This window comes from Paraburkholderia sp. HC6.4b (assembly GCF_014200875.1).
GTDB lineage: Bacteria > Pseudomonadota > Gammaproteobacteria > Burkholderiales > Burkholderiaceae > Paraburkholderia > Paraburkholderia tuberum.
The window spans coordinates 1-57,671 of the sequence record NZ_JACHDC010000032.1 but is presented as its reverse complement, the minus strand read 5'-3'; the positions used below and the strand labels follow the sequence as shown (position 1 = coordinate 57,671).

The 57,671-nt window shown below is 59.9% G+C and carries 43 protein-coding genes and 1 pseudogene (1 of these 44 running past the window's edge); 14 read left to right on the top strand and 30 right to left on the bottom strand.

The window, feature by feature from the left end; genetic code table 11:
- A protein-coding gene (locus HDG34_RS36030) for a hypothetical protein (RefSeq protein ID WP_184068076.1) crosses the window boundary here: on the bottom strand, positions 1-213 show its 5' portion. It extends 171 nt beyond the left edge of the window; only the first 213 of its 384 coding nucleotides appear in the window; it begins with the start codon at positions 211-213; its stop codon lies off the left edge, out of view.
- A gap of 150 nt (positions 214-363) precedes the next feature.
- Between HDG34_RS36030 and HDG34_RS36025 the strand changes: the two genes are divergently transcribed.
- The 4 genes from HDG34_RS36025 (at position 364) to HDG34_RS36010 (ending at position 8,524) form a co-directional block, all read left to right on the top strand.
- On the top strand, positions 364-2,367 hold the full coding sequence (locus HDG34_RS36025) for a bifunctional DedA family/phosphatase PAP2 family protein (protein ID WP_184068072.1): 2,004 nt from the start codon (positions 364-366) through the stop codon (positions 2,365-2,367).
- A 771-nt stretch (positions 2,368-3,138) separates the two neighbouring features.
- Positions 3,139-4,380 (top strand): phospholipase A, encoded by a 1,242-nt coding sequence (locus tag HDG34_RS36020; protein WP_184068068.1) that lies wholly within the window; start codon positions 3,139-3,141, stop codon positions 4,378-4,380.
- A gap of 297 nt (positions 4,381-4,677) precedes the next feature.
- Complete coding sequence (locus HDG34_RS36015) at positions 4,678-5,910, top strand: hypothetical protein (RefSeq protein ID WP_184068065.1); 1,233 nt, start codon at positions 4,678-4,680, stop codon at positions 5,908-5,910.
- 16 nt (positions 5,911-5,926) lie between these two features.
- A complete protein-coding gene (locus HDG34_RS36010) occupies positions 5,927-8,524 on the top strand; it encodes a hybrid sensor histidine kinase/response regulator (protein WP_184068062.1) in 2,598 nt (865 codons plus the stop codon).
- Positions 8,525-8,560: 36 nt separating this feature from the next.
- Here the strand turns inward: HDG34_RS36010 and HDG34_RS36005 are convergent, their stop codons facing one another.
- From HDG34_RS36005 to HDG34_RS35985, 5 genes are all read right to left on the bottom strand, one after another.
- Positions 8,561-9,667 (bottom strand): porin, encoded by a 1,107-nt coding sequence (locus HDG34_RS36005; RefSeq protein WP_184068060.1) that lies wholly within the window; start codon positions 9,665-9,667, stop codon positions 8,561-8,563.
- Positions 9,668-9,774: 107 nt separating this feature from the next.
- Positions 9,775-11,034: a nitrate/nitrite transporter gene (locus tag HDG34_RS36000; RefSeq protein WP_184068057.1), complete on the bottom strand. Its 1,260-nt coding sequence runs from the start codon at positions 11,032-11,034 to the stop codon at positions 9,775-9,777.
- Between the two features lie 92 nt (positions 11,035-11,126).
- Positions 11,127-12,089 (bottom strand): PDR/VanB family oxidoreductase, encoded by a 963-nt coding sequence (locus HDG34_RS35995; protein ID WP_184068054.1) that lies wholly within the window; start codon positions 12,087-12,089, stop codon positions 11,127-11,129.
- Between the two features lie 14 nt (positions 12,090-12,103).
- Complete coding sequence (locus tag HDG34_RS35990; RefSeq protein ID WP_090806258.1) at positions 12,104-12,886, bottom strand: SDR family NAD(P)-dependent oxidoreductase; 783 nt, start codon at positions 12,884-12,886, stop codon at positions 12,104-12,106.
- A gap of 105 nt (positions 12,887-12,991) precedes the next feature.
- Positions 12,992-14,266 (bottom strand): aromatic ring-hydroxylating dioxygenase subunit alpha, encoded by a 1,275-nt coding sequence (locus tag HDG34_RS35985; protein ID WP_090810100.1) that lies wholly within the window; start codon positions 14,264-14,266, stop codon positions 12,992-12,994.
- A 141-nt stretch (positions 14,267-14,407) separates the two neighbouring features.
- On the opposite strand from HDG34_RS35985, the gene HDG34_RS35980 reads away from it, so the two are divergent.
- Complete coding sequence (locus HDG34_RS35980; protein ID WP_184068051.1) at positions 14,408-15,196, top strand: IclR family transcriptional regulator; 789 nt, start codon at positions 14,408-14,410, stop codon at positions 15,194-15,196.
- A 305-nt stretch (positions 15,197-15,501) separates the two neighbouring features.
- On the opposite strand, the gene HDG34_RS35975 is transcribed toward HDG34_RS35980, so the two are convergent.
- Positions 15,502-16,986 carry a mannose-1-phosphate guanylyltransferase/mannose-6-phosphate isomerase gene (locus tag HDG34_RS35975; protein WP_184068139.1) on the bottom strand — a complete coding sequence of 495 codons (1,485 nt, stop codon included), beginning with the start codon at positions 16,984-16,986 and terminating at the stop codon, positions 15,502-15,504.
- Positions 16,987-17,249: 263 nt separating this feature from the next.
- On the opposite strand from HDG34_RS35975, the gene HDG34_RS39990 reads away from it, so the two are divergent.
- Complete coding sequence (locus tag HDG34_RS39990) at positions 17,250-17,474, top strand: NAD-dependent epimerase/dehydratase family protein (protein ID WP_409259722.1); 225 nt, start codon at positions 17,250-17,252, stop codon at positions 17,472-17,474.
- Between the two features lie 136 nt (positions 17,475-17,610).
- Here HDG34_RS39990 and HDG34_RS35965 read toward each other — a convergent pair whose 3' ends face one another.
- Together HDG34_RS35965 and HDG34_RS35960 are read right to left on the bottom strand one after the other, a co-directional pair.
- Positions 17,611-18,879: a glycosyltransferase family 1 protein gene (locus HDG34_RS35965; RefSeq protein ID WP_311734917.1), complete on the bottom strand. Its 1,269-nt coding sequence runs from the start codon at positions 18,877-18,879 to the stop codon at positions 17,611-17,613.
- A gap of 323 nt (positions 18,880-19,202) precedes the next feature.
- Positions 19,203-20,213 carry a GlxA family transcriptional regulator gene (locus HDG34_RS35960; RefSeq protein ID WP_184068048.1) on the bottom strand — a complete coding sequence of 337 codons (1,011 nt, stop codon included), beginning with the start codon at positions 20,211-20,213 and terminating at the stop codon, positions 19,203-19,205.
- A gap of 471 nt (positions 20,214-20,684) precedes the next feature.
- Here HDG34_RS35960 and HDG34_RS35955 point away from each other — a divergent pair, with 471 nt between their 5' ends.
- On the top strand, positions 20,685-21,452 hold the full coding sequence (locus HDG34_RS35955) for a class I SAM-dependent methyltransferase (RefSeq protein WP_184068045.1): 768 nt from the start codon (positions 20,685-20,687) through the stop codon (positions 21,450-21,452).
- Between the two features lie 223 nt (positions 21,453-21,675).
- Here the strand turns inward: HDG34_RS35955 and HDG34_RS35950 are convergent, their stop codons facing one another.
- Both HDG34_RS35950 and HDG34_RS35945 read right to left on the bottom strand, forming a co-directional pair.
- The gene (locus HDG34_RS35950) at positions 21,676-22,836 is read right to left on the bottom strand and encodes a DegT/DnrJ/EryC1/StrS aminotransferase family protein (RefSeq protein ID WP_184068042.1); all 1,161 of its coding nucleotides are present in this window, start codon (positions 22,834-22,836) and stop codon (positions 21,676-21,678) included.
- The gene (locus HDG34_RS35945; protein WP_184068038.1) at positions 22,833-23,354 is read right to left on the bottom strand and encodes a hypothetical protein; all 522 of its coding nucleotides are present in this window, start codon (positions 23,352-23,354) and stop codon (positions 22,833-22,835) included. Before HDG34_RS35945 ends, HDG34_RS35950 begins: the two co-directional genes overlap by 4 nt.
- A gap of 394 nt (positions 23,355-23,748) precedes the next feature.
- Here HDG34_RS35945 and HDG34_RS35940 point away from each other — a divergent pair, with 394 nt between their 5' ends.
- Complete coding sequence (locus HDG34_RS35940; RefSeq protein ID WP_184068035.1) at positions 23,749-24,699, top strand: GDP-L-fucose synthase; 951 nt, start codon at positions 23,749-23,751, stop codon at positions 24,697-24,699.
- A 170-nt stretch (positions 24,700-24,869) separates the two neighbouring features.
- Here the strand turns inward: HDG34_RS35940 and HDG34_RS35935 are convergent, their stop codons facing one another.
- The 12 genes from HDG34_RS35935 to HDG34_RS35880 all read right to left on the bottom strand — a co-directional run bounded on the left by HDG34_RS35935 (position 24,870) and on the right by HDG34_RS35880 (position 41,104).
- Positions 24,870-25,928: an IS630 family transposase gene (locus tag HDG34_RS35935; RefSeq protein WP_184068032.1), complete on the bottom strand. Its 1,059-nt coding sequence runs from the start codon at positions 25,926-25,928 to the stop codon at positions 24,870-24,872.
- 38 nt (positions 25,929-25,966) lie between these two features.
- On the bottom strand, positions 25,967-27,133 hold the full coding sequence (locus tag HDG34_RS35930) for a glycosyltransferase (protein ID WP_184068029.1): 1,167 nt from the start codon (positions 27,131-27,133) through the stop codon (positions 25,967-25,969).
- The gene (locus tag HDG34_RS35925; protein ID WP_184068027.1) at positions 27,118-28,500 is read right to left on the bottom strand and encodes a hypothetical protein; all 1,383 of its coding nucleotides are present in this window, start codon (positions 28,498-28,500) and stop codon (positions 27,118-27,120) included. Before HDG34_RS35925 ends, HDG34_RS35930 begins: the two co-directional genes overlap by 16 nt.
- A 45-nt stretch (positions 28,501-28,545) precedes the next feature.
- Positions 28,546-29,664: a GDP-mannose 4,6-dehydratase gene (gene gmd, locus HDG34_RS35920; RefSeq protein ID WP_184068023.1), complete on the bottom strand. Its 1,119-nt coding sequence runs from the start codon at positions 29,662-29,664 to the stop codon at positions 28,546-28,548.
- 55 nt (positions 29,665-29,719) lie between these two features.
- Positions 29,720-31,966: a polysaccharide biosynthesis tyrosine autokinase gene (locus HDG34_RS35915; protein ID WP_184068022.1), complete on the bottom strand. Its 2,247-nt coding sequence runs from the start codon at positions 31,964-31,966 to the stop codon at positions 29,720-29,722.
- A 377-nt stretch (positions 31,967-32,343) separates the two neighbouring features.
- Positions 32,344-34,416 (bottom strand): hypothetical protein, encoded by a 2,073-nt coding sequence (locus HDG34_RS35910; RefSeq protein ID WP_184068018.1) that lies wholly within the window; start codon positions 34,414-34,416, stop codon positions 32,344-32,346.
- Between the two features lie 24 nt (positions 34,417-34,440).
- Entirely contained in the window at positions 34,441-35,868 is a 1,428-nt protein-coding gene (locus HDG34_RS35905; protein ID WP_184068015.1) for a lipopolysaccharide biosynthesis protein, read from the bottom strand.
- 141 nt (positions 35,869-36,009) lie between these two features.
- Positions 36,010-37,161 carry a glycosyltransferase gene (locus tag HDG34_RS35900; RefSeq protein WP_221309368.1) on the bottom strand — a complete coding sequence of 384 codons (1,152 nt, stop codon included), beginning with the start codon at positions 37,159-37,161 and terminating at the stop codon, positions 36,010-36,012.
- Between the two features lie 50 nt (positions 37,162-37,211).
- A complete protein-coding gene (locus tag HDG34_RS35895) occupies positions 37,212-38,081 on the bottom strand; it encodes a glycosyltransferase family 2 protein (protein ID WP_184068009.1) in 870 nt (289 codons plus the stop codon).
- Positions 38,044-38,682 (bottom strand): putative colanic acid biosynthesis acetyltransferase, encoded by a 639-nt coding sequence (locus HDG34_RS35890; RefSeq protein ID WP_221309367.1) that lies wholly within the window; start codon positions 38,680-38,682, stop codon positions 38,044-38,046. The genes HDG34_RS35895 and HDG34_RS35890 overlap by 38 nt, the downstream gene beginning before the upstream one ends.
- A 66-nt stretch (positions 38,683-38,748) precedes the next feature.
- A complete protein-coding gene (locus tag HDG34_RS35885; protein ID WP_184068006.1) occupies positions 38,749-40,299 on the bottom strand; it encodes a GMC oxidoreductase in 1,551 nt (516 codons plus the stop codon).
- On the bottom strand, positions 40,289-41,104 hold the full coding sequence (locus HDG34_RS35880) for an aldo/keto reductase (RefSeq protein WP_184068003.1): 816 nt from the start codon (positions 41,102-41,104) through the stop codon (positions 40,289-40,291). The genes HDG34_RS35885 and HDG34_RS35880 overlap by 11 nt, the downstream gene beginning before the upstream one ends.
- A gap of 595 nt (positions 41,105-41,699) precedes the next feature.
- Between HDG34_RS35880 and HDG34_RS35875 the strand changes: the two genes are divergently transcribed.
- The 4 genes from HDG34_RS35875 to HDG34_RS35860 all read left to right on the top strand — a co-directional run bounded on the left by HDG34_RS35875 (position 41,700) and on the right by HDG34_RS35860 (position 44,952).
- Positions 41,700-42,953 (top strand): glycosyltransferase WbuB, encoded by a 1,254-nt coding sequence (locus HDG34_RS35875; protein WP_184068000.1) that lies wholly within the window; start codon positions 41,700-41,702, stop codon positions 42,951-42,953.
- A gap of 93 nt (positions 42,954-43,046) precedes the next feature.
- Positions 43,047-43,262 carry a hypothetical protein gene (locus tag HDG34_RS35870; RefSeq protein WP_184067996.1) on the top strand — a complete coding sequence of 72 codons (216 nt, stop codon included), beginning with the start codon at positions 43,047-43,049 and terminating at the stop codon, positions 43,260-43,262.
- Between the two features lie 450 nt (positions 43,263-43,712).
- A complete protein-coding gene (locus tag HDG34_RS35865; RefSeq protein WP_184067993.1) occupies positions 43,713-43,976 on the top strand; it encodes a hypothetical protein in 264 nt (87 codons plus the stop codon).
- A 70-nt stretch (positions 43,977-44,046) separates the two neighbouring features.
- Complete coding sequence (locus tag HDG34_RS35860) at positions 44,047-44,952, top strand: helix-turn-helix domain-containing protein (protein WP_311734916.1); 906 nt, start codon at positions 44,047-44,049, stop codon at positions 44,950-44,952.
- Between the two features lie 399 nt (positions 44,953-45,351).
- Here HDG34_RS35860 and HDG34_RS35855 read toward each other — a convergent pair.
- From HDG34_RS35855 to HDG34_RS35825, 7 genes and pseudogenes are all read right to left on the bottom strand, one after another.
- Positions 45,352-45,892: pseudogene (locus HDG34_RS35855) on the bottom strand (transposase); the annotation flags it as partial.
- A gap of 367 nt (positions 45,893-46,259) precedes the next feature.
- Positions 46,260-46,406, bottom strand: a complete 147-nt coding sequence (locus tag HDG34_RS35850; protein ID WP_184067987.1) for a hypothetical protein — start codon at positions 46,404-46,406, stop codon at positions 46,260-46,262.
- Between the two features lie 128 nt (positions 46,407-46,534).
- The gene (locus tag HDG34_RS35845) at positions 46,535-47,428 is read right to left on the bottom strand and encodes a LysR substrate-binding domain-containing protein (RefSeq protein WP_184067984.1); all 894 of its coding nucleotides are present in this window, start codon (positions 47,426-47,428) and stop codon (positions 46,535-46,537) included.
- Positions 47,429-47,439: 11 nt separating this feature from the next.
- On the bottom strand, positions 47,440-48,840 hold the full coding sequence (locus HDG34_RS35840) for a TnsD family Tn7-like transposition protein (RefSeq protein WP_184067981.1): 1,401 nt from the start codon (positions 48,838-48,840) through the stop codon (positions 47,440-47,442).
- A 2-nt stretch (positions 48,841-48,842) separates the two neighbouring features.
- Positions 48,843-50,453, bottom strand: coding sequence for an ATP-binding protein (locus HDG34_RS35835; RefSeq protein ID WP_184067978.1), 1,611 nt, complete (start codon positions 50,451-50,453; stop codon positions 48,843-48,845).
- A gap of 37 nt (positions 50,454-50,490) precedes the next feature.
- Positions 50,491-52,962: a hypothetical protein gene (locus tag HDG34_RS35830; protein WP_184067975.1), complete on the bottom strand. Its 2,472-nt coding sequence runs from the start codon at positions 52,960-52,962 to the stop codon at positions 50,491-50,493.
- Positions 52,963-53,524: 562 nt separating this feature from the next.
- Positions 53,525-54,334 (bottom strand): hypothetical protein, encoded by an 810-nt coding sequence (locus HDG34_RS35825; protein ID WP_184067971.1) that lies wholly within the window; start codon positions 54,332-54,334, stop codon positions 53,525-53,527.
- Between the two features lie 597 nt (positions 54,335-54,931).
- Here HDG34_RS35825 and HDG34_RS35820 point away from each other — a divergent pair.
- Together HDG34_RS35820 and HDG34_RS35815 are read left to right on the top strand one after the other, a co-directional pair.
- Entirely contained in the window at positions 54,932-55,828 is an 897-nt protein-coding gene (locus HDG34_RS35820; protein ID WP_184067968.1) for a DNA-binding protein, read from the top strand.
- A 32-nt stretch (positions 55,829-55,860) separates the two neighbouring features.
- Positions 55,861-57,312 carry a tyrosine-type recombinase/integrase gene (locus tag HDG34_RS35815; RefSeq protein ID WP_184067965.1) on the top strand — a complete coding sequence of 484 codons (1,452 nt, stop codon included), beginning with the start codon at positions 55,861-55,863 and terminating at the stop codon, positions 57,310-57,312.
- The last annotated feature ends 359 nt before the right edge of the window (positions 57,313-57,671 follow it).

The window sequence follows — 57,671 nt, the reverse complement described above, 5'->3', positions numbered from 1 at the left end:
ACTCGGACTGACGCCGGTACCGATGCCCATCGCGCCGCCGACAGCCGCATTGCCGCTGCCCCCGCTGGTGCCCGCGTTCGTGCCCGCACGAGTGCCGTTTTGGCTACCGCCAGGATTGCCCGGTTGCTGGGCCTCTACCGTTGCAGCGGCCCCCACCGTCAACAGCGCCGCAAGCAACACCGACCACACGATCCCACCTGTTGCTGTCTTCATAGCCACCCCCAATCGCATCGATCCGCCGAGCACGATATCTATTCTGAGCCGATCGCGCGACCGATGCAGCAGCGCCGCTCCCGCCCGCGCCCACGGCGTGTCCGTGCGCGTTATGATCGATCGTTACGCCCGAACGGCCGATTGCGCACGATGGAGCACGCCTACATCCACCTTTTGCATCTGCTCGCCGGCCACTCGACGTGGATGCTCGCGGTCGTTTTCCTCGCCGCTTTTTTCGAAGCGATCGCGGTCATCGGCACCTTCGTCCCCGGCAGCACCGCGATGTTCCTCGCCGGCGCGCTGACGGGCACCGGCTCGCTGAGCCTTGCCTGGGTCTTCGTGTGGGCGATCGTCGGCGCGGTCGCCGGCGACGGCGCCAGCTTCTGGCTCGGCGATCGCTACAGGGAGCGCATCGTCACGCTGTGGCCATTCCGCGCACACCCCGGCGTACTCGACGCGGGCCAGCGCTTCTTTCTGAAGCATGGCGCGAAGAGCGTCGTGCTCGCCCGCTTCATCGGCCCGCTGCGGGCGATCGTGCCGGTCGTCGCGGGCATGATGGGCATGCGGCCGCTGCGCTTCCTCTCGATCAACGTGCTCTCCGCGCTGCTGTGGGCGCCCGCGCACATCCTGCCCGGCGTCGTGTTCGGCGCGTCGGTGCTGCTCGCGGGGGCGGTGTCGTTCCGGCTCGTCGTGATCATCGCGATGCTGGCGTGCATCGTGTGGCTCAGCTTTCGCGGCGCTGGGTTTCTGGTGTCGCACGCGAATGCCTGGTCGAGCGCGGCAGGCCGTCATCTCGGCAGTTGGGCATGCCGCCATCCGGGTCCGCTCGGCCGCATCGCGCGCCGCATGCTCGACCCCGACACGCCCGATGCGACCCACCTGCTCGCGACGTCGCTGATCGTGCTGGTGGCCGGCGCGCTTTTCTTCGGGATCCTTGACGACGTCGTCAGCGGCGATCCGCTGACGACCATCGACCTGTCCGTTTATCACTTTCTGCAATCGATACGCACGCCGTGGGGCGACACGTTGCTCGCGGCGCTCGCGACGCTCGGCAGCGGCATCACACTGTTCGCGCTGGTCGTCACGGTTGCCCTGTGGATGGTGTGGGAGCGGCGCTGGCGCACGATCGTCTACTGGCTCGCGGCGGTCGTGTTTTCGCAGCTGCTGATTCTCGGCCTGCAACTCGCGATGCGCCGCGCCCCGCCCAACGAACTCATGAGTGGTCACTTCGTGTTTCCGAGCAATCACGTCGCCGCGACGGTGATCATCTACGGCTTTCTCGCGTTTCTGCTCGCGCGCCGGATCGGTAAGCTCGGAGGCGTGCTGGTTGCCGGCGCCAGCATCATCGTCGTGATCGTGGTCGCGCTCGCGGGCGTCTACTTCGGCCGCTACTGGGTGTCCGACGCGATCGGCGGCGCGGCGCTCGCGTATGTGTGGGTCGCGCTGATTGCGCTGACGGCGATCTGGCGGCATCCGCGGCCGCCGCCGCCGCGCCGTTTCATGCCGCTCGTGGTGCTCGCGGTCGTAGCGCTCAGTGTCGGCCTGCAGCTCGGCCTCGCAATGCCGACGCCGCCGGACGGCGCGCCGCAACCACCCCCCGTGCAGTTCACGCAGACGCAGTGGAAGCTCTCCGGGTGGAAGCGGCTGCCGTGCTTTCGCTCCGACATGGGCGGCGATCGCAAGGAGCCGCTGACGCTGCAATGGGTCTCCGAGCCCGCTTCGATACGCGAGCAGTTGCGCGCGCAGGGCTGGGTCGAGGGCACCGACGTGTCCGCGCACAGCCTGCTGTCGCTCGCTTCGCCCGACGTCGCGGCGGTGTCGCTGCCGGTGCTGCCGAAGCTGAACAATGGCGTGCCGTCGTCGCTGGTCTTCATGCGACCGGGCAATTCGCGCGAGGAACGCTACGTGCTTCGCTTCTGGCCGAGCGGCTACGCGGTCGACAACGGCACCTCCGCGGCGCCGCTTTGGGTCGGCGCGTTCGCGCACGAGCGGCTGACGCGGCCGTCCTGGCCGCTGAACATTCTGCGCATCGATCACGACGCGAGCCCGTTCGACGCGCCCACCAGGTCGGGCGCCGAGCTCGGCGCGACGGTTCTCGCGGAGGTCGATTGTCACGGCGTGCCGGTGTCGCTGCTGGTCTCGCCGAGGCAATGAGCTGCACATCCAGGCACATCCAGGCAACTTCAGGCATCTCAGGCATCCCCAGAGACAACCGTGGGCCGCTTCGGAAGTCCACATCGACGTACCCGGCGCCGTCTATCAGCAATTGGCGCCACGGGCGAAACGCCTGCTGCGCCATATGCCGCGCGTGAGCGAACTCGACAATGCAAGCGCGCCGGAGCAATACCGGAAATTCGCCTATTGAAGAAAGCATTCAGTCGCCGCATTGGCCGCGCAACGAATTGTCACGAAAGCGAATCGCCAATTGACGCGCAATTGCCATAACGGAAATGACTGAGGCGAACGTGGGGATACACCGGGTCGCGAATGACAATCGATTTGACATTTAAGCCTTCGTTGCGCAAATGCAACGACACACCGGCATTATCCCCACTTCCCCCCGCTATTTGCACCGATAGCGCTCCTAATGCATTTTTCCACTCACGCAATCCGTAATCGCACTGGCAGAATGAGCAGAACGCCAGATAGCGGGAACCGGCATGCGTCGCCATTTCCGCAATGAAACACGGCGGCCGCGATTTTCTACCCAATTGCACGCATTAACGCTATCGTCTCTTTGCGACCTGAACTCTCGTAGACCACCAGGAGCTTCGTGTGCGGAATCGATCGATGTCTCGCGTGAAGAAAGGCCGCCAGTCCGCCGTTCGCAGCCACCGCTCGCGTGTTTCCCGATTATCTTCAAGTGCGCTTTCCGGCTCGGTTTCCAGCTCGCTTTCCAGGCTTCTCCCCCGGTTATCGCTTTGCATGACTGCGCTGGTGCTCGGCAGCTACTCCGCGTATAGCGTCGCCGGCGTTTCCGTATTGCGTCCGCCGCGCGAAGCGCTATCGAGCAGTCCACTCGAAGTGACGATCGTCTATGCCGGCGATCAACCCGGTGGCACCGAAGTCGACGTGCCGGCGCAATTGAATATCGCGATCAGCAATACCGACGTGGTACCGCATCGGCTCGCGCTCACGCGCGAAAGCGGCGCACCCGAGCATCTGAAGCTCGCCGCCGGCGAACTGAAGGCAGTGCGCTATACCGGCACGTGGCCCGAATGGGCGCGCGGCGCGATGCAGATCGACGTGCCGGATCTCGACGTGTCGCCATCGTACGTGCTGCTGACGCGTCCGCCGCGCTCCGGCAAGGACGCGGCGCTCGCGTCGGCCGGGAGCGCCAATGGAGCAACGGCGGCGGGCACCGCGAGCGGCGCACCGTCGTCGACGAGCCTGATCGCGTCGTCGCCCGCGCCATCACGACCGGATGCGCCCGTGCCGCAAATCAACACTTTCCTGAGCCGCTTCTCCGCCTTCGAACCGATGTATTTCGCCGATGGCGGCGGTAGCGAGTCCCTCGCGAAATTCCAGCTCAGCTTCAAGTTCCGCCTCGTCGTTCCGGACGACCCGCGCTCGCGTGGTTTCGCGGACAACCTGTACTTCGCCTATACGCAAACCTCGCTGTGGGATCTCAAGAAGTACTCGGCGCCGTTCCGCGACACCAGCTATATGCCGGCACTCTTTTATTACCTCGAAGACACCGGCTGGAAGAGCACGTGGTGGAGCCGAATGGGCGTGATGGCCGGCTACGAACACGAATCGAATGGACGCGACGGTCCGGAATCGCGCGGCGTCGACTATGTGTTCCTCAAGCCGATCTGGGATTTCGGCGACATCCACAGCTACCATCTGACCATCCAGCCGAAGATTTATTACTATACGCACATCGCCGGCGAGAACCACGACATCGCCGACTACCGCGGCTACGTGGACCTGCGGTTCATCTACGGCAGCCCCGACGGCGCGCAATTGGACACGACGCTGCGCAAAGGAACGCAAGGCGGCAAAGGCAGCGTCGATACGCAGTTCACCTATCCATTGGCGAAGCTGATCAATAGCCGCTGGGGCGGTTATCTGTGGCTCGGCTTCTTCAGCGGTTATGGCGAGGACATTCTCGACTACAACCAGCATCGCTGGATCGCGCGAATCGGCTATAGCATCACACGCTAATCCGGAATTCGCCCGGCATGCAAGCAAAGGGCCGCCGAGCGGCCCTTTTCCATTCGATGACGGCCCCCGACGCGCCGTAATACATCGAAACTTCCGCCGTAATCCTTTCAAAAGTTTGCCCAAAGCCGACCTCCACCCGGCGGGCAACCCGTCATGGACCGCTCGTGAATGCTGTGTGCACGAACAGACGGGCATATCAGTGTGGATTTCTCTAGAGTTGAAGGGTCGCCGGTCCAACCGGCTGGCCACGCCGCGCGCTGACTTTTCCAGCGTCTAATCAAAACCACGGAAAAACCAATGAAAACCGCTCTCCTTAAAGACGTGTCGCCTGTTTCAAACGAGCCAACCGGACTTCTTTTGCATCGGAATAGTGCACCGCTTGCGCTCAAGCACGAAATTCACCCGGAACAGATCCGGGATAGCCTGCCGGCCCGTCAGGGGGGAGTCGGCTTTCTGTTCCACGCGACCGATTGGGAAACCCTTTCATTTTCTTTTCACAACGTTCGCGAACGAAGCGAATCGTTCGAAGAGGAGTTGTGGAAAACCAGGCCTTTCATCGCATCGCCGATCTATTCGGGCGCGCAGGTGATCGGCGCGAATATCGCCTGCCCGGTGCCGCTCGAAATGTGGCTCGGCAGCCCGCGCGGCATCAAGCGCTTTCGCGAGACGCAATTCTTTCCGGCGCTCGAGCTCGCCCGAAAGGCGGGCTTGAACATGGTCGCGATGGGCGCGTCGACGCCCTACGCGTGCAACTACGGCGCGCTGCCCCGGCCGGTCAAGCCGCCTCACATCACGACGGGCCACGCGGCGACCGCGGCGATGCTGAAGGACTGGGCGATCCATTGCTGCGAACAGCTCGACCTCGAGCTCGGCAACACGAAGCTCGCGCTGTTCGGCGCGGCCGGCCGGCTCGGCACGACGGTCGCGAAGTATCTGCTCTACAAGGATGCGCCGAAGGAGCTGGTGCTGATCGATCTGCCCGACAAGATCAACCTGCTGATCGATCAGGCGAACGAGCTGCTCGCGTCGGACCTGCTCGGCAAATCGAAAGTCTCGGTGCATACGTTCAGCCCGGACACGCCGCTGCCGGACTTCGACGGCGCGATTCTCGCGAGCAGCACGAGCGTGCCTTACCTGAGCGCGGCCGATCTCAAACGCGCGCAATTCTGGATCGACGACTCGCATCCGCGCGCGGCAAGCGTCGCAGCGGAACTCGCTTCTCGCGGTCATACGCTCTATATTGAATGCTTCGCGCGCGGGCCCGCCGGACTCGACACCGCGTTCCCGTTCAGGCTGCCATCCACCCGCGACTGCTATACCTGCTTCGCCGAAGGCTATTCGGCATGGCAGGAAGGTATCGCCTCCGATTTCATCATTGGCAGCCCGCCCGTGTGGTCGGTCTCTTATACTCATGGTCTGCTGAAGAAGTATGGCTTTTCGGTCGGACCGTTTCACGGCAAGAACGGCGATTCGCTCGCCGAAGTCGTCGAATCACAGCAATTCAATACGCATGAAATGATGGGTTCCTAATGAACTCGGAGGCCTGATGGCGATACCGCGCGAAAGCATGCGGGATATGCTGGAACGAAGCAGGTTCGCAATTCGATGGGGAGGCGCACTCGGCCTCCTGTGTCACCCCATCTATTACGTCGTCTGGACCTACATCCTTCCGCAGCCTTACGACAACCTGCTGCTGCGGCTCAGCGCGGCGGCCGTCTGCGTTCCCCTGCTGTTCCAGGCGCGCTGGCCGAGGCGCTACAACCCCGCGCTGCTGATCTACTGGCATTGCTGTCTGATTTACGTGCTGCCGTTCGTCTGCACGTTTCTGACCGTCAGAAACGGTTTCTCCACGATGTGGATGATGACCGAGGTCATGATGATCTTCATTCTGGCGCTGTGTATCGACAACCCCCTGCTGCTGATAACCTGCATCGGTATTGGCGTGTTTTCCGGCGGGCTCGCCGGCGTGTGGAGCGCGCCGACGCCGGTCGTTCTCAGCGCGCAGGACAAGTCCAACCTCGCGTTGCTGCCGGTGGTCGTGCTGTGCAGCATGGCGTTCAGTCATGCGATCAGCAAGGGACGCATCTTCGTCGAAAAGAACCGCGCGTTGCAGGCGCTCGCGGGGTCCATCGCGCACGAGATGCGCAATCCGCTGAGCCAGTTGCGGCACGTGCTCGACCGCGTCGAGGAAGCGCTGCCCGCGGCGACCGAAGCGGGCGCGGCGCCGACGCTGACCGACGGCACGGCCTCGCTGATGTACAACCACCTCGCGCAGGGGCAATTGTCGATCGAGCGCGGCCTGCGCATCATCGCGATGACGCTCGACGAAGTCGCCGCGAAATCGATCCGCCCGGATAGTCTCAGCTACCTCCATGCTGGCGCGACCACGCGCAAGGCGCTCGCCGAATACGGCTTCGACAACGACAAGGAACGCGCGAAGGTGAGCGTCGTCGTCAGGCGCGACTTCGTGTTCAAGGTCGACGAGACGGTCTATCTGTTCACGTTGTTCAACCTGATCAAGAACGCGCTGCATCACATCGTCGCGTATCCGCAGGCGACACTCACATTGACCGTCGACCGCGACTCGGTGATCGTGCGCGACACCGGCCCCGGCATCGCGCCGGAGATCCTGCAGCATCTGTTCGAGCCGTTTCGCACGGCCGGCAACTCGGGCGGCACCGGGCTCGGGCTCGCGTACTGCCAGCGCGCGATGCGCGCGTTCGGCGGCAGCATCGACTGCGAATCGGGACTCGGCAAGTTCACCGCGTTCACGCTGCGCTTTCCACCGGTAGCGGCCGACGAGGTCGAGGAGCACGAGCGGCGCCTGTTCGAACGGGCGATGCCGGCGTTCAAGGGCAAGCGCGTGCTCGTCGTCGACGACGACGACACGCTGCGCGCCCGCACCCGCCGCGTGCTGACGCAGGCCGGCGCCTATGTCAGCGAGGCGTCGGGCGGCGAGCTTGCGCTCGCCACGTTGCGGCGCGCGCCGCTCTACGACCTCGTGTTGATGGACATCAGCATGCCCGCGATGGACGGCTACACGACGACCGAGCGCCTCCGCGCCGACAGAGACTGCCCGAACCGCAACGTGCTGATCGCCGCCTATACCGCCGAACCGGGCATCGCGGTGCGACTGCGCGCGCGGCGCGCCGGCATGGACGAGATCATCAGCAAGACGTCGAGTGTGCAGGAGCTGCTCACCGCGTTGCAGACCCTCTTCGACAACGGTGCGCATCATCAGCCGGGCGAACTGCCCGATGTCTTCGCCGGCAGAACCTTTGTGATCGCCGACGACGACACCTACAGCCGGCTTGTCGCGAAGGCGTATCTGGAGCGCTGCGGCGCGAGCGTCGTCGAGGCCGACCACGGTCAGGCGGTGCTGACCAAGCTGCACGAAGACGGCTTCATCGACGCGATCCTGATGGACGTGAACATGCCGGGCATGAACGGCATCGAGACGACGAAGTCGATTCGCGCGCGCACCGATGCCTACGCGACGCTGCCTATCATTGCGCTGACCAGTCACACCGATGCCGAAGCGGTGCAGGCCTGCGTTGCCGCCGGGATCAACGAGGTGTTGATCAAGCCGGTGCAGGCCGGCTCGCTGTACGCATGTCTCGCGCGGCAGTTCGGCGCACGCGGCGCGCTGGTTGCGGACGCTCCGCAACGAATCACGGAAACCGCGGGCGGAGCCGCGCAAACGGATTTTGCGGCGACGCCGGTGGCGTTGCCCCCCACTGCGAACGCGCCCGCGGCCGCCACCATCGCTGAAGAAAGCCTGCTCGACGAAGCGCACCTCAAGGAACTGGTCTCGCTCGATCTGCTTGACGAATCGTTCCTGAACGGCATCGAGCAGATTCGCTCGCTCGTCGTGCGCCTCGCAGGCAACAGCGCGGCCGTCGATATCAAGGCGACGCACGCGAGCTTGCATGCGTTGCTTGGCGTCAGCGGCAACATCGGCGCGAAGGCACTGCATCGCTACGCACGGCAGATCTATCCGCGCGTGATCGCCGGTGAGTGGCCAGTGGAAACCGACTGGCACGCCCAGATCCGCGCGTTGGGCGCGCGCTCGACCGACGCCTTGCAGCGGTATTACGCGTCGGCGAAAGGCCGGCGCGATCATCGCGACGCACTGAGCGATTGAGAGGGCGCCCTCGGTCGCCCTCTTTGCAGCGTGAAGTCAGAACTTGTGCAGCACGCCGACCGCAACAGCGAGCTGGTTCGCGCCGGTCTTCACGGTGGTCGTCGCGACCGAAGTCGCCCACCCCGTCGCACTCAGCGCCGCCTTCGAGCTGTTGATCACATACGTGATGTCGGTGTAAAGCGCCGTGCGCTTCGACAGCCAGTAGTCCGCGTTGACACCGGTGCTCAATGCGTGCGCGTCGACCTGGCGATACGCGTGGTAGTAAGTCGCGGCTGCGAGGTCCAGCGCCGGCGCCACCCTGTAGCGCACGCCCGCGAACGCCATCGACTGCGGCGGCGATGCGGCGAGCGTCGACCGGACGTCGTTCAGCAGCAATTCGTAGCCGCCGTACAGCGTCGCCTTGCCGATCTGATACGAACCGCCGGCCACGTAGCGGCGCTCGCTGTCGCCCGATGACGCGATGGCCGAGCCTTGCCGCTGCTCGTACGCGAACGTCAGATTCAGCGGCCCCTGCACATAGCGTCCGCCGATGTCGTACTGCTTGCCGACGCGGAACGAGCCCGCCACCGGCACGTTGTAGGTGACTGCGTCATAGCCGAGGCTGTAGAGCGCATTCAGCTCGAATGGTCCCACATGGCCGAGATACGACACCGCGTTATCCGCGCGACCGACGAACTGCGCGTCCTGCGCGGAAAGGCCGTAACTCGAATAACCGAGCGGGTCGAGCGCGAGGAAGTAGCGATACATCGGCGTCATCTGCCGGCCGAGCATCATCGCGCCGTAGCGGTCCGATTCGAGTCCGACGAACGCCTGCCGGCCGAACAGCCGCCCTCCTTGCTGCAGGGCACCGGTGTTCATCGACATGCCCGATTCGAGCGTGAAAATCGCCCGCAGTCCGCCGCCGAGATCTTCCTTGCCCGTGAAACCCCAACGCGAATTCAGCCGGTTGCCGGTGCCGAGAGCGACCTGCGTGCCCGACGATCCCTGCGACGTGACAGCGTGAGTCACGTAGGTCACCCCCGAGTCGACGATGCCATAGAGCGTGACCGACGACTGCGCATGCGCCGCGCCGCTGATGCCGATACCAATACCACATGCAAAAAGGACCTTCGACGGCCTGGCGAGAGGCTTGTGCTTCACCATGTATCTCCTGCTGGAAAGTGAGTTGTTTTGTGATGCGGATTAGTTATCGTTCGACCCCTGTCGTCGCGGTAGCCGGCGCGGGGCCGCGTCGGCTACCGGAGAATCGGTCATTCGCGTGCGATGTGCGGGTCGACGAAGAACATCGCGATGACCGCGATAGCGGGTCCGATCGCGAGTGTGAGGAGCGCGAGCATGAACGAATGGCTCGCGCCATACAGCGAGCCGACCACCATCGGCGACACCGCGCTGCCGGACTGCCAGATAGCATTGGTCCAGCCGGCGCTCGCGCCCGCGAGACGCTTGCCCGATGCGTCGCTGACCTGAGCCATCAGCACCGGCAGATAGCCGAACGAGAACGCACCGAGAATCGGCGCGACCAGATAGAACTGATGCACCGTCGAGCAGTAGCCGAACACCAGCAGCGCGATCGCGAAGGCGATCAGGCAGCCGATCGACATCATCCGCCGCGACACACCAGGCAGGTCGGAGATCCAGCCGAGCGTCGGCTTCGCGATCACCGCGCCAATGCCGAACGAGGCGACGATCGATCCGGCGACGATCGGCGCAATGCCGTATTGGCGCGTCATCAGTGCGTTGCCCCATGCACCGAAGCCGACGGTCGCCCACAACCCGCCGCAGCCCGCGATCGACAGCGCGATCAGGTTACGGTTGCGCAACAGGCCAAGCATTTCCTGGAGGCTGTTGCGCGCGGGCTTCGCTTCGTTCGAAGGCCGGTTCTTCAGCAGCAGCAACGTGACGATGCCCCACGCGAACGTGACGATGCCGAGCATATGGAATGCGTTCGACCAGCCGTGCCGCGCGGAAAACGACGGCACGACCGCATTCGCGATCACGACGGCGAGCGACGTCGCGGTCGTGTAGAGGCCCATTGCGCGGCCACGGTCGCGCGTGAACCATGCGGGAATGATCTTCATGCCGGCCGAGTAGTCGGCGCCCGCCGCGAAACCCATCGCGGCCTGAATCACGATGCCGAATGCGAGCGAATGCGTATAGCCGAACGTGAACGTGAGCACGCCGAGCGGCAGCAGCGCAAGCGTGAGCATCGCGCGACCGCCGAGCAGATCGGTCAGCATGCCGCCAACCACGTTCGCGATCACATAGCCCGCGTAAAACGCGGTGACGAACGCACCGAGCATCGACACGCCGATGCCGAGCGACGCGCCGACCGGCGCGGCCACCGTACTCCACGCGACGCGGACCACATAGCTGAGCAGAAACGCGGCCCAGACGATGAACAGCGCGACCCAGCGATACGGGCTCGTGTCGGCGCTACTCGCCGCCCTCGCACCGTTCGCGGTCCAGACGCTCGCGGGCATACCCTCCGACGACGCCAGATTCTTCTCCATGACTCCTCCGATGCCGGGCGTGCCAGCGGCCGCCCGTTTTCTTTCTGATGGATGGCGCCGACCGCGCCTGGCGGCCGGGCCGGCGATTACGGTTACAGATCGAGCACGAGCACCCTCGACTTCGCGCGTGAACAGCACGGCAGGAACTGATCGTTGCGGGCCTGCTCTTCTGGCGACAGGAACAGGTCGCGGTGGTCAGGTTCGCCTTCGAGCACCCGCGTGACGCAGGTGCCGCAAATACCCTGCTCGCACGACACCGGCACGTCGACGCCCGCCGCCGCGAGCGCCTGGGTGACCGTGCAATCGGCCGCAATCGACACGACGCGGTCCGAGCGCGCGAGCCGCACGTCGAACGACGCGCCATCACCCGACGGCTGCGCCGCCGCGAAGTATTCGTAATGCAGACGATCGTCGCTCCAGCCGAGCGAGCGGGCCGTGTCGAGCACCGCGTTCATGAAGCCCAGCGGACCGCACACATATAGATGCCGGTCCGCGCCGGCGTCCGTCAGCAGTGCATTCAGATCGAGCACGCCGTGCGCGTCGTCGAAGTGGTATTGCACGTTGCCCGCCCACGACGACGCGGTGATTCGCCCGACGAACGCCGCACGGCTCTTCGAGCGCGCGCAGTAATGCATTTCGAACGCCGCGCCCATTGCCGCCAGTTGCTCCGCCATGCAGAGAATCGGCGTCACGCCAATGCCGCCCGCGAGCAATAGCGGCTTCGCGTCATGCCGGGCGAGCGGAAAGTGATTGCGTGGCACGCCGATGCGAATCGCGTCGCCTTCGTTCACCGCGTCGTGCATGCGCTGCGAACCGCCGCGCGAATCGGCGGCGCGCAACACCGCGATCTGATACCGGTGACGCTCGCGAGACGCGTTGCACAGCGAGTACTGCCGCACCGGCCCACCCGGCACGTAGACGTCGATGTGCGCGCCCGCCTCGAACGGCGGCAGGTCGCGGCCGTCGATGTCGACGAGCTCGAAGCCGGCAATCCCGTCGGCTTCGTCGCGTCGTGCGGCGACACGCACCATCAGCGTGGAATCGGTCATGTTCATGCCACCTCCTCCGCTCACATCGCCGACAGGCCGCCGTCGACCATCAGCGTCGTGCCGGTTATGTACGAAGCCTCGTCGCTCGCGAACCACAGGATCGGCCATGCGATCTCTTCGGGCGACGCCCAACGGCCGATCAACGACGTGTCCTGGCGTTGCGTCTTCAGCACTTCGACGCTTTTGCCCGATGCAATGGCCCGGTTCATGTGGAATTCGGTCAGCGTCGAACCCGGGCACACCGCGTTCACGCGCACGCCGTTCGCGGTCTCCTCGAACGCGAGTGTGCGGGTCATCGCGAGCATGCCGGCCTTGGTCGCGTCGTACAGGCCCATGCCCTTGCGGCCGGTCACCGCGTAGCACGACGACACGTTGACGATGCTCGCGCGGCCCGCGCGACGCAGGAACGGCAGCGCTGCCCTGCAATAGTTGGATGTGCCGACCAGATTGACCGACACCATCGCCTGCCACTCGGCCGGCGTCGCGTCGGCGAGTGCGCTGTAGTTGCGCATCGCCGCGTTGTTCACCAGCACGTCGAGCCGGCCGAACGAATCGGCGGCGAGTTGCGCCGCGCGCACCGCGTCGGCGTCGTGCGACACGTCGGCCGCGAACGTCTCGACACGCGCGGACGGATCAGCCGCCTTCAGTTCGTCGGCGACGCGCGTGAGCGCCTCCGGGTTCGCATCGACCAGCACCACCGCGGCGCCCTCCGCGCAGAACACGCGCGCGGTCGCGGCACCGATGCCGCCTCCGCCTCCGGTGATCAGCGCGACCTTGTCCTCGAGTCTTTTACGTTGCTGCATTGCATGCCGGCGCGCAGCCGGCCTCCTTTTGCGGAATGGGCAGAAGGTCCAGGCGGACCAGACGACGACACGCGCAGCCGGACCGAAGTCCGGCTCCGCGGTGCATCAGATCGAGTAGATCGGCTGGTCCTTGCCGTCGTGCAGATGGATCACCGCCCATTCCTGCGGCTTCTGATCGCGCGGCAGCAGCACGCCGGCAGCACGTACGCGCTGCTGGTCGGCGTCGATCGCGGGCGGATCGGTGTCGGGCACCAGCGCCGTTGCCGCCTCGTACATCATGCGGCGCGCCATCACGATCGCGCGGTCGGTCGGCAGCAGCTTTTCCTTGCTGTGATCCTGGATCGGACCCATGCTTTCCTGCAGCGACGCGTCCTGCATCGCGAAGCCGAACACGCCCGAGTACGCGCGCTTTTCTTTCTGAGCCTGGCGGTCGATCAGGTAGTCGTTGTCCTTGTTCGCTTTCGGCCGGAACGTGCCACCCTCCTCGTACTCACAATGAATGCCCTTGCCGGCGTTCAGGTCGGCCAGTTCCTGCTCGTCGAGCGGCCGGTCCGGGCGGAAGTTGATGCTCCACGCCCAGCAGGTGTGATCGTCGATCGGCACCCATACGTGGCCCGCGAGCGAGTGATCGCCGAACGGCGGGATCAGCGTGTACCACGGGAACAGCCACTGCGTGACGCGCCAGTAGTACGAATCCGGCTCGCCGTTGCGGCGGCCGAACAGCGTGAGGCCGAACGGCTGCTTCTCGATCTCGAAGATCACGTTGCCGTCCGCCTTGATGTAGTCGAGTGCCTTCGTGCCCTGATGCATCGGGTCCTCGTCGACTTCGTAGCGGTGTACATACGACACGTGACTCGTGTCGATGCCGCCTTCCATCGCCTGCAGGTAGTTCGATTCCTGCAGCCGCTTCGAGACGAACACGTGGCTCTCCGGCAGATTGCACCACTCGAGATCCGGCGGCGCCGGCTGGCGGTCCTTCGGCCCCATGTACGCCCACACGATGCCCGCGCGTTCGATGCACGGATACGCGGTGATGCCCATGTGCTTGCACGCCTGCGGTGCGGACGGCACTTCCACGCAGTTGCCGTTGCGGTCGAATTTCAGACCGTGATACGAGCAGCGGATGCCGTTCTCTTCATTGCGGCCGAAGTACAGCGACACGCCGCGGTGCGAGCAGAACTCGTCGATCAGCGCCGGCTGGCCGTCGGAATCGCGAAAAGCGAGCAGCTTTTCGCCGAGGATCTGCACGCGCACCGGCGGGCAATCAGGCTCTGCGATTTCGCTGGCGAGGAGCACCGGCACCCAGTAGCGGCGCATCAGATTGCCCATCGCCGTGCCTGGGCCAGTGCGAACCAGAGTTTCCGACATGTTTTTGTCCATCATTCCTCCGAATCCTGTTGTCCGTTGTATGAGAATGTAGTCTCATTGTACGGACAGATTGATCGACGTCAAGTTCTTGCGGCTAGGGACTTTCACTACAATGTGCAATCGACGCGGACCGCCGCAGAAAGGAAATTTCAAATGGAAGAAAAAAAGCCGCACGAAAACGTGCGGGCCGTCGAACGGGCGCTAGAAATTCTTCTGGCGTTCCGACCCGGGGACAAAGAATTGACCGTCGCGGAGCTGCTGACCCGCGTGGACCTGAGCCGACCGACGCTGTACCGCCTGCTGAATACGCTCGAACAGAACGGCTTTCTCGCCTCGTCGGGCGAGCCGCAACGCTTCAGGCTCGGCAGTTCGGTCGCGCAGCTCGCGCACGCTTGGATGGCGAACAATACGATCGCGCAGCTCGCGCAGCCGATGCTGCGTGAGCTTTGGAAAGCGACATCGGAGACGGTCGCGTTGTTCGTGCCGGAGGGGACGTACCGGATCTGCGTGGCCGAACTGGAAAGTCCGCAGCCGCTGAGTTTCCGGCGCGGGGTCGGCTATCGCGAGAAGCTCGTGCTCGGCGCGAGCGGCCGCACGATTCTTTCGCAGATGCCGCTGTCGGAGGACGATCTGCGGCGCTATCTGACCGATCCGGATCAGGACGTCGCGGCGCTAGCCGCCGATCTCGACGCGGTCCGCGCACGAGGCTTCGGTACCAGCCATCACGAGCTGATCGCCGGCGCAGTCGCGGTAGCCGCGCCGTTCTTCAACGGCGCGAACCAGGTGGCAGGTTCGGTGTGCATCTTCGGGCCGAGCGTGCGCGTAACCGATGAGCGCGTCGCGCAGTTCGCGGAGTTGCTCAAGCGCGAGGTGGGCAATCTGTCGCGTGCGCTTGGGCATCAAGGGGAAACTGCACGGCCGCCGGGTACGGCACGTCGGTGAAATCGGCCTCAAAGGCGCTGGCCAACGCCGGGAGCGTCGTCAGAAAGGTCGACGCTTTGTTCAGGCTCCCGCTGATTCAGGGCTGAAGCCGAAACCAGCCGGATGGCACGCAGTTCGACATTCACGAGGTTGGAGTGTGATGTGCCCGGAGGGCCGACGGTTGCTGAACGTAACCGATAATCAGATGGGGCACATCTCCCGGATCACAGTGTCCGGCGCAGCGCGCATAAAGGATGAGGCCGGCATGACACCGGCGGATAGAAGTTGGTGAGACGTTGGTGTCTCACGTGCGTATCAACCGAGGGTCAAATTCGGCCGTAGCAGTCGTCCAGGCGCACAATATCGTCCTCGCCGAGATAACTGCCCGATTGAACCTCGATGATTTCGAGCTGCACTTTGCCCGGATTCTCCAACCGATGCTGCACGCCGAGCGGAATGAAGGTCGATTGGTTTTCTGAAAGAAGAAACTGGTCCTCGCCCCGTGTCACGAGCGCGGTGCCGCGCACGACGACCCAGTGCTCGGCGCGATGGTGGTGCATCTGCAATGACAGGCGAGCGCCTGGCGCAACCACGATGCGCTTCACCTGAAACCGCTCGCCGCGCTCGATCGCATCGTAGAAGCCCCACGGACGGCGCACCTTCCGGTGCGTCTCGGCTTCAGGCGCGCGCTGCTCGCGAAAGCGCGCCACCAGCGTCTTGATGTCCTGCGCGTGTGAGCGGTCGGCGACGAGCACGGCGTCGTCCGTGTCGACGACGACTACGTTGGAGGTGCCAACGCATGCAACCAGCCGCCCGCCCTCGGCGCGCACATAGCTCGAGGTCGCGCCTTCGAAAACGACACGCCCGCTCGCGACGTTGCCGAGCCCGTCCTTCTCCATCGCTTCCCACACGGCATCCCAGGATCCAAGGTCCGACCATCCCGCCGCCAATGGCACGACCACGCCTTTGCAAGGCGAGCCGGCCGCGCCGATGTGCTCCATTACCGCATAGTCGATGGAATCCGCCGGCACACGGCCGAACTGAAACGGGCAAGGACGAATGAAGTTGTCGTCCGCCTTGCCTTCCGCGAACGCCGCGGTGCAGGCCGCATGCATGTCGCCGTTGAGCCTGGCTAGCGCTTCGAGCCACACGCCCGCTCGCACGATGAAGATGCCGCTGTTCCACCAGTAGGTGCCTGCAGCGACGTACTGCGCGGCGAGTTCGGTCGTGGGCTTTTCGACGAAGCGGTCGATCAGATGTGCGCCGTTTTCGAGGGCGTCGCCGATTCGGATGTAGCCAAAGCCGGTATCCGGCCGTGTGGGCGCAACGCCGAACGTCACGATCATGGAGCGTTCGGCATATTCAGCGGCAATTGCGATCGCGCGATGCAGCGCCGGAATGTCTGAGATGGAATGATCAGACGGCATCACCACCAAGATCGCGTCGTCATCCTGATTAACGGCTGCGAGCGCCGCGAGCGTGAGCGCCGGCGCCGTATCGCGCCGTGCAGGCTCGACGATAATCTTCGCGCAGACGCCGCACGCCCGCACCTGCTCTTCTGTCTGGAACCGGTGTTCCTCCCCACACACGATAATCGGCTGAGTGTCGACGTCGAAGCCGCCGACGAAACCCTCCATCCGTGTGACGGTAGCCTGCAGCAATGAATCCCGTCCGACCACATCGATCAACTGCTTTGGAAACTGCTCACGCGACATCGGCCAGAGGCGCGTGCCCGACCCGCCTGCGAGAATGACCGGGACGATGCGCCGACAGGAGTGCCCGAGCGACGCTTCTGCGATCGCCGCTGCCATTGCGTCTTCAGAACTCACCGCGTCTTCCATCATCCACCCCTCTGCTCTTGCGTCGAACACGTACTTCCCGGCATCGCCAATTCGATTCATCGGTTATGGGTTCGCCGTGAAGCGCACTTTCTCCTGCTCTCCCACATAGGGGCCCCGCTTGATGAAGAGAGAACGACCTCACGCGTCTGCAAGCATAGGAGCCGTTCCAGGGTCACTAGACGGGTTGACCGAATATGCCATGACGTTGGCTGAAGCGAGTTTCGCGGTACCAGGTGGTCTCACACGCACCACCTGATCTGCTCTTCTTTGGTTCATCATGCACTTATCCAAAGTGTTGCCCGCAGCCCATCAAGGAAGAGTACCTGCACACGAGCAGCTTCGAGCATACCAACGAAGCCTACGCTATCGCGAAGGTCGCCGGGCTCAAGCTCTGCGAGGGGTATAACCGACAGCACGGAACGCGGTACATATCGGTGATGTCCGAACGACAACGATGATTTGCAGAACGACCCCGGGTCCGCCGCACTGGCCTTGCTCGACGCCGACGGTGCCGAAGGCGTGTTCAATATCGGATACGGACGGGGACACTGCAATCGCGGATCTTGCCCGTCTCGTCTGTGACCTCACCGTACTCTAATTCATCCAGACTTCCTCCCCCCAACACACCGCACGGGTGCGATATCGTTCGAGCACCCGCGCTAGCGTCGACAAGCGGGCTGCGTCATCGTTGCTCGCAAGACGCCGCGTGCCGCGCTCGATCATCAACTGGCGCAATGCAGGCTGGTCGATCAGACTGAAAAGCGCATCCGCCATGCTGTCGGGCCGAGCCAGATCGACCAGCAGTCCCGCGTCGCCGACTTGCTCGCGCAGCGCCTCGAGGTCCGGGTAAAGGACCGGTACGCCCAGACTGAACGCCTCGAGCGGCGGCAGATTGGTCGGGCCGAAATATGTGGGCATCACTAACGCGATCGACTCGCGATACAAGTAAGGCACGTCGCCGTCCGGAACGAAACCGAGAAAGAACACACGCTCGCCCAGACCGAGATCGGCGGCGACCGAACGTACGTATCTCATGTTGCCGAAATCGCTTCCTGTGAAGACCGCACCTACACGGATGCCATAGCGGGACTCCAGCGCGTGCAGTCCCTTCAACAGAAACACATGGTTCTTGTGCGACCAGAACTGCGCGGGATAGTAGACGTATTTCAGATCGCGCGGAATTTTGTACTTCGTCTTGACATCGACGAAGTGCTCCACGTACGCCTCCTCGGAAAGCACTGTCGCGCGGGCGGGCGAGAATGGCATCAAATGCACGCGTTCGCTGTCTACTCCATATCGCCTGACAACCTTCTCGCGGCCGGCCTGCGAATCGACGAAGATGCCGCAGGCCTTCTTCAAGGCAGATCCGTACAGAAATTCGCGACGCTCGAATTCGTGCTTGATCCGGACTTCGGGAAACTCGACGTCGTCGCGGTGGGACAGATCCCAAACGGTGAACAGGTAGTTGAATCGATCAATCGCCAGTGCGAGGTTGGACGGCGTTGTGAAGTACGCAATGTCCGCGCGCATCACCGAAAGCAAGCGGTCCACCGAAGCCATCTTGCCCGGTTTCCGCAGAAACGCGCGCGGGCCTCCACGGCTATATATTGAACCGAGTCTCGCCGCCAGTCCGCGCAAGCGGGGCACCGGGAAAAAAATAGGCTCAATGCCGCTGCGTCGCAGATCATCGATGGTGGATCGCCGCGTCGTCACAAACTCAACCGCGCAAAGTTCCGGCGGAAGACTCTTTAGCAGCAAGGCAGCATTCTTCGCCTGCTGATAACCCCCACCAGAGGTATGTTCATAGTCTATAAACGCGACCATGCGAATAGGCCGTTCCAAGGAACCGTTTGAATTCGTCACTCCTCGCTCCACGTTTCTTGGCCATCTATATGACGATTGCAGCGCTCGACAACGGTTCTCGCGCCCTGTTTGAATTTAGATTGCGCGAGCTTGCTGGTGCCGTTCGTGACTGATTAAGGCAGGTATTTGGCCGGTCCGACGGCTTCCTGAGAAAGCCCTTGTGCAAGGCTCATATGACGCTCATGCGGCCCTCGGACATCGAGCTTCCGAGGCGAACAGATGCGTGAAGATCTGTTTCTCCTCGAAAATATTTGAATCTGAATGCCGACCAACTGATTCGCAGGCCTCCTCGTCTCGCGGCGAAACTTTCCCTCGCCAGCTCCTTAAGCGGACCTCTCCACAGGATCGGCCGTGGCGCCGCTTTTCTTTCGACAGCGGTATTCCGTCGCCGACATCGAGAATTGCCTCCTGAACACTTTCGAAAGCCGCTCGCCATTCGTCAGTCCAACCCTGCGAGCGATCTTGTCTATCGGCAAGTCGCTTCTGGCCAACAGTTCACAACTGAGATCGAGGCGCGCTCGCAACAGATATTGCGACGGTGTCACTCCCATCTCGCGCTTGAACAGACGCAGGAAGTTCCGCTCGCTCATCGCCACCGTACGAGCCGCGTCGCCTATTGAAACCGGGCGTCCGCAATTTCGCTCGAGCCAGCGCGCGGATTCCTGTGCCTTTTCCGCCTGCGTGTTCGTTCCCATGGTGCTCAGCATGGTCGTCAAATTCTGATCTTTGGAGACGGTGAAGTGATCGGCAACCGCTGTCGCGATGTCGTATCCGAGGTCCCGCTTCACGAGCGCGAGCGAGTTGATCAGCGCATCGCCGCCTTCGGTCGACGCCGCGACGTTAGACGTCTCCGGACTCCAGATGCCCGGATCGACCGAAGCCCAATCGCGGCGAGAAATGCCCGCTGCCGCCAGCAGCAAGTCGCCGTTGCCGAGAGGGTTGACGACGCCGGTCTGCGAACATGCTATGGTCAATAACCCAATGAGCACCTCGTCGGCGGCTGCACGCTTTGCGCCGGGTCCGCCCGCAATATACAGTGCGTCGAAGCCTTGGAACCGCTGGCCGCCCAGGCGCTCCGTCCAAACGCAAACGGATGACGAACAGGCTATCATCCCACCGCCGGCAGAGACTAGACGGACGCTGTAAGTCGCGTTTCTTCTCAGACTGCGAGACTGAATCTCGTTGGCGATATGAAGCACCTCGGCAAGGGTGCCCGCTTCCAGCAGCGAAAAACCGTCGTACAACAAAATTCCTATGAGCTTGACCGCGCGTTCTTTAAATCGGTGGAAAATACCGTTATCTCCTGCATCGCCTAAGCTAGTAGCGTGGGACATGCGGTTACCTCCATTTTGCTTCGGGTCTAGATCGCTGCTCTGGCTTGCGTTGGAACGCTGTGGAAAGCGTATGACCTCGTGAGCTTAGTGCCATATTCGATCCACCATTGCCGTGGTGTCCGCCAAAAGCATGTTTCTGGCCGAGAACGTCGCTCCCAGTATCAACAAGACCAAAACATCGTCTGATTTCTTCAGCGCTGAAAGTGAAAACCATACAGCCGCTCATCAGGGTTTCCCGACCCACTGGACTTGCTGAGCGATAGACCGATCAGACGGCGAATGCTTCAGCAAGGAAACGACCCGTCAACACCTTGCTGAAAACGGTCATGCATGTAGTCTGAAAATCCCCGCTAGATACCCTTTCTCATGAGCACCCTGAGCTTTGGCTTTGGTTGCCTTCGAATAAAGAAGAGTGCGTTCGCGTCACGCGTGACTTCGCCACCGCCATACGACCAGACATGGAGTCGCTTCATGAGCTTCAGCACGAGATATTCGCAATACTATGATCTTTTCTATCATGACAAGAACTACAAGGCGGAAGCGTCGTTTGTCACCGGATTGCTCGGGCGGTACGGAATAGTTGGAGGTCACGTGATGGATCTAGGTTGCGGCACCGGACGCCACGCGGCGGAATTCGCAGCCGCGGGATTTTGTGTTTCTGGCGTTGACATGAGCGCCGATATGCTTGCCCGAGCCGCTGCCAGGTGTACCACTCTGCCAGGCGCAGTAGCGAAGCGACTGACGTTTCAGCAAGGCGACGCGCGGATCGTCCGCACGAATGAACTCTACGACGCAGTCGTCTCGCTCTTCCATGTTGCGAGCTATCAAACGACCAACTCCGATTTCATGGCGATGTGTCACACCGCCGCGACGCACCTGCGGCCATCAGGACTGTTCGTGTTCGATTGCTGGTACGGTCCCGCGGTCCTCGCCGCTCCGCCCGACGTACGCATCAAACGCGCCTCCAGCGAAGAAACCGCGGTGATACAAATCGCCGAGCCCACGATGCGTCCTCATGACAATACTGTCGCGTTCAGCTACACCGTCCTGCTAACGGATTTGAAAACGCAGTCGGTCGAGACCGTCCTCGAGACGCATGTGATGCGCTACATGTTCAAGCCCGAGATCGAACTGATGCTGGACCTCAGCGGATTCGAGGTCCTGGACAGTTTGAAGTGCATGGGCGGCGAGTTGAGTGCTACCGATCTCTCAGCGACATTCGTCGCGAGAAAACGGTGATGCTCGGAAACAGCCCGAGCGAGAAAACGTCGGAAAATACAACGAATGGCATGTCATAGCCAGCCTCGTCGATGAGTCGAGGCTGAACCGCCAGGCAGTCCTGCGCTGGCTAAGCGCATCGCGTCAAAGCGGCTCGCCGAAAGCCGCGTGCCACCACCTGCCACCCGGATCAAGTGTTTGTTCCGTTGCGTGACGGGCCATATTTGCTGCGGCGAGCAGTCGGTCAGCACCGCGCTGAACTTGACCTGCTGTTGCGGAAACTTCGCGAAAAGGCGGTGCCCAGCATGTCGCGCACCACGCCCACCGTGTAGTCCTGCTGTGCTTCGGTAAGCGCGAGACCACTCGGCAGATACAATCCCCTGCGACCCATGCGTTCGGCAGTCGGGAAATTCTCTCCCTTGAACATCCCTTGCTTGAGAAAAACCGGCTGTTCGTGCATCGGCCAGAAGAACGGCCGCGCGCTGACACCTGCCTCTGCCAGCATGGACCGGAGCTCGTCGGCATCAAAGGGCAAGCTGTCGTCCAATACCATACCGAAGACCCAATAGATATTCTCGGCATATGGCAATGCCACCGGCGCCATCCCGATTCCCGGCACTCCCCGCAAAAGGCTTTCGTAGCGGCGGCCCAACTCGCGCTTTCGCGCGACGTGCGCATCTAGCTTCTCGAATTGCGCTAGCCCGACAGCCGCCTGGAGGTTGCTCATCCGATAATTCCAGCCAAGCTCTTCGTGGACGAATCGCCTCTCTGGCTTGAAACACAGGTTCCGCAAACTTCTCGCGCGCGTAGCCAGCTCGTCGTCGTCGCAGACGATCATGCCCCCTTCCCCCGTCGTGATGTGCTTGTTGGCGTAGAAGCTGAAGCACGATATATCGCCGAAACTGCCGCACTTCGCTTCGTTATAGGTTTGTCCGATTGCCTGCGCAGCATCTTCGATCACAACGAGGCCGTATTTCCTTGCGATATCCAGCAACGGAGCCATATCCACCGGCAGACCGAAAGTGTGCACGGCCATGATCGCCCGTGTCCGGTTCGTGATAGCGCTTTCGATCTTCGTCACGTCCATGTTCCACGTATCCGGACTTGAGTCGACCAGTCTCAAGCGGGCACCGGTGCGAACAATGGCCGATGCGCACGATATGATCGTGTGCGTGGGGATGATAACTTCGTCGTCGGGACCGAGCCGCAGAGCCACCGCCGCCACGTCCAACGCAGCGCTGCCGTTCGCGACGGCAATCGCGTGTCTGCGGCCGACGTAACCCGCCATCGCACGTTCGAAACGCTCGACGAACGCCCCGTCCGAAGAAATCCACCCGCTTTCAATGCATTCGTTCAGATAGACGCGCTCCTTTCCGTCGAGCAGGGGTTCGTTGACCGGAATCATCGCGCGCCGTCCTTAACTTCAAGCTCGACGCCCGGGCCGTTGCTCGCTTCACTGCATCGGCTCAGGTTTGCGGACGCGAAGCGCAATTTTTCCTGCTCTCCCATATAGGGACCTTGTTTGACTTCGAAGAAAGACGCGTCCTCAAGGATCTCGAAGCCGTGACCGCCCGACGCCAGCAAGATGACATCGCCCGCGTACAATACACGGCTCGACAGGTAGTCCTTATCGGGCGTATAGAACTTCACCAGGACACGGCCACGCTTGACGAAGAGCACCTCTTGCGTCCATTCGATCTGCCGCACCAACTTGCAGTGAAGATGCGCGTCGATCACTTTTCCGGCGGGATGTTCCATGTACGCGAGTTGCTGAGGAAACTCCTTAGGAGTAAAGAAACTCACACCACTTCTCGAGAACGAATCCCGGATGATCATGGCGAGCGTTTCACCTTCGAACGAGACTACTTCGAAATTCGAGTCATGAACGACCTCTGCGTTGCCCGTTATCGGTAGAGCTTCCATTTTTTCCTCGAAGAGAGCCGGTAGTATCCCGACACACCGAACCTTCCGGGAGCAGGGCCGCTTACGACATAAATTGGCCCACGGAGGTCCTTCATGCGTCCCCGAAGCATAGGATCGGTTCGGCGGTCACACGGTCAGATGGCCGAATACGGAATGAAGTTGGCTGACCGGGGTATTACGTTGCAGCGTCACCTCGCGCATCTCTATATCCTCGGCAACGAACGCGGAGAGGTGCACACGGACCGCGCCAATATATTGGCACCGTCCGCCATGACCTTGAATGGTCCATATGCATTGCTAAGCTGATGAAACCGCACGTCGTAGCCCTTTGAATCAAGTGGCGGGGCAACTCACGTTCCGACCGACGTGTCTCTCTCGACTATTGGCCATTCACATGAACAGAAACTCTCGCATCTATGTCGCCGGACATAAGGGAATGGTCGGCTCGGCTCTCCTTCGGCGCCTTGCCCGTTCCGGATATGATCACGTGATCACGGCCTCGCGACAGTCGCTCGACTTGCTGGATCAGCGCGCCGTGATGGATTTTTTCGCTCGAGAGCATATAGACGTCGTCCTCCTGGCCGCAGCCAAAGTCGGCGGAATTCATGCCAATTCGACTCAGCCGGCTTCGTTTCTCTACGAGAACCTCGTCATCGAAACCAATGTGATTCATGCAGCATTCAAGAGTCACACGCAGAAGCTCGTCTTCTTCGGTTCATCGTGCATCTATCCAAAGCTTTGCCCTCAGCCCATAAAAGAGGATTACCTGCTCACGAGCGCTCTCGAACAAACCAACGAGGCCTATGCCATCTCAAAGATCGCGGGTCACAAGCTTTGTGAAGCGTATAACAAGCAATACGGCACGCGCTTCATATCGGTGATGCCTACGAATCTCTATGGCCCCAACGACAACTATGATCTTCAAGGCAGCCATGTGCTGGCCGCGCTCATCCGCAAGGCGCACGAGGCAAAGCTGAACGGACTCGAATCGCTCCCGGTATGGGGCTCCGGATCGCCGAGACGGGAATTCCTTCATGTAGACGATCTGGCGTCCGCGGTTCTCGTCCTCCTGAGCAACGACCTGGTCGAGGGCATGTTTAATGTCGGATATGGAAAGGACATAGCGATTGCCGACCTCGCACGACTGATCTGCGATGTCGTCGGTTTTTCTGGATCGCTGAGATTCGACTCGTCGAAGCCCGATGGGACGCCGCGAAAGTTGCTCGACGTATCGAAGCTCGCCGCTCTGGGTTGGGCGCCCACGATTACGCTCAGAGAGGGCATCGCCTCAACCTACGCCGACTTCGAGAATGACGTGCAGCGTACCGGGCTCGCCAGCGCCTGACGAATTCACGCGGCGTGCGCGATCCTGCACCACGGATTGAAGTTCCGCCCCTGGTATCCAGGGTACCCGTCTGCCGACTGCGGTTCCTGTCCCTCAATGCCAGCAAATCATGTCACTTTCAAGGCCACGACAGGTCATTCCGGTTAGAGCGGCTTGATCAAAGCGTCGGCCTAGTCCGTTGAACCGGATGAATTGCACCGGATTCGCCGCGATGGATCGGAGTACTTCCATTTCAATGGGCGCGCCTGCTTGTTGTATTGACAGATATAACGCATGAGCTTTTTGTTGAGATCCTTGGTGCTGGTGAATACGTCACGCGCAATGTCGTCGCGCTGGATGCGTGCAAACCAGTTCTCGACCTGATTCAGCCATGACGAATACGTCGGGGTGTAATGTATCGACACTTTCGGATGGTCAACCAGAAATGTTTGAACGGCGTTGGTTTTGTGGCTGCTCACGTTGTCGCAGATCACGTGAATCTCCTTTCCGCGCGGCTGTGCCCATACCACCTCCGTGAGGAACGCAACAAACTGGGCACTGGTATGGCGTGACGCGGTTTCGCCCAGCACCTCACCGGTGGCAACATTCAATGCGGCGAACAGGCTCAGGGTGCCGTTGCGTTTGTATTCAAAGCCATGGCTCTCGGCGCGTCCAGGCGAGAGCGGCAACATCCGGTCCTTGCGATCCAGCGCCTGGATGGCCGTCTTCTCGTCCACGCAGAACACCACCGCATGCAACGGCGGATTGAGGTACAGCCCGATCACGTCGGCTGCCTTCGCCTCAAAGTCGGGATCGTTGGACATCATGTGGGTATCGAGACGATGTGGCCGAATGTCGTGCTTGCGCCAAATACGCTGCACCGTCACGAAGGCCATGCCCAACTGTGCCGCCAGTTTGCGGCTGCTCCAGTGTGTCGAGCCGTCGGCCGGCTTACGTCGCAGTGTGTAGTCGAGCACTCTCGCTTCAAGGACCGCCAGGTCAGGTCGCGGTGCCCGGCCCGGGTGTCTGCCGTACAACCCAGCCAAACGCTCACAGGTGAAACGCATTTGCCACGTTGTAATGAAACGCGAATCGCAACGCAATTCCGCCATGATCGCCGCACGCGAGGCTCCTTCGTCGAGCAGCAAGATCAACCGCGCACGCCTCACCTGGCCAACGGCCATCGCGCGGCTGCGCTGCATCGACATCAGCTCGTCGCGCTCGCTTTCACTCAGATTCATTTTTCCCATGCACTATTAGCTCAGTGCAATTTCATTGGTTCAATGGACTAGTCCTTGATTCGACTGCTCAAAGCCCTGGATATCGTCCTTTCTAGCGCGTCCCGCGTCAGAAGTTGGGCGGCTGCTTTCATCGCCCGCTCGATGCTCATGAGTTTGCGGCGATACGTCTGCTCTGCGTTTGCCAACGCATCGGCGATGGACCTTGCATCCGCGGAAACAAAGCATATGGCGTCGTGAATCTCCTTCATGCTCATCGGGGGAAGTTCGGTGGAAATGACCAATCTTCCCGACGCGACATATTCGACAACCTTGAAAGGAAAGACCCCGTTACCCATTTTCTCTATCGAAACATGCGGGTTCACCAGCACGTCACAGTCGGAAATCAATTTGAACAAGACTCTTTCGTCCACCCGACCGTGGAAGTGCACGGGGTAATCTTCGGCGGACAGCCTGACGAACTCGCGTGCCAGAGGACCCGTTCCGCAGACGTGAAACATGAGGCGTCCGCCGGACTTCCGGATCAGGTCGAGAACCACGTCAGCACCCTTCTCGACGCTCAGCCCACCGAAATAGCCAACCATCGTTCTAGCATCTGCCGTTCGCGAGAATGGACGCCGCTGTCCACAAGCTTCAATGAGATCGTCCGACACCACGCCCGGACACAGCACCACGGGACAACCGCTGCGTTGATGTTCGCGTGTCGATAAGTGATCGTTAACCGCAAGACATAACGATGGAGCGGGTAACACGTATCGCCATGCGATGAAGTCGAGCAACGGCTTCGGATGCCAGCGGCGACGAGAAAGCAGCCAATCTTCGAACTGGAGGATCAGACGCGCACCGAACCGGTGCGTCAGCACGCGAGCGAGCATCGACTCGAACGCGTACGCGTTATAGATCCATACGGCTTCGGGCTTGCCGACCTTCGCTATCTCATCGCTCAGCGCCAAGACTTCGAAGAGGTTCAGCAGCTTGCCGATGGGCCTTACAGGGTAGCAGCGAAGCGAAATCTCCCGAATGCGTTGCGTGCCGATGACGGAATCCCGACATTTTCTACGTGACCATCCTGCCTCTATGTGGCCCGTATTGATCAAAAGAACATCCTTGGAAAGTTGCGATGCCAACGCCAGAAAAAACTCCACCTTGCGTGCGGCGCCCAGATTCACATTCGCCCCACGATTAGAGGCGCTGTACGGCGCTATGAAAACAAGCATTTCTGCTGCTCCACGTCAGCGACTCCTGCTTCAGTGCCACGCAAGTCAACGCCACGTGATCGACGCGTGGACAAATACGCGCCGAGAGAGCACCCGTAGATGTCCCCAAAGCAGAGCATCAGCGTCGTCACCAGTGGATACTGCTCGAACAGGTTGACGTCCATGCAGGCTGCAATCGTGATCCCAACGAACACCACATATCGAACTGACTGACGCCTCGAATGACGCGGACGGATGCGCCAAAAAAAGGCCGTCGCACCCGTCGCGAAAATTAGCATACCCACAATTCCGATTTGAAACTGCATCGTCACGAAGGCGTTATCGATGATCTGGTTGAACCGGTATTGCTCAGGGTCGACGCCCGCACGCTGGAGGAGCATGACGGCTGTGTTAGTGCCTACGCCGAGGCCCCGCCCCAAAAAGAGTTCTCCCGGCGTTGCCTCTGACAACTGCTCCGCTATCTTCCCGAGGTTGGATAAACGACCGCCTTCGTCGAGTTGATCAGTCAGCACATCACCGCGGCCGACCGCTTCCACCATGTGAGAATAGCCAACGATTGCGAGGCAAATAGCGATCGGTAGCGCAGTCACCACCAGCAGCATCCGATCATTACGGCTCAGCCGTCCCGCAAGCGTTTCCCAAACTACTACGCCGACGATGGACGCGATACTGAGCATAGCGAATCGCGTTCCCGAAGAGACGGCAATCGCGACTGCGAGGCAGAGCAATATAAGCCGATAACACAGCCGGGCGCGGTCCAGAATGAGCACCATGCTTGCAAGCGAAATCGCATACATGCCTGCTAGCGCCGCGTTACTGAACAGGCCCGTGTACCGATCCTGCGTAAATAGAACTTGCTGTATTTGTCCGAGTTGTATCCATTGTCGCAGGACAACGTAAAAGTCCAATGCGGCAAGCGCGAGCAACGCGAGGACGAGGGCCGTTTGTCCCCGCTTCTCGGCCGGCAGCAAACTCGCGAACACAAACAGGCCGAATGACGCATGAATCAGCAGAACCCAGCGCAATCCCGCAGGTAGGAAGAACAATGGCGTCCAACCTGCGATGAACGGCACGAGTCCCACCGATACGATGCAAAGAATCCACGTGAAGAACATCAGAATAAACGTGCGCATTCCCCCCCGAAAGCGATTCAAACCGAGCGCAAGAGGCCACCCGACTCCGATCAAGGCGATGCTCGCGTCCTTCACGTACTTGACAGCACCTGCGTCATCCATGGCGGCCGAATTTAAGTTCCAGACGTTGATTGCTCCGGTGCCGAGCGCGCCAAGCGCCTGATCCGCGTATTGCGCCAAGCCTGCCGCGAAGACCGTAAAGACTGCAAGTGAAAATACGAAACGCGGCGACATTCCACACGCTCCTGAGTTACATGCCGACTCGGCCAAACTTCGTCCTTACTCGTGATGCTCCAACGCCCTGTAGCCAGCCAGCGTGATCAGCGCATCCCGCTTGGCGATCTGATAGTCGGACAACACCATTTCCCTGACAAGAGCGCCGAACGTCACGGTCGGTGCCCATCCCAGCTTCGCGTGGGCTTTCGACGGATCGCCGAGCAAGGTCTCGACCTCTGTCGGTCGAAAATAGCGAGGATCCACTCGCACGATGACCGTCCCGGGCGCGACCCGGCATTCCCGGCTGCTCACACTTTCGACGATCGCGACTTCATCGACTCCGCTTCCGTCAAACCGAAGCTTGATGCCGAGTTCGCACGCCGCCTGCTGAACGAATTCGCGCACGCTGTATTGCACGCCAGATGCAATGACAAAGTCTTCCGGCTCGTCCTGTTGCAACATGAGCCATTGCATCTGGACGTAATCGCGCGCGTGTCCCCAGTCGCGTTTCGCCGACAAATTGCCAAGGTAAAGGCAATTCTGCGAACCGATTGCAATACGTGCAAGGGCGCGCGTAATTTTGCGCGTGACGAACGTCTCGCCCCGAACGGGTGATTCATGATTGAACAGAATGCCGTTGCAAGCGTATATGCCATACGCCTCGCGATAGTTGACCGTGATCCAGTACGCGTACATCTTCGCTACCGCATACGGACTGCGCGGATAAAAAGGCGTGCTCTCCCGTTGCGGCACTTCCTGCACGAGTCCGAACAACTCCGATGTCGACGCCTGATAGAACCGGGCCGTCTTCTCGAAGCCCAGAATTCGCACGGCTTCTAGCATGCGCAGCGCACCCAGGCCGTCCGCGTTCGCCGTGTACTCAGGCTCTTCAAACGAAACCGCAACATGGCTTTGCGCGGCGAGGTTATAGATCTCATCCGGTTGCACCCGCTGAATAATTCGCAAGATGCTCGACGAGTCGGTCAGGTCACCATGGTGAAGATGAAAGCGGCGCTGCGACGCATGGTCGTCCTCGTATAAATGGTCGATGCGATCCGTGTTGAAGAGCGAGGTGCGCCGCTTGACGCCATGCACTTCATATCCTTTGTCGAGCAGGAATTGAGCAAGATAAGAGCCATCCTGGCCTGTAATACCGGTGACCAGTGCAACCTTGTTCGACATGGTTCCTTCTCCTTGTTTTGATACTTCGCTGTGCGTGATACTTCTTGCGATTCGTTCAGGCTGTCCTGACATTGGACTCGCCGCCGCTTTTGCCGTACCCGTCCGACCTGCCGTAGCCTGAACCGTATCGCGCCTTGTCGAGCGGAACATCGGTAAAGAGAGTTCCTGCCACGTTCACGCCACTACTGCGCAACCGGTTGAGCGCCTCATACAGTTCGTCCACCGGATGCCGACCGTGCCGAACGACCAGCAGCGTTGTACCGGCCTGCCGGCCGATCAGCGTTGCATCGGTGACAGCAAGCACAGGCGGCGTATCGACGACGACAGCGTCATACCGCCGCGATGCAACATCGAGTATCTCGCTCAGTCTCCGGGTCGTGAGCAAGTCCGCGGCGTTTGGCGTCTCGCCCCCGCGCGGGATCAGGTCGACGCCATTCATGACATCGCGCACGACCACGTCGTCAAACGCCGCACCTTTTAGCAACTCGGTCAAGCCGGGGCCGCCAGCCGGGTTGAAGGATCTGTGTATGTCGCCCATGCGCATGTCGGCATCGATCAGGAGCACCTTTTTCCCCCCTGTCGCCAACACGATTGCAAGATTGGCCGCGACAAACGACTTTCCTACCCCGGGACGGGAACTTGTGATCATCACGACATTGTTCCTGACTTCCGATCCGATCGATTGCAATGCTGTTCGCAAGCTTCGCACGCCTTCGACCGCGACATCCCCGGGCCATACCGCAGCAAGCACATGTATGCCCGGAGCCTTGCGGCGCATTGCCTCCTGCAAACGAATTTGCCGTTCGCTGTGCGGCACGACAGCGCAAACGGGTATTCCAAGGGCTGCCTCGATCTCGGCGCTTCGCTCGATTCCACCAGACACCGCCTTGCGAAGGAACGCGGTGACGATTCCCAGTACAAGCCCAAGCACGGCAGACAACGACAATAGTACCTGCCAGTTAGGCTTGCTCGACTTCTCGGCGGGCACCGCGAGATCGACAATGCGCACGTTGCCTACGTTGCCCGCCTTGACGACACGAAGCTGTTGCGCACTGTTCAGGAGATTCGTATAGAGGTCTGTGTCGACCTGAACGTTGCGCATCAGACGCACTGCGTTTTGCTCCTTATCCGGCAAACTGGCAACACGCTGGCTCAGCGCTTCGCGGTCTTGTTGCAATCGGGCGATCTTCGAGTCCACCGCCGTAAGTAGCGGGTAACCCTCCTTGTAATGCTGCGAGATGTCGTCGCGCTGCTGCAAGAGTCCGCGCAAGGCGGTATCGAGATCGACAACCTGTTGCAGCAACAACCGGCTTTCCACACTCAGATCGACGGTTCCATTGCTATTACGAAAAGCGTTGTACTTATCCTCGGCTTGCTGTAATTCGTCCCGCAGCTTCGGCAATTGACCCTCGAGGAAGAGAAGCGAGTGTTCGGCCTCGGACGTACGCCTTGCAAGATCCTGAGCGAGATACTGCTGAGCAACCGCATTGACGATGTCCGCAGTGCGCGCCGGGTCGGGTCCCTCCAGGGCAACACCGATCATGCCGGTTTGCGACTTTCTTTCTGAAATGACCAAAGCATCTTTCAGCGCGAGGATCGTGGCCTCTATCGAACTTGACTTCAGTGTAAATTCACCGCCGGGAGAAGCGGATAACTTATTGACGAGAAGATGCACCTTGCCGTCGCCGAAAGGCACCACCAGCTCGTGGCCGACTTCTCCTGTTCCGAGCGTTTTGCCGTCAGGTGCAATCAACTTGAAGTACGGGGCCTGTCTCGCCTTTACGATGAATTCGTGGCCGATTGCAGCATGAGGAACATCGAATTTCGATACTTCGATCGACTCGTCGCTCCAGGCGAACTGCCGCAGTCCAAACAGGGGTTTCATGCTGGCGGATCCGCTGCGGAGTCGCGCGATCCAACGGCCAATAAGTGGGAAGTACCGAGGTTGCGCCGTAGTTTGGAGATTCAGTTGCTGCACCGCCTCGCCGACCACCAGGCGTGAGCGAATGAGTTCCATCTCGGCGTCTGCACTGGCTTTCACCCTCGAATCGAATATCGAGGCGAGCCGGCCCAACGCTTCGGCTTCGGGAGAGCTGGACGCGGGTGTGCCAATCTGTATGAGCGCATCGGCCCGGTACAAGGTCGGATGCATCAGGCCGTACAACGATCCCAGCGCGAGAATGCCGAGCGCGATCATGCCGATTAGACGCCAGCTCTCGCCGATTGTGCGAAGGTAATCCGAGATGGAGATCTCGTCGCCCTGCAGCGGACCATCGCGCGTGATCTGTTTCCTTGAGGCCATGGTTTCTCGGGTGGAGTGCTTTGCGCCCGCCAGCGGGATAACGCCAGGGGCAACCAGTTACGGGAGCGACGACGCGACGCGTTGACCGTGCGTCCATTTAGACAGGTACTCTGCTACTACTTCAATGACTGAAATTCGAGAATGCGGAACATTCGCCGCCGCAGTCTATTTTAGATAAGCCTGCTGCTTGCGCCGTGTCGAGACCGAAATTGCCAAGATGTTGTCGGGCATGATAGGACGGTGGTTTAGAATGAAACGATCCACTGGCCAGTAGCGTGACCCTTGGTGTCGTGGGTTGGAAATTCGTTTCATTAATCGGTTTTGCTGCCAGCGGTGACGAAGTGCTGCTTGAAGAGGCGTTCAGATGCGGGGTCGGTCTAAATCTCGAACGGCCGGTTGCCGATCATCACGACGTGGTGTGCGCCATGGACAGTAGCTCGTAGTTCCAGCGTGTTCCGCGGACTTACAGCAAAACGCAGGACATCGCTTCCCGACACGAGCGTTCCAACCGGAGCGCTCGTACTATTACGCGAAAGCTGCAGCAGATAGAGACCGGACGACGCGCTCTCTACGCGGTTCGCATCGCGTGACACCAACACCATGACTGCATGCCCTTCTTCGTCCTTCGGGCAGGAAATCTCAGTGTCGAAACTGCCGCCATCGAAATGCACCGTGTAGAGGCCCAATCCACCGATCCGATGCCTGGCATCCTCCAATGCGCGAAGCGCTCCACTGCGTATCGTCACATCGTCGGTGAATGTGGTGGCAGGCAGGGTGTAGCGAGGCTGCGGTTCTTTGAAAACACAGTCCGATGACTGGACGGATCCGACAGGGCCGTCAGATCGAACGACCGAAACGCCGAAAGACTGCTGGATGTTGACACCGGAAACGCAGGAGGAGACGTCGAGTTCTCCGATGAACCCCGGGACGAGGACGCCATGACCAAGGTAAGGATCGTCCCATCCGGCGCCAACGGCACCGGTTCGCTTGCGATGGTCGCGATAGCCGACGCGTTCCATATAAACGCCGTTGAAGACAGCCGATTGGCATGCATCAACCAGCACCGCTGGACGCGGCGAGTAAGCGTGCGTTATTTGCATGAAGACATTGCTATTCGACGGGCGCGCATAGCGCGCCATGACGCGTATGCAGAATCCGCAAATGCCCCGATAGGGATACGCCCTGGCCGGTGACGCGGCATTAGTCGGCGCGCTGAGTCTGCGCTCGCTGTTGATTGACTTGAAGAACGTGGCATCGAACCATTGATCGATCCTGCGCTCATCGTCGCCATAGACGCGGTCATAGATGTTACGTACGTTGATGATGGTGCACTTGTCCGCGAAGCCGCCTCGTTCGTTGTAGTCGTCGTTGCGATCGACCCATTGCCCTCCGACAAGAACAGGGACGCCCGTGCGCAGCGCCTCGATATTGCTGAACGTGCACTGTTCCAGCACAGCCGCATAGATACCCACCCCGCAGCCGACAAAGTGAAGTCTGTCAAAGATGCAGCCTGCGAGCGTCGCGGACAGGGCGCCAAAAGCCATGAAGCAATCCACGCATGTCAGATTCTCGAGCCCTGCATCCATCGCCGTGTCGAATTGGTCTAGCAAGCCGAAAGTGACTGGCTGCGACGCGTCCGCCATGCCGTAGCGATAGTTGCCCTTCACCACGGCGTTATGCCCATATAGTTTGACCCCCGGCCATACGCCTACGCAATAGGGCTGTCGCACGGCAGGCTCAGACGGGAGTCTCCTGCCTTTTCCCTGCTTAACCGTGCCATCGTCGTGACAAGGGATGGCCAGCGTTCCGCGCGCGGCTGCAAGGTAGAACGTGCCGTTATCAAGCACAACGCACTGAGTCCGGCCCGTCGATGCATAGAGCGATCCTGCGAATGCGACGGCGCGATTGATCGCGTCACCGTCATCCGTCGTGCCGTCACCGCGTGCACCGAACCATCGGGCATGGATGTCGCCCTCGAATACGCGCTTCCAACGCTTTCCGCTCTTCGAAACCAGCACTGTGCCACCATTGTCCCGGCTCAAGACGTCGGTAGGATCGAGCCAATAATATGCAGCATCCAAATCGCGTTCGCCCGCAGCGTGCTGGAAAACGAGCAGTCTCGTAAGCGGTCCGCCGTAGTCACGCAAGCTGGCGTAGCCCTGAATCGGACCTTGCGCAAGCACAAATTCAGCGAGGTGTCGGATTTCGGTGTATGCGAGCGAAGACCTGCTGACTATCACCCTGTCGTCGGGCGACAAGTCGCTCACGGGCTGCATCGAGGTCGAACCGCTCTGCGTGTGCGACGGCTGCAGTCCCGATGCCTGCCGCTGCGCCGCTTGTGCAGCTGCGCCAGACAGGCCGAAGCAGGCGGCCATGATTCTCCTCAAGGCTCCACGTCTGTTTTTGAGCGCGTCTCCCGCCAACCGCAACTTTTCCTGGAAGTCGGCCATACGTTCAGAAGGTGGGTGTGAGAGTCACGAAAGCGGACCGAGCGACGCGTGCGCAAGAATCTGCTTCCTGCAGAGGCCGATATAGACGCCATAGTCGGCGATGATGCTCGCAATGATGGAGGACCAGACCACCCATTCCACTGTGCCGAACTTCAAGAGCAGACATACCTTGAGCGGAATGGATACCGCGCTAAAGATCAGCACGGCAAGCAACTGGGGGCGTAATTCGCTCATTCCATTCAGAAAGATGGTGAAAGCGTTTCCCATTGCTTCGACCACCGCCAGCATCCCCGCCGCGCACAGCAATGGGAAAGGTACAGCCAGGTGATTGCCCGTCCAAACCTTCAGAAGCCAGGGGGAAGCCGCCAGAATCAGCGCGCTTGTCAGCACCGCGATGCCGCCCGTGACGCCCATGGACACCTTCAGCGTGTGCCTGATGAACATCTTCTCACCGCGCGAGTGTGCGTCGGCATAGAGACCCCAGAGCGGCCCCGACAGCATGGCCATCCCGACGGTGATCGCCTGGAACAACCGCTGCGCAACGGCCAGTCTCGCCACTTCCTTCGCGCCGAGAATGTTTGAAACGATCAGGGGATCGCATGCGCTGCCGCATATCATGCCAAGTTGAAGAATAAGGAACATGCCGCTCGTCCGCAGTAGCAGCCTCGAGTCTTGCCACCCCGTTCCCAGCCATATGCCGCGATGAACGCGAAAAATCCGCTCCCGGCGAAGACGCCAAACGAGAATCAACGTCGTGCCGACCTGCATGCCATAGGTAGAAAGCACGAGATACGGCAACGGTGCGCGATAGCGGTTGCAGAGATAAAGAAGCGGTAGCGAGAAAAAGTATCCGATCGCAGCAGCGATATGTGGCTCCCATGCTCGCTGAAGACCATAAAAAACCTTTCTCACGCCGCTTAGTGGGATGTTCACGCAAAACAGCGTGACGAAAACCACGGTTGACTCCACCGCTTCTCTTGTGACGTCTGCCGATTCGATCTTGAGCAGCCTTTGGAAGTCCAGCAACCTCACGGCACCAACGAGCACAGCCCCAGCGGCTGCGCCGATCACCACGAGCAGCAGTACGCCGCGAGTCGCAATCGTCTGCAGTTTCTCTTGATCACCGCTCGTTTTCGCGTCCGCAACCAGGTTGACGAGGCCATTCGCCACGCCAAGGTCAAGCACCGACAACATCACTGCGAGGCTTGATATTGTCATCCAGATGCCAAAGCGCTCTTGCCCGAGATACGGAAGCGTCAAAGAGACCGAGAGCAGCACTACCGCAAAGCCCATCGCGGCACTCACCGCATTGCATGCAGCGGAACGCGCGGCGCGCACATAGCGATCCCTGTCGCGCCCTTCCGAGGCTCCGATACCAAACGGCAAGCGACGAAAACAGAGCCGCAGGATGGAGACCGGTGCGCGCACGAAAAAATTATCTGCAAGCGGCATTGGAGCGTGTGATCCTCTGACGCTGCTCTTCCGCGAATGAGATGTCCTGGAAGGGGCAGCAACGGTTGAGCGTAAAATCGCGCTGACGAACTCAACTTCCTGCGACAGCCATCCTGCACGCGTGTGTTAAAGCAGAAATGCTTACGCTACCTGCTTGCCCATCAACGCGATATAGTTCTGCGCGACTCTGGAGATATGAAACCGATTGTTGAAACACTGCTTTGCCGAACATTGCATCGCAACCTTCTCGTCGTCCGGCAGCATTGCCCATTGCGTCAGAAGGCGGGTGATACCCTCTCGCGTGTCGTCGTCCACGAACCCGGCTCCATCGGCAACGACCTCTTGCCAGATTCCGACCTTGTCGGTCAAGAGCACCGGCACGCCGCACGCTAGTGCTTCGGCCACCACCACGCCGAAGTTTTCCTGATGCGAGGGCAAAACCATGACGTCGGCAGCGCGCAGCAGGGACCACTTGTGCGCCCCCGTTACCATGCCAGGCCAGCTGACACGATCCGCGATGCCGAGCCGCACGGCCTCGCGACGCAATCTCGCTCCGAGTCCATGATCATCGGGGCCTGCGACGACGAGGCGATAGTCGGTGCTCAAGTTCTGGAGATCGCGAAACGACTGGATTAGCAAGTCGCAGCCCTTCTTCTCGTGAATTCGCCCGAGAAAGAGGATAATCTTGCCCGGCGTCGCTAGCGAATGCCGCTGTGCAACGTCCAACGTTTCCGTCGAAGGTGGCGGTGCCGTGCCAATCATCATCATCAGCTCCTTCGCCCTGTACAGCGGAAACGCCAAGCGCGCCAGTTCGCGCTCACTGTCGGTGGTGAAGAGAACCCCCTTCGCATTGCTGATGACATGACGCTCCACAAATATCCAATAGACTAACTTCTTGGCATGTTTCAACGGGCGGCCGATGTTGAACCATGGATCGAGCATGCCGTGCGGCATCACGAAATATGGGATCTTTTTCGGAAGAAGCGAGAGAACGGCCGCCGCGCTGTGGAACTGCCATATGCCGTCTACGATAATTGCATCGTACCGGTTCGCATGCTGTGTCAGCCACCCAACAAGCCTGAAGTTGAGCGCGTATTTGCCAGCGTGGTGGCCTAGCCTGACAACCAGATCGAAAGCATTGTCGTCCGATTTGTCAGCATCAATAGATGAGTCAAGACAGACAATGTCGGTAGTGTGTCCGGAAAGCCGGAGCTCCGTCGCGAGCCGTTTGAGCGCCTCAGCAGGACCACCATATCTTCGCTCGATTGACGAGATAATGTGAAGGGTTCTCAAGGCGGGATCTCCGGCTGACACTGACATTCATCATAACGCGCATGCGCGGTTCAACTCTTCAATTCTTCGCTTAACGTAGGGCGATCGACTTGCGTTCTCGCCGCCCTCATCTTCTCCCTGACTTTCAGAACGATGAAGTACTCATAGACCGACTGCAGCGTCGCATACACCAAGCCCGGGTGTCCGTCGAGGAAGCCTCGACGAACCAAGTAAAGTAGAACGAACTTGATCACCGGGCGGCATGGAAGTTGGTAGAACAGGCGCTTTTGATGATAGCGGCGAGTCTGGAAATCGGCCGCAAACAGCGCCTTGGAAAGGCTGAACTTGTTGCCGTTCGCCTTATTGCGAAGGAACTGATCTGCTTCCAGCGAACTGTAGGCGTTATGCCGTGAAAGCCAGTGCGATAGCCCCTTGCTGAAAGGGAAGTGATCGAGATAGCCGTCGAGCCGGCCAGTCTTGCCATCCACCACGGTGACGGGATTGACGAGCCGTTCATAGTGGATATGCTGGGGCCTGAAAAGCCGAACGAAGTACGGTGAAGCCTGCACGTGCCTGAGCCACCTGTCATTGAAGAAGTCGCGGCGTCTAATCTGAAACGCCACCGCATCGCCGGCGTTCGAGACCGCCGTTTCAATCTCCGGTACGAGCAATGGGGGAACGCGCTCGTCGGCATCCAGATACAGCACCCATTCGTGCTTGAATGGGATGTTTTTCAATCCCCAGTTCTGGTGAGTGGACCAGTCGTCGAATGGTCTGGAGATCACGTTCGCGCATACCGAGCGAGCGTACGCGACGGTCCCGTCTGTGCTGAGCGAATCAAATACGTGGATGTCGTCGGACCACCCGATGACGGTCTCAAGACAACCAGGCAAATCCTGTTCTTCATTCTTCGTCAGCACTAGTACAGACACTTTGCTCATTGGGCTCTCCGTGCTTGACTCTAAGAGAAATCTTCCTTGCTGGCATGCCGGCATACACAGTCCACTCATCCAGCAGACTCCGCGTTACCACTGATCGCGCGCCTACAACCGCTCCCGGCGCGATATGAATGCCAGGGCAAACGAAGACTTCAGAGCACACCCACGCGTCCGATCCCACAATAATCGGCTTTGCAGTTAGCTGAAACGTCGGATGGTTGTAGTCGTGACTTCCTGTACAGAGCTGCGCGCCCTGCGATATCGTGCAACGCTCACCTAACGTGATGCGTTCGATGGAATACAAGTTCACTCCATTGGCAACGCCTGTAAAGTCGCCGATCGAAAGATTCCATGGCGCCCAGATGCGCACACGCGGATAGACGTGAACACCTGCGCCTATAGTGGCCCCGAATAGTCGCAGAATCCAGCGACGCCACGCATGAAAGACACGCGGCGTCGGCACGAAGAAAACGATGTAGATGACGCCCCAAAGAACCCTCAGAAATCTGTTCGACAACGAAAATGAAGGTCCCTGTCTCGAATTCACGCCTTTCAGGATTATGCTCGGACGAACGCCTTCCCGGTTGATTGCATCTTTAGGCATAGACTCCTCTCTCAACGGACCATCGTAGCGTCCACACGGCTCAATACCCGCGGTTGGCGGAAAGCATCAAGCTTTTGGCGGGGTGCTGCCGGCAGCGTGCTGATTGACACATCGCATCCCCAGCAGCAGGAGCATCATAGTCGGATTCGCCCCACCTCCCGTCGGCAAGACTGATGTGGCAAGCAGCTGGACATTCGCGACACCGAAGAGGTTGAGGTTTTTGTCCACCACGCCATCGGCGGGGCAAGCACCCATGCGAGTCGAACCTGTGGGATGGAAAATGCCCTCTGCGTTATCGATGTTGGCCCAGATTTGCTCTGGCTCGATCGATTTCCATATGCCAAGCGAGGCGAATTTGCTCGTTCTCCAAGTTCTTTCAAATAGTTCCGATGTCTCGATTACGTTTTCTTTGTCTTCCGTGGACAACCTCCAGTTGATCTCAGCGAGTGGCAAGCCGAAGCGGTCGCAGCACGTATCGCTGAGAGTGATACGATTGTTGGGAGATGGAAGCTGCTCAACCACCGCATGGACAATCAGGCGCGAGTGGGCGGGAAACAGTAGACGTTTGTTCACGAGCCTCCACCACATGGCGCGCGCAAGCCAGGGGGTATTCGCAATCAAATCGAAGATTACTCGTGGCGGCGGTGACTTACGACGCTGTACATTCCGGAATATCTCCCGTAGCACATCAAAGCCACCGGGTTTCTCAACCTCGAACCCGATGTGGCAGAAACCTGGCGGCAGATGCCGCCGCGCCTCCGCTTGTGGCGCTAGCTCGAAACGAATATTGCGCATTGAACCGGCGGCGCCGAATCGAAAGCCGACAATCTTATTTAGCAAAGCGCTTTCGGAGGCGACGATTTCCGCTACTTCTGCGGAAATATGATCCGTGAAGTTATGACCGAGCGCAGACGTAAGGGCGGAGACGGCTCCATTGTTCTGACGGTCGATTAGCAATGCCAGACGGGTTGTTTCGATTGCGCCAGCGGCGACGATGAGCTTCCTCCCCGAAATAGCTAGCCTGTCACCATTTGGCGATACCGCTTCCAGTCGGACGCCTTCAGTCTGAGTTTTGATTTTGACGACATGGGCATTCAACCAGACCTGAAGGTTGGCTGCCGCAGCGACGTCAGCGTCCAACAACGCCGCTACATTGCGCTTCCGGAATTCTGGCCACTTGGCGAGACGATTGACATGGGTCCCACCGAGTTCGAACGGAAAGGAGACGTCGGAATACGGGCCCGGTTCCAGGGAGAATAGCCGCTCGACGTCACCGATGAAAGGGGTTAGTTCATCGAGTGAGATCGGCCAGTGGGCATTGCAGAGATCAGAGTTTTGGAAGGGAATGAGGGCACCGCCCCATCGCATCGAGGTACCGCCCAGGCATCGGAAACGTCCGTGCGAGGCACCCTTGTAGAACATCCCCTGCTGGACGACTTCATTGAGCGGATGCGTGTCCTCTTCCTGGCGCAATCCGCCGGTTTCCAGGCAGATGACGGTTGCGCCTGTCTTACGCGCCAGTAGTACGCTGATCGGTAGGCCGACGGTTCCCGCGCCGATGACTATGAAATCGGCTGCCCGCGAAATCGCGCCCTGCCCGCCCAGGTCATTGAGCATCGGCCGTTTCCTCCACGAGCCGGGCATATTGCTGCAGCCTGGCCAACTGCTTCGTGCTCACGATGATTGCGCCATTGGTATTGCGAAGTAGTGCCCGACGCAGAACCTCTGTCACGGACAGCGGCGACCCCTCCTTGCGGGACGCGGAGACATAACCATAAGTGATCTGGAAGGGCTTGCGGTAGCAGGTCAGTACGTCAGCCTCGCGACCGGTGAGACTGTCGTGGACCTGAATGAAACGGGTCAGTTCGGAGCCGGCAGCGAGGAACGGTTCGACCTTATCCGTAGTTAGCGCGAGGCCGAAAGTACGGACCGTTCCGTCACGTAGGAGACTCTCGAGCCATTTCAACCATTCATCAGTATTGAGCAGGGAAAGTTCAGGCTCGTGCAGCGCGTAGATGTCGATAGAGTCACGCTTCAGACGACGCAAACTGCCCTCGAGTGTTCTCTTCGCCCGGGCGACTGAGAAATCCACCGTTGGACCCGAGATGGTCTTTATGAAGCGCCCTGTCGCCTTTCGAACAAAAACAGCGGCCCCGCTTTGCTCCTCGCCGCCGGGCGAATAGATACCGACTTTGGTGGTGACAGTGACCTCCGGTCGTGCTTTGAGAACGTGGCCAAGATCGCGCTCGGCCAAGCCAAAGCCATAGTAGGGGGCTGTGTCGAAATGGGTGAACCCGGCGTCCACCGCAGAGAATAATAGTCGTCGCCTTGCTTTTTCGGAGCCACTGTTGAAAAGACTGGCGGTGCCGAATATGAATCTCGAAAGTACGATGGGAGTCCCGGTCAACTGAACGCTTTGCACGATTAGCTCCCGCTAAATGCTCGTCAAGCCCGCGCCTTGAATTGAATGACGAGAATGTTCACCGACGATCAGCGTTACCGCGGCGATAAGACGTCAGTTCCTTAGTAAGGTCTGTGCGTAGTCCGCCAGATTAACCGTGTCAGTATCCATGGCATGGTTGTACGAGCTCTCCGTCAAAGCCGCTGTATACCGAGCACTATGGGTTAGCACAGCGTGTTCACGCGATCGCATGTGGCGAACTTGAATCTCGTCGACGGTGAAAGGAATATAAGCGCCGCGCCCTGATGCCCCCGGTCAAGACGGAAATTGGCAAGAAGTTGTCGGCTTTCGCCCACCGCGAGTGGCAAGAGACCGGCACCAGGCCTCCTGCGCCCACACGACTTGCGATCATATGTCCTCGCTGGCGAAGCCCATCTAGGCGAGGCACGACAAGCATTTGTCCGACCGGGCAATTTGATATCTGCGATCTTCGAATCAAGAAGGCGAACGCGCAGCTTTGACACGATAGCCTCCATCAGAGTCCGAACGCATGGGTCGTACGTTCCCGTGCCCAACGCAGACTTGATCTTCTTTTTCCCAAGATGTGGATTACTCAATGAAAGTGCTGATAATCTCGCTCAACTATGCCCCAGAGGTGACAGGGGTGGGAAAGTACTCCGCGGAGCTTGCGGAGTGGCTCGCATTACAGGGGCACACGATACGCGTGATAACCGCGTCTCCATACTATCCTGAGTGGCGCATCAAGGCTGGCTATAACGCGTTGACGTACTCGACTGAGCAAATCAACAACGTTTCCGTCATACGCGTTCCCTTCTGGTGCCCCAAGCGCCCGTCGGGTCTGAAGCGCGTGCTACATCTGATGAGCTTCGCGGTTTTCGCGAGTCCGGCCGCTCTGTGGCAGATCGCGTGGCGTCCGCACGCCGTGTGGCTCGTAGAGCCACCTTTGTTCGCGTCTCCCGTCGCGTTGTTCGCCGCCCGCGTCGCCAGCGCCTCATGTTGGCTTCATGTACAGGACTACGAAGTCGACGCAGCGTTTCGACTGGGCATACTGAAAGGCCATGTCGCAAGAAAGCTGGCTTTGCGCGTGGAAAGATGGTTGATGTCACGCGCCGACGTCGTCTCGACACCCTCCGCAGCGATGACACGGCTCGCCGTGCAGAAGGGGGTCTCCTCGGAAAAAGCTTTCACCTTTCCCAACTGGGTCGATACTCAACACGCGCATCCAAACAGCACGGACAACCCCTATCGCGCGCAGCTCACCATCGGCCACGGAGCGCTGGTCGTCCTCTACTCAGGCAATCTCGGACTTAAGCAAGGTCTGGAAATCATTGTCGACGCTGCAAAGCTTCTCACGTGGCGCGCGGACATCATGTTCCTGATCTGTGGCGCTGGACCAGCAAAAGATGTCCTGCTCGAAAAGGCCCGTGACGTACCGAACGTCAAGTTTCTCGGGCTGCAACCTAAAGAGCGGTTCAATGAATTGCTATCGCTTGCGGACATACACGTCCTTCCACAGGTTGCGGGCGCCGCGGATCTCGTCATGCCTTCGAAGCTTGGCCCAATGCTGTCGAGCAGCCGACCGGTAATTGCGACTGCGAATGAAGGTACCGAGTTATGGAGCGTCATCAACTCGGTCGGCGTCGCAGTCGAGCCCGGCTCTTTCACGGCATTGTCACACGCCATCCTTCGTCTCGCCGACGACCCGTCGCTTCGTGAGCGCCTTGGCACCCTCGGACGGCAATACGCCGCATCCAATTTCTCGAAAGAAACGATTCTCCTCCAGTTTGAGGCACGGCTTCGCAGCTCAGTTCTCGGCAAACGAGACCTCGGAGACCGCGCGACGACGTAGGCCCACTTAACAGTCTTCGGATCCGGTGCTAGCGCAAATGAGCGAGATCCAGCTTGCTTCGTGGACCTCACAAGGTATCCTAAGGAGGCAGGGATGAATTCAGAATGGCTTAGTGCTGACCTTCCCGTGGACTGGACGGATGAGGAGTCGGAGTTCTTTATGCGTGCAGTGGAGGCGATCGCACTGGCCTACAAAGAACAGACCATCACGCTCGAAGAGGCCGGAGACCGGATTTGTATGGTTGCGGTCACGAGACTCGGTGAAGCCATGGGCATGGATGATTCAATCAGATGTATTAGCCGGGACTAGATCTGAAGCGGCTTCGCCTTGCAGCGCTTTTCGTCCACCCAGACGTCAACACCTGGACTTTTGCAGACCTTCCCTACTAATTCACCAAGGTATGCGGCCAGTTGAACGCGCCGTAGTTTCATTAAGTCAAAACTTAGCCCTGTCCGGCCGATAAAGGTTGAAAGTAATTGGTGGGATTTTTTTTCACGCGGTAAGTTATGGCGTGTAACGATATTTACGTGGCACAACTTCTCATTATCTCGCCAGTTTATCTTCAAAGTCTACTATATGAAGAATACGCTTGAACCAGGAATACCGATATATGGGAACCTCGCCGATTCGCATTAGGCGCAGACTCCCGATATCGTTATACGAAACGAGAAGTCGATGCTTGTTGTTACTATTTTCTTTCTGATTACCGGGTTGCTGCCCATATTGCAGTGACGCCTCCGCTATTTTGAAGCGGACACCTTGCATCTCGACATTGAGGCAAGGCCGCTGCATTTTCTGCTGACAGTCGTTTTTATCGCGCGCCGCGATCTGGATGCCGGGCTTGCACCACCGCTCTTCGGCAACGTATTTTTCTCGCCAGAAACCTTGTCGATTAAAAACGGCAAGGATAAATCTGAAAACGAGAGAATCGAAGTCCGACACCACATGGGAATCCTGTCTTTTTTCCGTGTGACGAATAGAAACCTGCCGAACTGGAGGCCGCATGACGCCAATCTTATCTGACGCGCTAGCACCGCTTGATTGTCCGAGACAGGACATTCGGTCTGTTCAGTGTTCGACAATCGTGAAGCACGTGGCGATTATTTTGTATGACGGATTTTCGTTGCTGGACGCCGGTACGCTCGCCGAAGCTCTGCATGTCGCTAATGAATTACAATCGCAAAGTTCGAATCATTCCGTGACATATCGCGTGAACCTCATCTCAGCTGGTGGTGGAGCGGTTGCGTGCTCGTCATCGATGGTGGTTTGGACAGAGCATTTTTCCACGCGCGATTTCGATCGTCTCGACAACCTCTTCGTTCCCAGCGGAAGTGGTGTCGCGCACGCCTCCGTCGACGACAACCTCATTGATCTGTTGCGACTGGTTTGTGCAAGAGGCGTCCGTGTCACCGCGATCGGGAATGGGCACATGGTTTTGTCGGCTGCCGGCGTGGCGCGGTGCGATTGGCCTTCGGTGAAGCATGATATCCGTCTCCGATCGTTATCCGCGAGCGCCGCGGAGCATGATCGCGATCAGGCTTTGGTGACCTCGCTCGCACTGCTCAAGATGGATCTGGGAGCGGAGTTGGCCGCGCGCGTGGCGGACCGTCTCGGTTCGGATGGCGGGCGTACATTGGCCCCCGCGTTCGAAGAGATGGATGCAAAGACGCTCGCCGAGAAAGCACGTGCGTCGGCGCGTTGGATCGTCCAGAATTGCGCGAAGCCCATATCGGTGGGCGATGCGGCGCGCACGTCTTCGATGAGTGAGCGCAATTTCCTGCGTCTGTTCAAACGGGAGCTCGGTGTTACGCCTTCAAAGTACCTTCTTGGTGCGCGGCTCGATCTTACGTGCAAGCTGCTCGCCAACAGCGATCTTCCGGTGGACAAGATCGCTCGTAGAACCGGTCTTAGCAACGGAGAGAGACTGTCGAAGCTTTTCCGTAAAGAGCTCTCGATGTCGCCTACTGAGTTCCGGACGCAGAGTCGACGAAAGAGTTGACGTACGAACAGCAATCCAGATGCGCAAGTGTGGATTCACGTCAAGCGCACCGGTGAACCGCCCCGGGAATCGTGGAGGCTGGTTGGTTTGAGTTAATGCGAGTTCGGCGACCGTTGTTTCAAGTTGCCGATAGTAGTTTGTATATGAACGTCTCCCGTTTGAGCAAGCTCTCTTGTGCGTAGACGGACAGGATGGGTTGCAGCTGTATATCCGGCCTTGCTGCAGCTGGTTCTTCCGCTGCGGGCCACTATGGAATCCGCTGACCCGCACCTCATTTTTGTCACGAGTTCGGAGCGCTTGGAGCCATTCAGGTTTAGCGAATCACGGTCCGACCTGTGTTGCCATCACTCTCGATTCCCAACGCAACCTTCGTCGCTCCACTTCAACAGAGTCAATTTCTTACGAGACGTTTCCCACTTCCGCTGGATGTATGCTCACGTATCCCTTCTGGCACGGACGATCATTGGCTAGTACCGCCCAGATCGTCCGCGCCATTCTGTTTGCCAGTGCGACAATCACCACGTTCGGATGCCGCCGCTTTTTCAGCTGCTCGACCCACGCGCCTGATTCTTTCGCATTTATCAACACACTGCGTGCACCGTGGATTAGCAGCGTTCGCAAATATGTGTCGCCGCGCTTACTTACGCCGTGAAGGTTTACCTTGCCACCCGAACCGGTCTGCTTCGGCACCAGTCCCGCCCGCGCGGCAAACTCCTGCCCCGATCGAAACGCCTTCGCGTCGCCTATCATCGCAACCGCCGCGGTCGCGGTCAGCAACCCGGACAAGAGTCTCGGGTATCGCCTTGTCAATCGACGCCCGTCCTTTAGCCGTAACTTCGCCGTACTCGGTTAGCCGTCCGCGCAAGCCGTTGATTTGCATGGTCCGGAACTTCACAAGTTGCTCGCGCATGCGATGCAGCGCCAGCATTGCCTGCTGCATTCGATGCCTATTGTGGGCGTGCAAATAAGCCTGAACCTGAATATCCCGTGCGCAAGGTCTTGCAAGACGCAGGGCCGTTGCGAAAGGCGACGATAAGTCTGCACTTCCAGTCCCATCATCGACAAGCGACTCCATCCTGAGCACAAAACCCTGCACTTCCCATATAGGGCGGGTGCGCGCGCGATAACGTTAAATGGGGCGCCATCAAGAGGCGATCTGCTCTGATGAACCAATGATCTGTCTACTCGATGAGAAGCTGATCACGGTTCTTGTTCGATATCGCCTTGATGGCTGAATCGGCGACTTCAGGGAGCCGGGTTCCGTGGGCGCGTCGCGTTATGCCGCGACGGCCCCTCCCAACCAGCCCTTAGACGGGAATGTTCGACTCCCGTAGATGTTCTGCTGCTCGATCCAGCAGCAGAACAGCCGCTTCGTCTTCCGCACTCGGCGGGTCGATACCGAGCTCTTCGCCAGCTAGGCGCAGCGCTTCGGCATTGCGTTTTTGCTTGTCCATTTTCATTACCTGTGCAAGTGCGGCGGTATGCTCACGCCGCTGGATGCGCGCGTCACAGGAAGGTGGGCCACGATTCGAATTTCGACCAACGCAACAACTGAGGCTTCGACAGCGGCAGCGCGAAGCAGTCAGGTACAACGCTGCTGCGACAACAGCCAGTCACGAAAAGCGGCGAATCCAGGCATCGTCAACTTGCTCGGGGAATACGTCAGATAGTAAGCGGCGTCGCCTTTGTCGAGCGTCAACGCACATGGTGCAACGAGTTCCCCGACGCTAAGTTCCCGGGCCACCATTGCAAGCGTAACAATCGCGATCCCGTGCCCCCGCTTCGCCGCCCGAAGAGCAACGAGAGAGCTTTCATACGTCAACGTGTTGGTCAGATTGAAATCGCTTATTCCTGCGGCGCGCAACCAGTCGGGCCAGTCCGTCGGCCTAGTCAAAGTACGTAGCAACGTGCAGTCGCGAAGTGTCGCTGCTTCGCCGTGCGTTAGTGCTGGATGGGAGACCAGGTACGCTGGAGCACATACCGGGGTGACGAGGTTCCGGAAGATCTTGTCGCAGCACAGATCCGTCCTCGCAGAGGGAGCAAAACATATCTCTGCGTCAACCGAAACGCCGGGTAGCCCCACGTGATCGGCGTGCGCATCGAGGACAACCTGAACAGCGGGATTACCTGCGTGGAATTCGGTCAGTTTGGGCGCCAACCAGCAATTTGAGAATGTCACAGCCGCGCGGATTTGCAGGCGCCACGCGGACTGGCTCTCCCTGAATTCGATCATGGCCTTCCGGAAAGCGTCGAAAGCCACGGTGGCGACTTTGAAAAACCGCTGCCCGTCCGGTGTCAGCGTGAGCGGTTGAGCCCTCTCAAAGAGACGGACACTCAGTTCGCGCTCTAACAACTGTATCTGACTGTTGATTTCTACGCGACCAATGTCAAGTTCCTTGATCGCCAGATGATAGCTCATCAATCTCGCTAGCACTTCGAACGTGTGCACGCATTGCAACGGCGGAAAGTCTTGCATAGGTGTCTCCACTAGTCGCGGCAATCGAGCGGTGTCAAGCTCTGCGGCAAGACGTCCCAGAGTTTCTGGACCAATCGCCACAGCCGAATGTCTTCAGCTGGCGCCCGATCGGCTGCTCCGCAGCGATAGACAAGCTCAATCCACTGGACCATGAGTCTCGCCCTTGCTAGACACAATTTCCTGCCACTGGCTTCGGCCTGGAATCGCATCCAGTGCGCGAGGTTTTCCTCGCTCACACCAAAGACACGCGCGATCCGTTCGCGCGGCCATCCCTTGTCGTCCAACAGTGCCGCCGCGCGCGCATAATCCGGCCCAGCGGACGTGGGTTGAAGCCGCCGGTTGTATCTCTGAGCATCCTCCTCGAAAACAAAGGAGTATCCACAGGAGCAAAAACAGTGAAAGCCACCGTCAGGCGCATCACGTATCACGAGACGGTGGCGCGGATCGTTCGCACTCTCTGCTGACGGGCAGATTGGACCGGGTGAATCTTTCACGCGGCGCAGAACACCGGACAGGAACACATCCATCAGAATGGTGGTCAGATTGCCTACTCTTTCCCGCCCCCGGTTACTGTATGTGGAGTCATGAATCCAGCTGCGCGGCTCCTTGGGAAAGAGTCGGACAAGCTCCAGATAGCTCTTGCCGAAGGTATGTACGACATCGCGAACAAGCCGGGTTTCGTCCAGGAGATGGCGGTTGTTTGCGCCATAACCCAATAACCGCAGGCAGTCCAGCCGCGCGCGATAATTTGCGAGCTGGAGCGCGGCGGCGCCTTCGTTTAGAACAGCCGCAGAAAGGACAGCTACCTCGCGTCGTGCGGCATGCTGAAAAGGGGTGCCCGGAACATCCAGGAATGTACCCACGCAAGGCTGTCGCCTAGAGAACATCCCCTTCGCGCCTGTACCGATAGTGCTCAAAGTGCAGCCGTGAACATGGCAGGTCACCACGCCCGGCAACTGATGCGCCCGCCTCCAGTAACGGCGCCCCCCCTTCGCATCATCCTCGCACCAGCAAGTGGGGCAAAACCTGATACCAAGCCGGTAGACGCCCGTGTGCAGCGCATTCGCGCTCCACCGCGGAGGCACATGCTCAGACCTCCTTTGCTCCGGCATCTGAAGGCACAAGGCGGTAACGTAGTCAACTTTTTCCCTAGGCCAGAAAGCCGCGTAATACGGAAACAGCGTCAGGCGGTCACGGATCTCCTCGGCAGTCATTCCCCACGACTGCCGGGTTTCATCTTCGAGATGCCGGAGGTTAGTAACAATCGCTACCGGCATCCCGAGTCCAGCACCTTCCCCAAACAGCCGTCGGCAAAACGCGGTTACATTGCTTACCTCGTCGTGCTGAACATAATAAGCTACCACGCTGATCAGAACCTCGTCCGGAAGGGGATACTCCAGAAAGACTGCCATGGCTACGCTGCACGCATCCGGTTTTGCGCCACTCCCCTCTGCGCCCTCGTGCTCTTCGCCGCCGCGTGCGCTGCTTTGGTGTGTGGTGCAGGAACCTTCCCGCGCGCACAACCATCAAGGAGCGCCTCCTTCAGCACTTCCTGAGTCGTCCATTCAGGATGCTTTTGGAGGATTCCCCTGATTTCGGTCTCCGCCTCAACAGCCGGCGTTCCGAGGTCAATGAGCATCGCAACGCAAAGCGCAAACACCTTTCCAACTTCGACAGACCGATCCCCCGCTTCGAGATCGTGACGAGCGAACCGCCGCTCGAGCACCGCCTTGACCTTTTCCACCTGATCGATCGCCATGTCTTCGAATTCCACGAGCTTCACGTAGTCCCGATGACGCAGTGCTTCGAGCAGCCCGCTAACCGGCGAGAACGTATCGGCCACACTCTCGCGGACCAGCTCTGGCGTGACTGCCTGAAACTCAGCCCGCAGCCCCACGTACTGCGTGATTTCCCACGCCAGTTTCGCAAAAGAGGGCAAGCCTGCGCTGACTTCATACAACGCCTTCCGGACAGATCTGATATCAGCCGGCGCACACGGCAGGAAGTCAATACGCACAAGCTCATCGACGAACCGGCGCCACTCGCGGCCGTATCGGTATGGCGACAGCTCCGTCTTGCCACCGCTTATTGTCCGCCTGGTGTTGCGCATGATCATGGTGTGCAGGAAACGCCTCGCCTCCGGCGTACTGATCAATACATACGCGCAGCAGTCTTCATTGAAAAAATTCGTCAGGAAATCGACCATCCCTGTCTTTTTCGCTGCCTTGAGAGCAAACTGGAACTCGTCTATAATTAGGACTCCAACCATGTGTCTTTTCAGAGCATCGTGAACCTTTTTGATGTAGCGTCCGATTTTCGAGTTTGCAGGCATCTCATCCTGGTAGTGCGTCCCGAGATGGAGATCAAACCACTGCAGAATGAGCTCCATCAGGGTTTGAACACTTCCTGTTGACGGGCAAGATACCACCAGCCACGTAACCTGTACAAAATGTGCCGGCAGATCCGCGAACTCCTGATGCTCGATCATCATCGGGAACATGCTCAACACCATCGCCATCAGCGTGGTTTTGCCGGCACCTGAGAGGCCGATGATCGAGTGGCATCGGGAGTGGGACTTCCCTGGATGCCGGATCACCGTCGGCTGGAGCGCCTGCGATGCTTCGTAGTTCTTCTGCATCAGTGGCGCAAGAGAAGCGGTCGGAACTGCATCCCGATATCGATGTCGTAACGCGACATGCATCCAGTCATACAGCTCAAGATGCTCCGGACAGGTAACCAGCACCTGCAGCACATGTTCGATACCCAGGATTTTGCGCTCCAGAGGCCACTGTCGCCATGTGTCCATGTGCGGTACCGCAAACGCCTCTTTCATGGCGGCGATCACGCCGTCTCTCGGCATGACAGGGGGAAGGGCCAGGATCGCCGGATTGCTGGAATTTTCCTCCAGCTCCAGTTGGCCATCATGGTAGACCGCCACGACACACGGATTAAGCTTTCGGAAAACATAGTCATCAATGACGGATAACGAGATTTTTCCGTCATGGCTTTCGCCCCATGATTTCATATATCCTCTGTTATACTAAATAAAATGAAATAGGATGTCACTGCTTTGCATCCGCCTTGTCCGCCGCAGACTCATTTCCTGCGCGGTAGAGCCTCTCCAGCGTTCGGCGACGCATGACATGCCTCGCATCGTGACCGTCTTCCGTGGATTTCATATTTGTATTTGCATTACTGATATTATTATCAGACCGGGAATGATGTTCGCGATGCTTCGACGCGAAGACGCCAAATCCCCGCGCCGCCTTTTCGATCGCCACTTCAGCAGCCCGCGCATCGCGCATATCTTTGGTCTTCGGATGACGAAGCCCAGCATTGCTGAGCGCCTTTCGCTGCTCGCGCTTGGCAACCCGGCCCTCCTCGGCGTTGTTGAGTTGGTCCATGATGCGTTGAGGCTGTGCAGCGCGCCTTTTCGCAGCGTTGTTACGCCGGGTCCGCCACCGATACAGGTTCCATTCCTTAAGCGACGCATCGCCCGGGCATATTGAATTGGTGCCGTTCTGAACGGCATACTGCGGGTAGCCTTCCTCGCCTCTGAATAAAAGTGTGGACATGCTGTCGGGGTGGTACTGGATGGGTACGTCGTCCTTGCCATGCTTGCGCCACACGTGGATCAGTGTCGACTCGATGTAGGGCGATGTGTAATACGCACCGTTCCATGACAGCCCCTTGTCGGTCGGCTTTGCGACATCGTGTGGCCAGGTGGCGAGTCGCACTTCGTCAACAGATCGGCTTATCAGGCTTCCGCCCAAATTCTCAAGACCCCAGTTCCAGCGGTTGATCGGCGTGTCGGCCTCCCCTTCGAACACGGCGTCAGGGATCGCGCCACCATGGGTGATCGGCGTATCGTTATGACGCAGTATTGCCCGGATCAGTTTTTTCGTTATTTCCGTCACGGTGTGCACCGCGTCCCACGCGTACCGCGGCGCACATCGCGTCGCCACGTCTTTTTCCACCACCCCGAAAGCCGCGCGCTGAAAATGACATGGGACTGACCCGAAACGTCTTTCGGACAGTCCCCGCATCGTCGGATCACGCGCACGCGTATTGCTGATCGGAACCCTCAGATCCTTGTTGACTACCTGCCATGGCTTCGCCTTCATGTAGTCACCGCCGCGATCTGCCAGACAGCCATTGCTTGGTAGTCCTTCACATGACCACTGAGCGGGCGTGATCGCGATCCCATAGCGTGCACATAGTTCGACCTTCGGCGTCACGATACTTTCAAGCACCAGCGCGACGCCCTCAAAGCTTGGCGGCTCGAGTGTCACGTGAAATCCCACGATCATTCTGCTAAACAGATCCATGCACAGGTATATCGTCGGGCGCCCCACGACAACCGTGCGGCTGAACCGCGAGACCACGTAGACGTCCGCAACTGTCGCATCAATCAGGTACTGTGTGCCCGGCCCCTTCGAGTGCTGTAGTGCATGGCCCCGCTTTGGCCGGCAAACGAGTTCGTACCGGCGCTGGCCTACCTTGCGCCTGATACGGACGGGCAGAGGCACATTGGTCAGATAATGATGTTGGAACTGCCGGACCGTCACCTCTCCAAACGGCGCAAGCTCGAGATCGACGGTCTGGCCCGTTGCGTCCCGGACCTGATGGGTGCAGCGACAGACATAGTTCAGGTGGTCGACGCACATCTCCATGGTGATCTGCTTGCGGCTTCCCGCGTTGCCGACGGAACGGGAGCGTTTACGCCTCGCCTTCTCAGAGCCGGCACCACCGCGCGCTTTATGACTGCGCTTACGGGCCCCGAAGAGTTTCACGTCCGGTTTTGAACGCCTGATCTCCTCCATCAGTTCAGGCGGGATATCGACCTGCCAGGGACCTTCCTTACAGGTCAGGTACAGATCGGTGTATTGCTCAAACAGGCACCGCAGGAGCGCAGACGGGCATGCGTTTTGGTCGGGATGAAATGGCTTGCGACCGGGTCGCTTCGCATACGTGCGCTCGCGGCGCTCGGGTGGTTCATCGCCCCGGAAGCTGGTCAACTGGACCTTCCGACCGCACCGGAACAGGTTGCTGGTTACCGCCGCCGGACACATGCCCCGCTGCAAATACCATCGATGCAGTCTGCGCATCGTCGTGAGGCTTATGTCGTTGTCTTTGGCGTGCTGCACCAGGATGAGCTTGCGCTGTGGCCCATAAAACAGTGTTCTACGAAAGTCAGGGTCCTGAAGCAGCGAGTGTATGTGTCGCCAGTTTTCGTCGCTCTGCCGCGCATGTCCTTGAGTGTCACACTGGATTTTCCTGAACGCATCGTACGGATCATCCTTGCGCTCAACTTCGACAAATCTGTCCGCACCTGCATAGTCGGGTGCCGCGCGCCGGCATAGCTCCCACGTCAGCAGACAAATCGTTTCGGTGCGATCGCTGCGCACGTCACACAGCACCGTTTCGAGCAGGCCGCCGCCTGTGTCGACCACGCGATACAGTTTTCCGGTCGCCGCCTCCTCGAACAGATCGTTCAGCGCGACTGCCCTGAAGCTGTGGGCGCGGTCAGCCATGGCGCGGTCCCGGAACGATCACCCAGCAGCAGCGGCCCGGGGTTCGCGCCCGACCGCACTCACACATCACAACGTCGTGGCACCTTCGCACGTCGACGGCGACCCGCACGAAAACATCTGGAGCGGCGCGCCGCTCAAGGCGGCGATGGTCCGGAATGAGCGGAATGACCGGCATCCTGGGCCGCTCCGCCTGACATTCGTCGAAAACAATGCTGGATATCCAGAATGGCCCTGACAGCCCAGTTGACTTGTCCCATTTTCAGCGTCCGGTCTCTGGTCGTGCGAGACCGCCCGCGCACGCGCGCCATCAGACTGTTCAGGAGTGCGGACGGGCGGCTGTTGTCGCCACACGGACTGGTCGGCCGGGGAGTCGACCGATGTCTGTTCTGGTTGTTCTGCGCGACGACCGTACCGCACCGCTGATCCTGCCGGCAAGACGCGTAGACAGTGCTGGGGCTAACGCGGCAAGATGGTCCGATAGTCCCATGCCGGAACGGTACGCCCGGCACGGTTCGGCTGACGCGGTGGAAGCGATTATCCATGGCGTGCTCCGTGGGAGGGTTCAGCCGCATCGCGCGGCCCGGGTGACTTTCAGTCCACTGAGCGGCTGGAGCAGCAGGTCTGGCAGGTCGATACGGCCCACAATCCTGCGGGTGGCAAGCAGCTGCAGCGCGGCGCGCACGCCATCGCCCGGTGGTCTGCCCGTCGCCCGGGCTGCCGCATGACACGCCTCACGCAGGCTGCGATACCGGCACCGCCGGAGTTCGGCCAGCAGCGCATCATGCTGCACCTGGTCATCAGCGTTCGGACTGGCCGTCAACACGTATTCACTGTGCGGGTACAACTGCCAGAGGTTACGCACCCGGCAGTCGTTGAACCCGCTCGAGCGGTTCAGCTGCCAGCTGACGCCACGCCGGCGCCAGTACTCACCGACGATCCGCATCGCGTCGGGCGCAGGACGAGCCGGGGCCAGCTGGCATGCGAGCGTGTCGAGGGCGATCCACGCATAGCCATCACCTGTCTTGCGCAACGCCATCAGGCCGGTACGCAACATGGACGGGCTGCCGTCGCGCATGCGCGGATGCGCGATTCCGAGCTGTGATGCGATCAACTCCGTTTCAGCGGGATCGGACAGAGGAAAATATTCGTTCAGGTCGCACGTATCGGGATTCCAGTGCGCGACGAGAAAGGTCGCGAGTTCCGCGTCGGACCCAAGAATGATCTGGCGGCCACCGCAGCGCGTGCAGCAGAAGCGGTGCATGCGGCCCACGCCGCGCGCGATCTGCCGCTGTGTGAGCCCCGGCACGTAAGACGCGCCGCTTCCCTCGCCACGCCGCTCCCTTGCGTAGCGTGCGACCAGCTTCTCGGACAAGGTCGCTTCCATGACCCCCCCCCCGCACCGTTGCGCCAACATCCATCACCGCCGCTGGCGGCGGCCCAGGTCGCGATCAGCAAACGAACTGCGCGTTCGGCTGCGCGCGCACGACCCGTCTGCTTTATATGGCACTGGTGGTCGAAAGGGAACGTTGCGTTGCCACAGGCTAGCCACGTATGACCGCCCGCCGGACCTGCGCGACGGGGACGATCGGGCAGTGAAGTCGCCGACTGCACCGTCGCCACGTCAGCGGCGAATAAATGGCATTCCCGCGTCGCCATATCCGGCGCATTTCCCCGTCGATCACATGAAAATATACGACCCGCGATTTAAAATTAATAACAAAATGTATTGCGCTTTCCTGTTATGGAAAATCCAATACCGCATTGCAGCATCAAATTTGTGCATTGCGGACCATCAGTTAAGCAGATTGAGAATAAATTAAATCCATTCCACTTTGGCGACTGTGTGACAGGGTCGCCAGCCCGATCGGCGGAGGTATCGAGGCATGCACGGACACGATCTCCGCCACCGGCTCGCGCGACGAGGAGAGAATTCCGGTCGCGAATGCATGATTAGTGCGATTATCAGGCGATGTCTATTTATTTCTTTTCCAGATTCCCTTTAATTACTGACATTGCGCAATTAAACTGGCAAAACATCGCAAACCCGGCAATTGCGCCGATAGTGGGTTTCATGGGACGTCAGCCACTTAATTCCACCGAGGATGTCAAAGCGGCCATTGCGCAGCTTCTTGCCGATGGCAGCGGTGGCGCGCCTGTCACCACGGCCCTTTTCCGCCGATTGATCTCCGCGCGTTCCGTGCGCGCCAGGCTCGGCGGTGGCGATCCGGCCTGGATCAACCGCGAGATCAGGAATCACGAGCCGGCGTTCATACAGGCGTCCGCTGCCCGCCATCTGCCGCCCGACACACCCGATGCCGTCATGGCGCATGCATTCGCGTTCTGGCGTGAGGCTGTTGAAGTGGCGCGCGGCGAGGCGGCGGCGGTGCGCGCTGAAGCCGACCGGACCATAGCGGCGGCCGACCTCGAGCGGGACAACGCCGTGGCGAAGACGGAACTCCTGCGCACCGCTCTTGATGACGCGCGACAGGACCTCAGCCGGCGCGACGAAACACTCGGCGCACTGCGCGCAACGATCGAGGGGTTGAACCGCCAGTTGACCGAAGCCAGGCAGCAGATCGAGACGAGCGCGGCGGAACTGGCGACCTGCGTTGCCGGCCGTACGCAGGAGGAGCGCCAGTATCGTGAGCAGATCGAGGCGCATAGCGTTGCCTACGCGGGGCTGTCGAGGAAGCTCCTTACGGAGATCGATGCCCAGCGCCGCACGCTTGATGAACAGAGCAAGGGACGCGAACAGGCATTGCGGGATACCCGACGTCTGCTCGACGAGGTCACACAGGACCGTGACCGACTGGCGAACACGCTTATGCGCGGCCCCGGCGTCGGCCGCGACCGTCGCAACGGATAGCACGCCGACAGCAGGCGTATAGCAGGTGCGCGATGAAACTCTCAGACTGGATTGACCTGCAGGCCAGACCGCCCCGTCCGCTGCCAGACAGTCTCGAGGCGACACTCGACTATCTGTCGTCGGCGCTAGGCACGCCCGTCTACACGCGCTGGACACCGGCACGGCTGATGGCACGCTTCGACTCGATGCGGCAGGCCAAAGCCGCATTACCGGAGGTCTTCGAACTGCTGATCGTTGGGGAGTGCGCGGTGCAGTTCTGGCAGTACGGCGAGGTGGTCACCCTGCCTCTTGAACAGGCGCCCAGCGCCGAGCGCGTAATCGAACGGCTGCTGCGTCTCAACCGCACCCGTTTCCAGCCGGCCGGGGCGGCCGCGCTCGACCGCGCGCGCGGGGTACCCGGAGAACAGACGCGCGCCACCGGCCACCGTCGCCGCATTGACGAGGAACCCTGGCTGGCGGCGGCCGGCCGGTTCGTCAACCTCAACGCTGCAACCAATACCCTGTCGGCCCTCAATGACGCATCAGCAGTCGCAGCTTTCATCCGCGACCGGACGGCTGCTTCAAACCATACACGGCGCAGCTACCTAGTCGAGATCCGTCGCCTGATCAGGTGGTGTGAGCCGCGCGGTGTCGGCCCGCTCTCCGACCTGACAAGGGAGGTACTGCTCGACTATCAGGAACATCTGTCACGCGACACGCCCCTCGTGCAGGGAAGCCGGGAACATGCGATGTCCGTGATCCAGAGCCTGTTCAGCTATCTGCTGAAAACCGGCTACCTCACGGTGAATCCCGCATTCGATCTGCGCAGCGGCCATCGTGACACACAGGGATTTGATCCAGGGCGGATATTGCCTGCGGGCGCGGCCCGGGCCTGTGACGATTGGCTGCGCGCACAACTTTCGGCGACGGCCAAGACGCCACAGCAGTGGCGAAGGGCGACGATTTTCGCGGTATATCGCTTCACCGGCGTGCGGCTCGACGAACTGGCCTCACGCGACGGCTATCCGCGCTTGCGCGTGGAGTGCGGCGACTGGACGCTCACCGTTCTCGGCAAAGGTCGAAAGCCACGCTCGATCCCTTTACCGGACGATTGTGTTGCGTTCCTGAAGCACTATCGGCGCGCACGCGGGTTGTCTCCTGAACAGTCAACGGACGATGATGCCTCGCTCTTCTATGGCCGTCGAGGCGGCAAACTCGGTACCTCCGGGCTGTACCGCGAAGTCAAGGCCGCCTTCCTCGACATCCTGTCCTTGAACGCGCACGCAAACCTCGCCGACAAACTCGCGCTGCAGCGCGCATCGACACACTGGTTGCGCCATTTTTTTGCAAAAGTACTGGTCGTCGACGAGCGCGTCACGCTGTCCGTCGCGCAGGAGCTCTTGGGTCATGCAAATGTTAACCAGACGGCCAGCTATGCGCGGGTCGACCAGTCCGACCTGCGCAAGGTCATGAAAAGGCTGCACTTGCCGCCGGCGTCCACCTAAGCGCTCGAGTGTGGCGATGGGCGGAATGGCAGGACGCACCGCTCGCATCCTTTTTTCACCGTGAAAACACGGAATTCAGCGGGCGCAGATCGCTTTCGTGGTTACGTGCTCCCGTGGCAAATAGCCCCAAAAGCGCGATCAGCAGATCAGGTCGGTCGGTGTAAGGCACAACCCCCAATGCTGCGACGCAATTCACATCCGTGCTGCACCAATGCGAGCCGCAGCAGCTACTTTCTCGTATGCATCCTCGCATGTCTGACATTACTGTTAGCGGCGGTGTAAAAGCGCCACCAGATGGCGGCGCAAGGTTGAATAAATGCGCCAACAACAGGGGGCGGTTACGGCCCGCTGTTGTTGGG

Bases quoted from the DNA above. Each gene is read 5' to 3' on its own strand.
- HDG34_RS35835 (WP_184067978.1), bottom strand. From the start codon at position 50,453: ATGAAATCATGGGGCGAAAGCCATGACGGAAAAATCTCGTTATCCGTC.
- HDG34_RS35995 (WP_184068054.1), bottom strand. From the start codon at position 12,089: ATGAACATGACCGATTCCACGCTGATGGTGCGTGTCGCCGCACGACGC.
- HDG34_RS35960 (WP_184068048.1), bottom strand. From the start codon at position 20,213: ATGTCCCACGCTACTAGCTTAGGCGATGCAGGAGATAACGGTATTTTC.
- HDG34_RS35845 (WP_184067984.1), bottom strand. From the start codon at position 47,428: ATGCAAGACTTTCCGCCGTTGCAATGCGTGCACACGTTCGAAGTGCTA.
- HDG34_RS35950 (WP_184068042.1), bottom strand. From the start codon at position 22,836: ATGATTCCGGTCAACGAACCCCTGCTCGACGGAAAGGAGCGCGTCTAT.
- HDG34_RS35820 (WP_184067968.1), top strand. From the start codon at position 54,932: ATGTCTATTTATTTCTTTTCCAGATTCCCTTTAATTACTGACATTGCG.
- HDG34_RS36000 (WP_184068057.1), bottom strand. From the start codon at position 11,034: ATGGAGAAGAATCTGGCGTCGTCGGAGGGTATGCCCGCGAGCGTCTGG.
- HDG34_RS35850 (WP_184067987.1), bottom strand. From the start codon at position 46,406: ATGGACAAGCAAAAACGCAATGCCGAAGCGCTGCGCCTAGCTGGCGAA.
- HDG34_RS35985 (WP_090810100.1), bottom strand. From the start codon at position 14,266: ATGGACAAAAACATGTCGGAAACTCTGGTTCGCACTGGCCCAGGCACG.
- HDG34_RS35910 (WP_184068018.1), bottom strand. From the start codon at position 34,416: ATGGCCGACTTCCAGGAAAAGTTGCGGTTGGCGGGAGACGCGCTCAAA.
- HDG34_RS35875 (WP_184068000.1), top strand. From the start codon at position 41,700: ATGAAAGTGCTGATAATCTCGCTCAACTATGCCCCAGAGGTGACAGGG.
- gmd (WP_184068023.1), bottom strand. From the start codon at position 29,664: ATGTCGAACAAGGTTGCACTGGTCACCGGTATTACAGGCCAGGATGGC.
- HDG34_RS35940 (WP_184068035.1), top strand. From the start codon at position 23,749: ATGAACAGAAACTCTCGCATCTATGTCGCCGGACATAAGGGAATGGTC.
- HDG34_RS35930 (WP_184068029.1), bottom strand. From the start codon at position 27,133: ATGCTTGTTTTCATAGCGCCGTACAGCGCCTCTAATCGTGGGGCGAAT.
- HDG34_RS35935 (WP_184068032.1), bottom strand. From the start codon at position 25,928: ATGGGAAAAATGAATCTGAGTGAAAGCGAGCGCGACGAGCTGATGTCG.
- HDG34_RS35980 (WP_184068051.1), top strand. From the start codon at position 14,408: ATGGAAGAAAAAAAGCCGCACGAAAACGTGCGGGCCGTCGAACGGGCG.
- HDG34_RS35905 (WP_184068015.1), bottom strand. From the start codon at position 35,868: ATGCCGCTTGCAGATAATTTTTTCGTGCGCGCACCGGTCTCCATCCTG.
- HDG34_RS36015 (WP_184068065.1), top strand. From the start codon at position 4,678: ATGAAAACCGCTCTCCTTAAAGACGTGTCGCCTGTTTCAAACGAGCCA.
- HDG34_RS35955 (WP_184068045.1), top strand. From the start codon at position 20,685: ATGAGCTTCAGCACGAGATATTCGCAATACTATGATCTTTTCTATCAT.
- HDG34_RS35815 (WP_184067965.1), top strand. From the start codon at position 55,861: ATGAAACTCTCAGACTGGATTGACCTGCAGGCCAGACCGCCCCGTCCG.
- HDG34_RS35840 (WP_184067981.1), bottom strand. From the start codon at position 48,840: ATGGCAGTCTTTCTGGAGTATCCCCTTCCGGACGAGGTTCTGATCAGC.
- HDG34_RS35975 (WP_184068139.1), bottom strand. From the start codon at position 16,986: ATGGCAGCGGCGATCGCAGAAGCGTCGCTCGGGCACTCCTGTCGGCGC.
- HDG34_RS35895 (WP_184068009.1), bottom strand. From the start codon at position 38,081: ATGAGCAAAGTGTCTGTACTAGTGCTGACGAAGAATGAAGAACAGGAT.
- HDG34_RS36025 (WP_184068072.1), top strand. From the start codon at position 364: ATGGAGCACGCCTACATCCACCTTTTGCATCTGCTCGCCGGCCACTCG.
- HDG34_RS35830 (WP_184067975.1), bottom strand. From the start codon at position 52,962: ATGGCTGACCGCGCCCACAGCTTCAGGGCAGTCGCGCTGAACGATCTG.
- HDG34_RS35885 (WP_184068006.1), bottom strand. From the start codon at position 40,299: ATGCTCAATGACCTGGGCGGGCAGGGCGCGATTTCGCGGGCAGCCGAT.
- HDG34_RS35990 (WP_090806258.1), bottom strand. From the start codon at position 12,886: ATGCAGCAACGTAAAAGACTCGAGGACAAGGTCGCGCTGATCACCGGA.
- HDG34_RS35925 (WP_184068027.1), bottom strand. From the start codon at position 28,500: ATGTCGCCGCGTTTCGTATTTTCACTTGCAGTCTTTACGGTCTTCGCG.
- HDG34_RS36005 (WP_184068060.1), bottom strand. From the start codon at position 9,667: ATGGTGAAGCACAAGCCTCTCGCCAGGCCGTCGAAGGTCCTTTTTGCA.
- HDG34_RS35890 (WP_221309367.1), bottom strand. From the start codon at position 38,682: ATGCCTAAAGATGCAATCAACCGGGAAGGCGTTCGTCCGAGCATAATC.
- HDG34_RS36020 (WP_184068068.1), top strand. From the start codon at position 3,139: ATGACTGCGCTGGTGCTCGGCAGCTACTCCGCGTATAGCGTCGCCGGC.
- HDG34_RS35870 (WP_184067996.1), top strand. From the start codon at position 43,047: ATGAATTCAGAATGGCTTAGTGCTGACCTTCCCGTGGACTGGACGGAT.
- HDG34_RS35915 (WP_184068022.1), bottom strand. From the start codon at position 31,966: ATGGCCTCAAGGAAACAGATCACGCGCGATGGTCCGCTGCAGGGCGAC.
- HDG34_RS35945 (WP_184068038.1), bottom strand. From the start codon at position 23,354: ATGGAAGCTCTACCGATAACGGGCAACGCAGAGGTCGTTCATGACTCG.
- HDG34_RS36010 (WP_184068062.1), top strand. From the start codon at position 5,927: ATGGCGATACCGCGCGAAAGCATGCGGGATATGCTGGAACGAAGCAGG.